The 57671-nt window shown below is 42.4% G+C and carries 51 protein-coding genes, 3 pseudogenes and 1 riboswitch (2 of these 55 cut by a window edge); of the genes and pseudogenes, 42 read left to right on the top strand and 12 right to left on the bottom strand.

Annotation, left to right across the window (positions count from 1 at the left end; all coding sequences use genetic code 11):
• The 3 genes from DW183_RS00650 to DW183_RS00640 all read left to right on the top strand — a co-directional run.
• Positions 1–150, top strand: partial view of a sulfite exporter TauE/SafE family protein gene (locus DW183_RS00650; RefSeq protein ID WP_118280176.1) — the final stretch only. 651 nt of this gene lie to the left of the window's left edge; only the last 150 of its 801 coding nucleotides appear in the window; its start codon lies beyond the left edge, outside the window; its stop codon occupies positions 148–150.
• Between the two features lie 83 nt (positions 151–233).
• A complete protein-coding gene (locus DW183_RS00645; RefSeq protein WP_118280175.1) occupies positions 234–1577 on the top strand; it encodes a fucose isomerase in 1344 nt (447 codons plus the stop codon).
• Positions 1578–1650: 73 nt separating this feature from the next.
• Complete coding sequence (locus DW183_RS00640; protein ID WP_118280174.1) at positions 1651–2796, top strand: ROK family transcriptional regulator; 1146 nt, start codon at positions 1651–1653, stop codon at positions 2794–2796.
• On the opposite strand, the gene DW183_RS00635 is transcribed toward DW183_RS00640, so the two are convergent.
• Complete coding sequence (locus tag DW183_RS00635) at positions 2793–3902, bottom strand: AraC family transcriptional regulator (protein WP_118280173.1); 1110 nt, start codon at positions 3900–3902, stop codon at positions 2793–2795. The genes DW183_RS00640 and DW183_RS00635 overlap by 4 nt on opposite strands.
• A 236-nt stretch (positions 3903–4138) precedes the next feature.
• On the opposite strand from DW183_RS00635, the gene DW183_RS00630 reads away from it, so the two are divergent.
• From DW183_RS00630 to DW183_RS00585, 9 genes and pseudogenes are all read left to right on the top strand, one after another.
• Positions 4139–5638 (top strand): MFS transporter, encoded by a 1500-nt coding sequence (locus DW183_RS00630; RefSeq protein ID WP_118280172.1) that lies wholly within the window; start codon positions 4139–4141, stop codon positions 5636–5638.
• A 59-nt stretch (positions 5639–5697) separates the two neighbouring features.
• Positions 5698–8103, top strand: a complete 2406-nt coding sequence (locus tag DW183_RS00625) for a glycoside hydrolase family 2 TIM barrel-domain containing protein (RefSeq protein WP_118280171.1) — start codon at positions 5698–5700, stop codon at positions 8101–8103.
• A 5-nt stretch (positions 8104–8108) separates the two neighbouring features.
• Positions 8109–9519, top strand: a pseudogene (locus DW183_RS00620) (GH39 family glycosyl hydrolase).
• A gap of 51 nt (positions 9520–9570) precedes the next feature.
• A complete protein-coding gene (locus DW183_RS00610) occupies positions 9571–12132 on the top strand; it encodes a family 78 glycoside hydrolase catalytic domain (protein WP_118280168.1) in 2562 nt (853 codons plus the stop codon).
• A gap of 60 nt (positions 12133–12192) precedes the next feature.
• Positions 12193–12444: a sporulation transcriptional regulator SpoIIID gene (gene spoIIID / locus DW183_RS00605; RefSeq protein WP_243069481.1), complete on the top strand. Its 252-nt coding sequence runs from the start codon at positions 12193–12195 to the stop codon at positions 12442–12444.
• A gap of 72 nt (positions 12445–12516) precedes the next feature.
• Positions 12517–13146, top strand: coding sequence for a uracil phosphoribosyltransferase (gene upp / locus DW183_RS00600; protein WP_118280166.1), 630 nt, complete (start codon positions 12517–12519; stop codon positions 13144–13146).
• Positions 13147–13223: 77 nt separating this feature from the next.
• Positions 13224–13727 carry a shikimate kinase gene (locus DW183_RS00595; RefSeq protein WP_118280165.1) on the top strand — a complete coding sequence of 168 codons (504 nt, stop codon included), beginning with the start codon at positions 13224–13226 and terminating at the stop codon, positions 13725–13727.
• Positions 13728–13734: 7 nt separating this feature from the next.
• Positions 13735–14643 (top strand): AEC family transporter, encoded by a 909-nt coding sequence (locus DW183_RS00590; protein WP_118280164.1) that lies wholly within the window; start codon positions 13735–13737, stop codon positions 14641–14643.
• A gap of 179 nt (positions 14644–14822) precedes the next feature.
• On the top strand, positions 14823–16166 hold the full coding sequence (locus DW183_RS00585) for a uracil-xanthine permease family protein (protein WP_118280163.1): 1344 nt from the start codon (positions 14823–14825) through the stop codon (positions 16164–16166).
• A 120-nt stretch (positions 16167–16286) separates the two neighbouring features.
• On the opposite strand, the gene DW183_RS00580 is transcribed toward DW183_RS00585, so the two are convergent.
• Complete coding sequence (locus tag DW183_RS00580; RefSeq protein WP_118280162.1) at positions 16287–16784, bottom strand: hypothetical protein; 498 nt, start codon at positions 16782–16784, stop codon at positions 16287–16289.
• A gap of 187 nt (positions 16785–16971) precedes the next feature.
• Here DW183_RS00580 and guaA point away from each other — a divergent pair, with 187 nt between their 5' ends.
• Entirely contained in the window at positions 16972–18516 is a 1545-nt protein-coding gene (gene guaA / locus DW183_RS00575; protein WP_118280161.1) for a glutamine-hydrolyzing GMP synthase, read from the top strand.
• A gap of 292 nt (positions 18517–18808) precedes the next feature.
• Here the strand turns inward: guaA and DW183_RS00570 are convergent, their stop codons facing one another.
• Positions 18809–19339, bottom strand: a complete 531-nt coding sequence (locus DW183_RS00570) for a helix-turn-helix domain-containing protein (protein WP_009247529.1) — start codon at positions 19337–19339, stop codon at positions 18809–18811.
• Between the two features lie 448 nt (positions 19340–19787).
• Between DW183_RS00570 and DW183_RS00565 the strand changes: the two genes are divergently transcribed.
• From DW183_RS00565 to DW183_RS00530, 8 genes are all read left to right on the top strand, one after another.
• Positions 19788–19976, top strand: coding sequence for a transcriptional regulator (locus DW183_RS00565; RefSeq protein WP_009247528.1), 189 nt, complete (start codon positions 19788–19790; stop codon positions 19974–19976).
• Positions 19977–21068, top strand: a complete 1092-nt coding sequence (locus DW183_RS00560) for a site-specific integrase (RefSeq protein WP_009247527.1) — start codon at positions 19977–19979, stop codon at positions 21066–21068. It begins immediately after the preceding gene.
• Complete coding sequence (locus DW183_RS00555; RefSeq protein WP_009247526.1) at positions 21058–21393, top strand: plasmid mobilization protein; 336 nt, start codon at positions 21058–21060, stop codon at positions 21391–21393. Before DW183_RS00560 ends, DW183_RS00555 begins: the two co-directional genes overlap by 11 nt.
• Positions 21383–22537: an AAA family ATPase gene (locus tag DW183_RS00550; RefSeq protein WP_009247525.1), complete on the top strand. Its 1155-nt coding sequence runs from the start codon at positions 21383–21385 to the stop codon at positions 22535–22537. The genes DW183_RS00555 and DW183_RS00550 overlap by 11 nt, the downstream gene beginning before the upstream one ends.
• 355 nt (positions 22538–22892) lie before the next feature.
• A complete protein-coding gene (locus DW183_RS00545) occupies positions 22893–24032 on the top strand; it encodes a plasmid recombination protein (RefSeq protein ID WP_019190307.1) in 1140 nt (379 codons plus the stop codon).
• A 26-nt stretch (positions 24033–24058) separates the two neighbouring features.
• Complete coding sequence (locus DW183_RS00540) at positions 24059–24436, top strand: TnpV protein (protein ID WP_009247523.1); 378 nt, start codon at positions 24059–24061, stop codon at positions 24434–24436.
• Between the two features lie 453 nt (positions 24437–24889).
• Complete coding sequence (locus DW183_RS00535; protein WP_009247522.1) at positions 24890–26434, top strand: ATP-binding cassette domain-containing protein; 1545 nt, start codon at positions 24890–24892, stop codon at positions 26432–26434.
• 84 nt (positions 26435–26518) lie between these two features.
• Complete coding sequence (locus DW183_RS00530; RefSeq protein ID WP_009247521.1) at positions 26519–27016, top strand: nucleotidyltransferase domain-containing protein; 498 nt, start codon at positions 26519–26521, stop codon at positions 27014–27016.
• A 522-nt stretch (positions 27017–27538) separates the two neighbouring features.
• On the opposite strand, the gene DW183_RS00520 is transcribed toward DW183_RS00530, so the two are convergent.
• The 6 genes and pseudogenes from DW183_RS00520 to DW183_RS00495 form a co-directional block, all read right to left on the bottom strand.
• The gene (locus tag DW183_RS00520) at positions 27539–28438 is read right to left on the bottom strand and encodes a sensor histidine kinase (protein WP_117915790.1); all 900 of its coding nucleotides are present in this window, start codon (positions 28436–28438) and stop codon (positions 27539–27541) included.
• 9 nt (positions 28439–28447) lie between these two features.
• Positions 28448–29185: an ABC transporter permease gene (locus DW183_RS00515; RefSeq protein ID WP_118280160.1), complete on the bottom strand. Its 738-nt coding sequence runs from the start codon at positions 29183–29185 to the stop codon at positions 28448–28450.
• Between the two features lie 15 nt (positions 29186–29200).
• Positions 29201–29896 carry an ABC transporter permease gene (locus DW183_RS00510; RefSeq protein ID WP_118280159.1) on the bottom strand — a complete coding sequence of 232 codons (696 nt, stop codon included), beginning with the start codon at positions 29894–29896 and terminating at the stop codon, positions 29201–29203.
• Entirely contained in the window at positions 29874–30812 is a 939-nt protein-coding gene (locus DW183_RS00505) for an ABC transporter ATP-binding protein (protein ID WP_118280158.1), read from the bottom strand. The genes DW183_RS00510 and DW183_RS00505 overlap by 23 nt, the downstream gene beginning before the upstream one ends.
• Before the next feature lie 101 nt (positions 30813–30913).
• Entirely contained in the window at positions 30914–31600 is a 687-nt protein-coding gene (locus DW183_RS00500; protein ID WP_118280157.1) for a response regulator transcription factor, read from the bottom strand.
• A gap of 169 nt (positions 31601–31769) precedes the next feature.
• Positions 31770–31979, bottom strand: a pseudogene (locus DW183_RS00495) (conjugal transfer protein); the annotation flags it as partial.
• A gap of 473 nt (positions 31980–32452) precedes the next feature.
• On the opposite strand from DW183_RS00495, the pseudogene aac(6') reads away from it, so the two are divergent.
• The 15 genes and pseudogenes from aac(6') to DW183_RS00430 all read left to right on the top strand — a co-directional run.
• A pseudogene (gene aac(6') / locus DW183_RS12820) lies at positions 32453–32881 on the top strand (aminoglycoside 6'-N-acetyltransferase); the annotation flags it as partial.
• Positions 32882–32923: 42 nt separating this feature from the next.
• Entirely contained in the window at positions 32924–33433 is a 510-nt protein-coding gene (locus DW183_RS12815) for a GNAT family N-acetyltransferase (RefSeq protein WP_118280680.1), read from the top strand.
• A gap of 70 nt (positions 33434–33503) precedes the next feature.
• On the top strand, positions 33504–33659 hold the full coding sequence (locus tag DW183_RS12400) for a hypothetical protein (protein ID WP_158572986.1): 156 nt from the start codon (positions 33504–33506) through the stop codon (positions 33657–33659).
• Between the two features lie 147 nt (positions 33660–33806).
• Positions 33807–34007, top strand: a complete 201-nt coding sequence (locus tag DW183_RS00480; RefSeq protein WP_147403356.1) for a hypothetical protein — start codon at positions 33807–33809, stop codon at positions 34005–34007.
• Positions 34004–35065 carry an FUSC family protein gene (locus DW183_RS00475; RefSeq protein WP_118280155.1) on the top strand — a complete coding sequence of 354 codons (1062 nt, stop codon included), beginning with the start codon at positions 34004–34006 and terminating at the stop codon, positions 35063–35065. The genes DW183_RS00480 and DW183_RS00475 overlap by 4 nt, the downstream gene beginning before the upstream one ends.
• Positions 35066–35172: 107 nt before the next feature.
• The gene (locus DW183_RS00470; protein ID WP_118280154.1) at positions 35173–36699 is read left to right on the top strand and encodes a beta-glucuronidase; all 1527 of its coding nucleotides are present in this window, start codon (positions 35173–35175) and stop codon (positions 36697–36699) included.
• A 185-nt stretch (positions 36700–36884) separates the two neighbouring features.
• Positions 36885–37058, top strand: a complete 174-nt coding sequence (locus DW183_RS12395; RefSeq protein ID WP_158572985.1) for a hypothetical protein — start codon at positions 36885–36887, stop codon at positions 37056–37058.
• 35 nt (positions 37059–37093) lie between these two features.
• A complete protein-coding gene (locus DW183_RS00465; protein WP_118280153.1) occupies positions 37094–38317 on the top strand; it encodes a hypothetical protein in 1224 nt (407 codons plus the stop codon).
• Between the two features lie 95 nt (positions 38318–38412).
• Positions 38413–39627 carry a DNA cytosine methyltransferase gene (locus DW183_RS00460; RefSeq protein WP_243069480.1) on the top strand — a complete coding sequence of 405 codons (1215 nt, stop codon included), beginning with the start codon at positions 38413–38415 and terminating at the stop codon, positions 39625–39627.
• A gap of 76 nt (positions 39628–39703) precedes the next feature.
• Positions 39704–39812, top strand: a riboswitch (TPP riboswitch).
• A 158-nt stretch (positions 39813–39970) separates the two neighbouring features.
• Positions 39971–40618, top strand: a complete 648-nt coding sequence (gene thiE / locus DW183_RS00455; protein ID WP_118280151.1) for a thiamine phosphate synthase — start codon at positions 39971–39973, stop codon at positions 40616–40618.
• 118 nt (positions 40619–40736) lie between these two features.
• Entirely contained in the window at positions 40737–41540 is an 804-nt protein-coding gene (gene thiD, locus DW183_RS00450; protein ID WP_118280150.1) for a bifunctional hydroxymethylpyrimidine kinase/phosphomethylpyrimidine kinase, read from the top strand.
• On the top strand, positions 41533–42717 hold the full coding sequence (gene cytX / locus DW183_RS00445; RefSeq protein WP_118280149.1) for a putative hydroxymethylpyrimidine transporter CytX: 1185 nt from the start codon (positions 41533–41535) through the stop codon (positions 42715–42717). Before thiD ends, cytX begins: the two co-directional genes overlap by 8 nt.
• A 47-nt stretch (positions 42718–42764) precedes the next feature.
• Positions 42765–43277 (top strand): energy coupling factor transporter S component ThiW, encoded by a 513-nt coding sequence (gene thiW, locus DW183_RS00440; protein ID WP_118280148.1) that lies wholly within the window; start codon positions 42765–42767, stop codon positions 43275–43277.
• An 18-nt stretch (positions 43278–43295) separates the two neighbouring features.
• On the top strand, positions 43296–44087 hold the full coding sequence (thiM, locus tag DW183_RS00435) for a hydroxyethylthiazole kinase (protein WP_118280147.1): 792 nt from the start codon (positions 43296–43298) through the stop codon (positions 44085–44087).
• 142 nt (positions 44088–44229) lie between these two features.
• Positions 44230–44817, top strand: coding sequence for a 50S ribosomal protein L25 (locus DW183_RS00430; protein ID WP_118280146.1), 588 nt, complete (start codon positions 44230–44232; stop codon positions 44815–44817).
• A gap of 61 nt (positions 44818–44878) precedes the next feature.
• On the opposite strand, the gene DW183_RS00425 is transcribed toward DW183_RS00430, so the two are convergent.
• Positions 44879–45778: a LysR family transcriptional regulator gene (locus DW183_RS00425; protein ID WP_118280144.1), complete on the bottom strand. Its 900-nt coding sequence runs from the start codon at positions 45776–45778 to the stop codon at positions 44879–44881.
• A 118-nt stretch (positions 45779–45896) separates the two neighbouring features.
• Between DW183_RS00425 and DW183_RS12580 the strand changes: the two genes are divergently transcribed.
• From DW183_RS12580 to DW183_RS00410, 3 genes are all read left to right on the top strand, one after another.
• Positions 45897–47321, top strand: coding sequence for an SGNH/GDSL hydrolase family protein (locus tag DW183_RS12580; protein ID WP_243069479.1), 1425 nt, complete (start codon positions 45897–45899; stop codon positions 47319–47321).
• 209 nt (positions 47322–47530) lie between these two features.
• The gene (locus tag DW183_RS00415) at positions 47531–48289 is read left to right on the top strand and encodes a tRNA threonylcarbamoyladenosine dehydratase (RefSeq protein ID WP_118280141.1); all 759 of its coding nucleotides are present in this window, start codon (positions 47531–47533) and stop codon (positions 48287–48289) included.
• Between the two features lie 51 nt (positions 48290–48340).
• Positions 48341–50107, top strand: coding sequence for a diguanylate cyclase domain-containing protein (locus tag DW183_RS00410; protein WP_118280138.1), 1767 nt, complete (start codon positions 48341–48343; stop codon positions 50105–50107).
• Here the strand turns inward: DW183_RS00410 and DW183_RS00405 are convergent.
• Entirely contained in the window at positions 50104–50814 is a 711-nt protein-coding gene (locus tag DW183_RS00405; RefSeq protein ID WP_243069478.1) for a GDSL-type esterase/lipase family protein, read from the bottom strand. The two genes, DW183_RS00410 and DW183_RS00405, sit on opposite strands and share 4 nt — an antisense overlap.
• 19 nt (positions 50815–50833) lie before the next feature.
• Positions 50834–52201 carry an MATE family efflux transporter gene (locus DW183_RS00400; RefSeq protein ID WP_118280135.1) on the bottom strand — a complete coding sequence of 456 codons (1368 nt, stop codon included), beginning with the start codon at positions 52199–52201 and terminating at the stop codon, positions 50834–50836.
• A gap of 198 nt (positions 52202–52399) precedes the next feature.
• Between DW183_RS00400 and cls the strand changes: the two genes are divergently transcribed.
• The 3 genes in view from cls to DW183_RS00385 are tightly spaced (at most 42 nt apart) and all read left to right on the top strand, a layout consistent with a single transcriptional unit that may run on beyond the window.
• Complete coding sequence (gene cls / locus DW183_RS00395) at positions 52400–54010, top strand: cardiolipin synthase (RefSeq protein ID WP_118280132.1); 1611 nt, start codon at positions 52400–52402, stop codon at positions 54008–54010.
• Positions 54011–54037: 27 nt separating this feature from the next.
• The gene (locus DW183_RS00390; RefSeq protein ID WP_118280129.1) at positions 54038–56851 is read left to right on the top strand and encodes a histidine kinase N-terminal 7TM domain-containing protein; all 2814 of its coding nucleotides are present in this window, start codon (positions 54038–54040) and stop codon (positions 56849–56851) included.
• A gap of 42 nt (positions 56852–56893) precedes the next feature.
• On the top strand, positions 56894–57671 hold the 5' portion of the coding sequence (locus tag DW183_RS00385) for an HAD-IIB family hydrolase (RefSeq protein WP_118280127.1). Its footprint extends 17 nt past the window's final position; only the first 778 of its 795 coding nucleotides appear in the window; the start codon lies at positions 56894–56896; its stop codon lies beyond the right edge, outside the window.

Here is a 57671-nt window from a genome sequence, read left to right as displayed (position 1 = left end):
ACCATACGGATCCAGGCAATCTCTGTGCCGTTTTTGTTTGGCGGCATGTTTTTGGGCGGTATTTTGTTTAAACGGATGAGTCAGACGGTTTTTACCGTGCTGACCTATATTCTGCTCTGCATTGCCGGAATCAGTCTTTTGTGTAAGTGATGTTTTGCGGCTTTTGGTTGACCAGAGCAAATAATATGAAGAAAAATGTACATAGATGATGTGCAAAAAGGAGTTATAGAAAGATGAAAAAAGAATTTCAGATAGCATATGTACCGATCGGTGTACCGACCTTTCATTTGGAAAGTGCACAGAAGGAATTTGATAAATCGGTGGCTTTGATCAAGAGTCTGACGGATGCCTGCGTCTTTCCAAAGGAGATGCTCTTATCCATTGACCTTTTGGATGCATTTTTGGAAGAGTGCCAACCGGATCTCGTGATTTTACAGAACATTACCTTTGCCAATGCAGCCTATGCAAGCGAGGTATTAAAGAAACTGGATTGCCCGATCCTTCTTTGGACCCTGCGTGAGCCGGCCATTGATGGCGGCAGACTCCGCTTGAATTCGCTGACTGGTGCCTACTCTGCAGCAAATGCCATTAAGGCGTTCCGTAAGGAGCCGCTCAACTATATCTTTGGCTCACCGGAGGAGGAAGAAGTCAGGGCGAAAGTTGGCGCAACCATACGCGCTGCAAAATTAAAATACGATATGCGTCATCTGACGGTAGCAGCGGTAGGACATACACCGCAGGGCTTTGGGTTTGGACGCGCGCTGGATCTGGAAATGCTGGAAAACTTTGGAGCAAGTTTAGAATCCATTGAAGCAAGGGAATTGATCGACATCGCTAAGGGATACAGTGATGAGGATGTAAAAGACTATCTGGCAGATGCAGGAGAGCGTATGTGCGGTCTGGAAAATACACCGGAGCAAAACCGCAAGGATTTTGCCAGACTCTATCGTGCTTACAAGGAATATGTAAAAGACCATCATGTAGGGGCATTGGCATCCCGCTGCTGGCCGGACTTCTTTACCGCATTTGGGACACCGGTCTGCGCCGTGCTTGCCATGTTAAATGACCTTGGCGTGGCAGCAAGTTGTGAGGCGGATACTTATGGAGCACTTTCCATGTATCTGGGTATGCAGCTGACACAGCAGGCAACTTTCTTTGGCGATCCGGTTTCCATGGATGAAAAAGAAAATACCATCACTTTCTGGCATTGTGGAACGGCAGCCTGCTCTTTGGCAAGAGAGGATACCGGGGCAAAGGTCGATGTACACTGCAATCGAAAGATTGGTCCAACCCTTGATTTTGGATGTAAGCCATGCAAGGAAGTTACCATTTTCCGTATCGGTAAGGATAGTGACGGAGACTTCCGATTCTTTATTGCCGGCGGGGAAGCCCTGGACAAACCAAAGCAGTTTAATGGTACATCTCTGGTAGTAAAGACGAACGCAGATGCAAAGACCATTGTCTATGAAAGTGTTGAGGCTGGATGGGAGCCGCATTTTGTGGTTGCCTATGGAAATGTAGCGGCAGAACTTGAAATTTTGGCAGGAATGCTTAATATGGAAGTACAGAGATATTAAATGCGTCACAGGCGATCGAGTCTGGCGCAATCGTGTGTCAGGCTAGATTTTATTTAAGGAGAAAGGCGGGATTATGATTCGACATACCGGTGCAAATATGGAAACGGTACGCAAAAGAAACCGTGCGGCAATCTTAAAATTTATAAACGACCACGGCCCGGCATCCAGAAAGGATTTGGCAGATGCGCTTGGGCTGACTCCAGCGGCAGTAACGCAGATATGTACCGATCTTTTTGCAGAAGGAATTCTTGTGGAGACCGGAGTCAATGTGAAAAGCAGTGGGGCAGGACGTAAGAAGGTGCTTCTGGATATTAACTATGAAGCGTCTTATATTTGTGCTATGACGATCGAACCGGAATATACGACCGTGGCAATCACGGATCTGCGCGGGCAGGTTGCTGCAAAGAAACGCTGTAAGACTAATACTTCGATCACACCGCAAGCCTATTTGGACAAGTTGAGCCAGACCGCCGAGAAACTCTTGCAGGAGTGTGGGACAGGTGACTGCAGGCTGGCTGCGATCGGCGTTGGTATCACAGGTCTTGTGGACAAGGCGACCGGAAGCAGTATTAAGGCATATGGCATCTGGGATGAGCCGGTGCCGATAGCAAAGATTTTGGGACAGCACTTTACAGTTCCTGTATATGTGGAAAATAACGTCAATGCCTTTGCAGTGGCAGAACTTTTATATGGCACAGGAAAAGAGCACGATAACCTTATGGTCATCAAATGGGGTCCCGGTGTTGGCTGTGCCATTATCATCGATCAGGAGATCTATGAGGGACGGCATGCCAAAGCCGCAGAGTTGGGACATTTTATCGTTGAAAAAAACGGGCAACTCTGTAAATGCGGCAGACGGGGATGTCTGGAAACGAAAGTTTCCTATGCGGCGCTTTGCAAGATCGCGCCTTTTTCTGAGGATGCCTTTGGCAGTCTGTATTGTGGTCATTCGGATGACGAGATAGGACGACAGTTGGCAGATGCCCTAGATCTCTTCGCCAGAAGTATTGTCAATTCAGCGACCATCATGGCTCCAAATCGTATCATTTTGACCGGAAGCCTTTTTGAAAGTCCGGAGGTGCGAAAGGCACTGATCCAGGCATGTGCATCTTATGACGCCAGTTTGGGACAGGATAGAATCATTTATTCTGAATTGGCGCAGAAGGAACACTATATCGGTGCAGCAGCTATCTGTACCAAGATGTTATTGTTTTCCTAGTTTTTAGTGCGTGCAGTGTCATTGACATTGCCGGATTTGCGATAAGCACTCGGCGTGATGCCGAAATTTTGTTTGAAACAGCGGCTGAGATGTGCCGGTGTGGAAAATCCACATAAAAAAGCAATTTCTTCAATGGAGAGCGCAGTGTCATTCAGATACTGCGCAACCATTTTTAGTCTTGTATGGAGCAAAAGGTTCTGAAATGTATTCCCTGATTTTTCTTTTATGATTTTACAGATATACTGCTTGGAAAAATGCGTTTTTTCTGCCAGTTCACTAAGAGAGAGCGTTTGGTAATTACGGCGTATCTCATCAAGGATAGTCTGATACAATGTATCGCTGCCACTGATAGGTGTTGGAGATTCAATTCTGGTGTTGGAATCCCGCAAGAGATCTATCATGAGAAGTGAAAAGAGATTTTTCATAGCAGCATTGCTAAAACTTTCCTGATTGATATATTCGGCAAAAATATCAAGTATACGGTTGCGATGCATAGATGATGCGTTCGTATGGATGGCAAGATGTGTGGAAGAACTATCCTGGTTCAGAGAATTTATAAAAAATCTTTCCAACCGGGCATCGTCCTGAAACAAGGACTTGTAGTTAGAATTGAGAAAACTTTTTCGCATATCGAGGAAAATACCGATAGACTCCGGGGCTGCCGTAGCAGCGTAAGGGGTATTGGGAGGAATCAGGTAAAAGTCCCCTGGCAAAACATGAACACTGACATCTTGAATTTGCAGATGGGCATTTCCTTCCATAAGATAGAGCATACTGTAATAATTGCACTGGTGCGTGGCAGACTTGGGAAAATTAAAAAGTTTGCTGACGGAGATATCAAATCCAGGCAAAAATGTCAAGGAATCTGAAATAACATCAAAATTAGAGATGTCATTTGGGTATTCTAAATGTTCCATATCTTTAGGAATTGGAAAGTAGAAGCGTGTTAAATTGTGATTTTGAATCACATAGTTGTTGAAATAATCAAAATATGTATGATATTCGTTGTAGTTGATTTCCTGTCGGGAGTAATCCACATAGGAAATTTCAAGATTACTTAAATTTTGCAGAATATGATAAATCTGATCTCTGTTTTTTATTTCCACTTTTATATACCTCTTAGCACAATCTGTTTATATCATAGGAAAGCCCCTATGATACAAATACTCTTTTTTATTATAACGGAATCACATGAAAAATAAAAGTGATTTGGTTTATCACAGATAAGAAAAAGAGGATTTGAAGAATATATGATAAGAAAATGGATAGTAGAGAAATTCAAATCTCCCAGTTTTCACGATAGAATAAGTTTATCAAGTTGGGATGCGAGGGAGGATATACTATGGCAGATCAAATTAAACGTCTCAATATTGCAGACGAAAAGTTTTCTAAGAAAAAGTTGCTTGGCTTTTCCATGGTAAGGATGGGAAATATTTTACAGGGACTTATGATAGGTGAGGTAACATATTTTGCTACCAATAGTCTTGGAATTGCAGCAGCCGCTATTTCCATTGGCATGGCAATCAAGACGGCAATTGATGCTGTTACCGATCTTTTGATGGGGGCTATTGTTGATAGAACACATACAAAGTGGGGCAAGGCGAGACCTTGGGTTCTTGCAGGCATTCCGATGTGGATACTGACTTTACTTGTATTTGCGGCGCCAAGAAGCCTGATGAGTGACATGGGAATTGTGGTCTATATAACAATATTATCCACGCTGGTCAGTGCTATATTTGGAACTATGGCAAATATTGCATACGAAACACATATCAAGCGAAGCATTGTAAATAACGATAATCGTGTACGGACTTTGACGGTGATTGGTTTAATTTATGCGATAGGGTCATTGGGGCTGCAGATTGCCTTGCCGGCTGTTATCAATATTTTCCATGCTTCACAAAGAGGATTTATTATTATTGCGGCAATCACAGCAATTATTGGTATTGTTGCTTGTTTGATGGCATTTTTCCTCTGTGAGGAATATTCCGAGGAGGAATTGGCTGCATTTGAAGGATATGAACCGGAAAAACAAAAAGAAAATGTTCCGATTTCTGTATTTCTAAAGAGCGTGGCAAAGAACAAATATCTGGTTATGTTTACCCTGATCAACTTCATGTATATGATTGTTATGATGAGTTCGTTTGGTGTAGGACAGTATTATTTCCAATATGTTTACGGCAATTTGGGAACATTCTCCATTGTTATGGCTGCTTCTGTGGCATTGTTTCCAGTATTTGCTGCGATCCCAAAACTTTCCAAAAAGATGGGCTCAGCAAAATTGATTAGTGGTTCCATGATGATTTCTATTATTGGTATTATCATTCGAATGTTCTTACCACAATCAATTGCGGCACAGATGGTTGGTTATCTTGCGGTCAGCCTGCCAAACATCATCAATGCCTGTGTTTTGTCTCAGGTAAACTATGAATTGATGGAGTATGGACGTTACAAAACAGGTGTCGTTGCGGAAGGTATGTATTCTGCATTTATTAGTTTTGCGCAAAAGATGGCAACGAGTCTGAATTCCGTGATCGTCGGTCTGATTCTTTCTGGAACCGGATTTGACACCTTGACTAAGGCAGTTACAAAAAATGGTTTTGAAGATTGGGCAGCACTTGCTGCTTTAGGAACCAAAGGATTTGACACTTATGTAGAGGGCGGTGCAGCGACGGTTGATAAAGCCTTAAAAGGAATCAGTTTTGCTTATAATGGAATGCCTCTTATTTTCCTTGCAATCAGCATTGTCTTATTCGCATTTTTCCACTTGGAACGAGATTTAAAACAACTTCGAGTTGAGAACGGCTTTAATGAAGATGGAACCTTAAGAGAAAGTAAATAAGATGAGTTACGGCAGGAAGAAGTTCCTGCCGCAATTATTATAGGTAGGACAGATAGAGTATGAAAAAAATTAAATTTAACGATGGATGGACATTTCAGAACCTGTTGAAGCATAGCGAACCAGTGGAAGTAAGACTTCCTCATGATGCCATGCAGACGGAAAAAAGACTGGTAAATATGAAAAATGGCGCAGCAGCAGGCTTTTTCCCCGGGGGTAAATATCAATATACCAAGCATTTTGGGGCAGATAGCGCATGGAAAGATAAGTCTGTGTTAATCGAGTTTGAAGGGATATATCAGAATTCTACAGTGATATTAAATGGGAAAAAAATTGGCGGCTGGGTCTATGGTTATTCCGGATTTGTACTGGATATTAGCAGAAATCTGATTTTGGATGCGGAAAATGAACTTACGGTAATTGCAGATAACAGCAGGACACCAAATAGTCGATGGTATACAGGAAGCGGCATTTATCGCAATGTGAATTTATATATAGGAGCTCCTTCCCATATAAGTGTAGATGGCATCGAAGCAGTGACAAAGCGGGTTGATTATAAAAATCAGTGTGCCTATGTCTCTGTTACTACAAAAGTAAACGATGTGACTGGCTGTGAATTGCAAATAACACTTTGGGATGATAATAAAAATAAGGTGTCAGAAGCATCCGGTATCCATACAGAAATGATCGTGCCGCATGTAAAACTGTGGAGTGACGAGCATCCATATCTTTATACGTTAAAGGCGGAACTGCGGAGAAATGGGAAGGTAGTCGATCAGGAGGCCATTCTTTTTGGAATCCGAGAACTTCGCTGGTCGGCAGAACGAGGACTTCTGGTTAACAACGAAAGTGTGAAACTGCGTGGCGGATGTATTCATCACGACAATGGAATTTTGGGAAGTTGTGCTTATGATGGGATAGAAGAACGAAAAATCAAACTTTTAAAAGAGGCTGGATTTAACGCTATTCGTTCGGCACATAATCCGGCAAGTAAAGCACTCCTGACGGCCTGTGATAAATATGGAATGTATGTGATGGATGAAGCATTTGATCAGTGGAGATTCATGAAAGTAGATTATGATTATTCTATTTACTTTGAAAAGTATTATGAAGAAGATGTAAGTGCCATGATCCGCAAGGATATCAGTCATCCATCTGTGATTATGTATTCTATTGGTAACGAAATAGGGGACACAGGTAGTGACGAAGGGGCTGTGTGGAACCGTATTTTGGTTGATATCTGCCATAAACTGGATGCTTCCAGACCAGTTATCAATTGTATCAATCCAGTGGTGTCCATGATGGGAGGAAGAAAATCTAAGTGCAGTCCTCAGGACAGTGTGAATCCTTACGAGGAGACAAAGAACGCCCAGGCGACAGCAAGTCTACTGGCTAATATTATTGTCACGGTAGTACCTTTTGTCCAAAAAATGATGGGAAAACCGAAAAAGGTAGAGAAAAAACTGAAAGCCTGTTTTGATGAACTGGATATTGTAGGGCTGAATTATGCAGAAAATTGTTATGAGCCACATCATGCATATGATCCCAAACGTATCATGTTAGGTTCCGAGACTTATCCGCATTCCATGGCAGAACGATGGAAGTTGGTTGAGGCTCACCCATATGTGATTGGTGATTTTATGTGGACAGCAATGGATTATTTGGGGGAAGCCGGTGTCGGCGTTCCGATTTATGGAAAGGCAAAAGGTGGCTTTAATCGACCATATCCGTGTGTCAGTGGAGGGTGTGGAGCAATCAATCTTTTGGGACAGAAAGAAACGGAGATGTATGCTGCAGCCATTGCTTGGAAGAAGTATAAAAAACCATATATCGCTGTAAGACCGGTTAATCATTCCGGTGAAAAGTATTTCCTTGGTATGTGGCGCGATACAGATGCTGTACATAGTTGGAGTTGGCCGGGCTGTCAAGGGAAAAATGCGCAGATTGAAATCTATAGTATAGGAACCGAGGTAGAATTGTTTCAGAACGGAGAGTCTCTTGGTCGAAAAAAATTAGAATTTTGTAAGGCGTCCTATGAGACAATCTATCAAATGGGAAGACTTAAGGCGGTCAGTTATGATGAAAAAGGAAATAAAATTGATGAGGATGAACTTATTTCTGCAGGCGATGCAACAAGGCTTTGTGTGAAAGCGGAAAAAGAAGTTCTGACAGCTGATGGAGAAGATATGACGTTTGTGCTGGTCTCTCTGACTGATGCAGCTGGTATTGTAAAGATGCTTTCTGATAGGCAAATCAGGGTCAGTGTTTTGGGGAACGGAATCCTGCGCGCTATTGGCAACGGAAATCCTGTGACCGAAGAAGCGTTTGATGGCGATTCCTACCACTCCTGGATGGGGCAGATGGGATTTTATGTACAAAGCACAGAAGAAGAGGGAACAATCGTGATTGATGTGAGTGCAAAGGGAACCGAAGCAGAGCAAATTATCCTGCAGACAAAAAGAAGGTGACAGACATGAAAGAGACATTTGTTTTTTCGGTAAAAAAAGACACTAGGCGGGTGGAAGTATCCAATCACTGGAAATATTGTGTTGGCTCTGGTCAGGCAAAACTTGCTATGCGTTCAGATTATGCCAGACAATTAAAATTTATTCATGATGAACTTGGCATAGAGAGAGTCCGGTTTCACGGCATTTTTGATGATGATATGCAGGCAATTATGTCCATGGCGGATATGATGCCGATGCCGGGCGCAGAAAAGTTTCAAAATTATAATTTTTTTAATATTTTTGCGGCATATGATAATGTACTTGCAGCAGGAATGAAGCCATGGGTGGAACTATCTTTCATGCCATCAACTATTGCAAAAAGGAAGAAAAAAGTCACAGTCAACGCGGAGGGCATGAAGACCATGCCGGCGAAAGACGATGATTGGGTAAAGTTGGTACAGGCGTTCATCCGGGCTGCGATACACCGGTATGGCAGGAATGAGGTTATTACATGGAATTTTGAGGTTTGGAATGAACCTAATATGTTCACTTTTTTTGCCGGAACGATGGAGGACTATTTCCATCTCTATGAGATTACAGCCAAAGCCGTGAAGGAGGTAGAGCCGGCTCTGTTGGTGGGGGGACCTGCAAGTGCAACCGGAGATTGGATTGCTGAATTTATTGACTTTTGTGAGCAAAGGAAATTGCCACTTGATTTTATTTCAACACATAATTATCCGGGAGATGGTATAGGAGAAGCCTTTGCCATGAAAGATCTTTTCTCCAATGTTGTGGGGGGAATGAAGCAATTGAGAAGTAAGAAAGCGGGGACTGCTCTGGATGGGATTCGTCTGATCATGGAGGATAAGACGGAAACCACGGTTCTGGCAAAGGGGCAGATGTATGATAATACAAAGAAAGTCAGTCAGATTGTGGCGGGCAGATACCCCATTTATTATACTGAGTGGAATTGTAATGCCATCCTGACATCACCGAGTAATGATAGTAAAAAGGTGGCATGTTTCCAGGTAAAAAGCATAGATGAGATGGAAGGAAATGTGACAGGATCATCTATTTGGGCATTTAGTGATATTTTTGATGAATTCATGATAGTGCCGGAAGAATTTTCGGGAGGGTTTGGTTTGCTTACCATCCATGGTATCCCCAAACCGCAGTTTTATGCATTGAAATTATTAAGTGATGCGGGAAGCAGAAAAATATCGGGTACAGATAGAGGTGCCGGGATGTCAGAATGTTCGATTGTACCGGATTGATGATGAGCATTGCAATCCGTATCGTATATGGAAGGAAATGGGATCACCTGAAAATATGAATCCGCAGGAAATCCATGAAGTGATTGAAAAATCATCCCTTGTGGCAGAAAAAGTGACTTATACATATGAAAACGGAGAATTGATCGTATCCGGCAGGCTGTAGGTAAATGACACGCACTGTTACATCATCAGGAAATAGTAAAGGAGATTAGTTATGAAGACATATGATCTGAAAACAGCATATATGAGAAATCCCATGGGATTGGATGATCTGCATCCGCAATTATCATGGAAAACCAAAGATGGTAAAAAACAGACGGCGTTTAAGATAGAGGTGTCCGTAAATGATAAACCATGGAAACATATGGAGGAAAGAAGAAGTGATTCCATGAAGACGAGTTACAGTCTTCCTTTAGAGAGTCGAGACCGGATTCTGTGGCGTGTAGCGGTGGCAGATGAGAATGGAGTATATGACAGTTGGAGCCAGCCTGCTTTCTTTGAAATGGGATTGTTGGAAAAAAAGGAGTGGAAAGCATCGTTTATCATGGGAAACTATGAACATAGTAAAAGTCCCAAAGTGCGATATCCGGTGGACTGTTTTAAAAAGACTTTTCGAATAAAAAAAGAAAATCTTGTGCGTGCGAGACTCTACATTACAGCCTGTGGCCTGTATGAGACAAAAATTAATGGAACAAAAGTGGGGGATGCGGTTTTGACACCGGGATCCACTGCGTTTCAAAAAAGAGTACATTATCAGACGTATGATGTGACAGACTTGCTGAAAGATGAAAATGTGTGGACCATGGAACTGGCAGATGGTTTTTACGCCAGTGCCACAGGGGTCTTTGACAGCACGAAAGTTTATGGATATGAGCCAAAACTTATGGCGCAAATGGAAGTCTTTTATCAGAGTGGAGAACATGAGGTTTTCGTGAGTGATGCTTCTATGCAATGGTCTAATGATGGCAGTATCCGTTATGCGGATATGAAAAACGGAGAGAGGATAGATCTGGGGCGTAGTCCATCTTATAGTGGAAGGGCAAGAGTGACGTCGTATGAAGGTATGGTCTGTGCTTCCAATAATGACGCGGCAAAAGAACATGAGAAATTTTCGAATCCAACAATTGTGCATTGTCCGGACGGACATACAGTGCTGGATTTTGGACAGAATATTGCAGGCTATGTCAAACTTTCCGTAAAAGGAGAAAAGGGAGCAAAATGCCGCATGGTGTGTGGAGAAAAATTGGATACAAATGGTAATTTTACTGTAGAAAATATTGCATGGAAGGCGAATTATGATACCTGCCGTTTTCAATCCGTGGATTTTGTCTGCGATGGGGTACGTCACGACTACAAACCCAAATTTACGATTATGGGATTCCGTTATGTCCTGCTTTTGGACTGGCCGGAGGATGTGGATGCCGGCAGATTTAGTGCAATTGCAGTTTATACGGACATGGACACAACGTTTTCCTTTACTTCTTCGGATACTATGCTCAATCGGATTGTGAAAAATACATTCTGGAGTGTAAAAGGAAATTTTATGGATGTCCCGACCGATTGTCCGACACGTGAGCGTGCCGGCTGGACTGGTGATGCACAACTCTTTTTTAATACAGGCAATTATATGATGGATCAGAGAGCATTTTTTCGTAAATGGATGAGAGATGTAGCAGATTGTCAAAAAGGAAATGGTCTTGTCTATAATGTGAATCCAACGGGGGGTAAGAAGAGTGGATTGATCGAGTGGATATCCATGGAGGGAAGTGCCGGCTGGGGAGACGCCATGGTGACTATCCCGTACTATTTCTGGAAACGGTATGGAGATGATTGCCTGATTCGGGAGAATTGGCAGGCAATGGAAAAGTGCATTGCATATTTTAGCAGCAGAATGGGTAAAAGAAACCTCTTTTCCTTTTTTTCACCAAAGCGAAGCAAATATGACAAATATCTTGTGGCCAGTGGGAGACATTTTGGTGAATGGACGGAGCCGGACGACTGTGCGCCATCACAAAAAATGTTATTGCTGCCAATGGTAGAGGAGGCGACCGCATATTTATCCTATGCTGCGAGGTTAATGGAGGAAATGGCTGACTATCTGGGAAAAGAATCCCAAGCAAAACATTATAAGCAGATCGCAGATCGGACGAAAGAGGCATACAATTATTATTTTGTACAGAATGGTGACATTACAAGCAAGAGAATGTGCAAGTATGTAAGACCTTGTGGATTGGAATTGGCTGAGGGACAGGCCCGCCAGAGACTTTTGCAAAAAATTGTGAAACTGAATCAGGAGAGAGAGTATCGTGTGGGAACCGGTTTTTTGTCTACCCCATTTGTATTTCCGCTTCTTACGGAAGCAGGTGCAAGCGATGAGGCTTTCCGCATGCTTATGAATCCGGAGATTGGCTGGATCCAGCAAATAAAACAAGGCGCAACAACAGTGTGGGAAAACTGGACAGATGATGCATCTTTAAATCATTATTCTAAAGGAGCATGTTGTCAGTGGATCTTTGATACCTTATGTGGAATCAAAATGGATGGCAGGGAGAATCATTTTGTGATTGCACCCCATCCGGTTTCACAGATAGATTCTATTTCTATGGAATATGATTCTGCATATGGCAAGGTTTCGAGTGCCTGGTTTAGAACAGATGGAAAGGTGAACTTTAGGATTTCCATACCATCGAACTGTGTGGCTGATGTCATCCTGCCAGATGGAAGCACATTTGCCTGTGAATGTGGAGAATATAACTTTTCTACTGTGACAAAATGAGTTGAATAAAGGAAAAATCCCTTGCATACAATGTAAAAACAAGTATTGCAGGGGATTTTTTTGAAACCATATATTGAAAAACGGGCAGTTGAAATTGGTACATACATTGTGGAAAAGAGTGCGACCGTAAGGCAGGCGGCAAAGAATTTTGGCGTGAGCAAATCTACGGTACATAAGGACGTTGCGGAACGTTTGCCGCAGATCGATGTCGAACTTGCAAAAGAGGCAAGAAGCGTCTTAGATGTCAATAAATCAGAACGACATATCCGTGGTGGCATGGCTACCAGAAAAAAGTATGCACATATCCATTGACTTTCCACGCAGGATAAACTAAGATTTTTAGAAGAGTAAACGAACCGATAAACGGTATTTGAGGAGGAACAAATGGAGAACGTTACTATTATGGATCATCCACTGATCCAGCATAAAATTTCAAGACTTCGTGACAAGACAACAGGAACAAATGAGTTCCGTACCTTGGTCAGTGAGATCGCTATGTTGATGGGGTTTGAGGCACTGCGCGATCTTCCGACCGAACTGGTAGAGATCGAGACACCGATCGAGACGACCAAACAGCCAATGATTGCCGGTAAGAAGATGGCGATCGTGCCGATTCTGCGTGCTGGACTTGGGATGGTAGACGGTGTGCTGAATCTGGTTCCATCTGCAAAGATCGGACATATCGGTTTGTATCGTGACCCGGAGACTCATGAGCCACATGAGTATTACTGCAAGTTGCCGGAACCGATCGACCAGAGAACTATTTTGGTAGTAGATCCAATGCTTGCAACCGGTGGATCCGGTGCAGATGCCATCACCATGATCAAGCAGCATGGCGGCAAGAATATCAAGTTCATGTGCATCATTGCCGCACCGGAAGGTCTGGAGAGACTGCACAAGGAACATCCGGATGTGCAGATCTATGTTGGCGCCTTGGATCGTCAGTTGAATGAGAATGCTTATATCTGTCCGGGACTTGGAGATGCCGGGGATCGTATTTTTGGAACAAAGTAATCAAGGATCAGATGTCAAGGGGGATGCTCTTTTATAGGGCATCCTCTTATCTTATAGCAACGAGAAAAGGAAAGAATATGGGAAAAAATATTGTTTTGATCGGTATGCCTGGGGTGGGCAAAAGTACTTCCGGCGTTATTCTTGCAAAAGTATTAAATTATGATTTCTTGGATTCCGATCTGGTCATTCAGCATCAGACCGGAAAACTTTTAAAAGAAATCATTGCAGAAAAAGGCATTGATGGCTTCAACGCAGTAGAAAACGAGATCAACAGCCAAATTGATGTGGAAAATACCGTGATCGCGACCGGAGGAAGTGTTATCTTTGGCGCAGATGCTATGGCACACTTTAAAGAGAGCGGGATTGTCGTTTATCTGAGGATCAGTTATGATCTCTTGGACGAGCGTCTGGGGGATCTGGATGAGCGAGGTGTCGTACATAAAGAGGGACAGACCCTGCGGGATATTTATAATGAACGCACGGCACTTTATGAAAAATACGCGGATATTACCGTGGATCTGGACGGCAAGGATGTGGCTGGCACGGTGGATGCAGTAGTGGCGCAGTTAGAAAGAAAATAAACATAAGATGAGTAAACTATTGGTTTTACAGATAACCATGCTTTTGCTGATTTTAGTAGGAGCACTTATAAAAAGAATAGGAATTATAAGCAAAGAAGGGCAGAAGAATATCAACGATCTGGTCATTTATCTGGTACTTCCCTGCAATATTGTAAAGTCCTTTATGATTGACTGCGATAGCAATACGTTTGTGCAGTTTGCAGAGGTTCTTGTGATTTCCATAGGGATACAGATCGTCAGTGTGATTCTGGGCAAAATTCTATATGGTAAAAGGGAAGCTGGGCATCGTATGAGCCTGCAATATAGTGTGATCTGTTCTAATGCGGGATTTCTGGGAAATCCGGTCGCAGAGGGCGTTTTTGGATCGATCGGGCTTGCTATGGCATCCATATTCCTGATTCCCATGCGCATTATGATGTGGTCGTCCGGTATTGCGATCTTTACGCAGTCAAAGGATTGGAAAGCGACTTTGAAAAAGGTTGTGACGCATCCTTGTATTATTGCCTGTTTTATCGGTTTGATCCTGATTCTGACACAATATAGACCACCAGCCGTTATCACAAATACGATCGGAACGATCGGAAATTGCAATACAGCACTTTCCATGATGGTCATCGGTATGATCTTGGCAGAAGCGGATTGGAAATCTATTGTCGACTGGGAAGTGCTTCGGTATTCTATCCTTCGTCTGGTACTGATGCCACTGGCTTTGTATGTCGTCTGCCTGCTCATAAAACTGCCGTCTCTGGTGACAGGGGTCTGTGTACTATTGACTGCCATGCCGGCGGGGGCAACGACCAGTATTCTGGCATCCAAGTATGGCTGTGATGAGATCTTTGCAACAAAACTAGTAGTGGCATCTACCATCCTTTCCATGATCAGTATTCCAATCTGGAGTATGGTTTTGACCATATGATTTTAAGTGTGTAAAAAAATACAAAGAATGCGAAAAAAAAGATTGTAGAGTGAAGATAATTCCGCTATACTTTCTTTAGTTAAGGATATCTGCGAGGGTGCATATGTCATCTCGCAGATTTTTTGCGGAAAGGGATCTTTTCGCAGAGGAACAACAAATCAGTACAAAGGAGTTATGTGATGAATCAAAAAGGAGCAATCAAAGATGCCCGCAGTCTTGGAACACCAAAGATGCTACTGTTGGGTTTGCAGCACATGTTCGCCATGTTTGGCGCAACGATCTTAGTTCCTATCCTCGTGAATGATTATTTCGAGGGAGAAGGACTTTCTGTTCAGGTTACACTGTTTTGTGCCGGTGTCGGTACACTCTTATTTCATTTGATCACCAAGCGTAAGGTGCCTGCTTTCTTAGGATCTTCCTTCGCATTTCTGGGTGGATTTTCCATGGTAGCACAATTGGATAGTGGAATTTATGCCAATATGACTATGGGCGAAAAGTTGCCATACGCTTGTGGCGGTATCGTGGTAGCAGGTCTTTTATATCTGGTATTTGCCCTGATCGTAAAACTGGTAGGTGTAAGAAAAGTTATGCGTTTGTTACCGCCGGTAGTAACTGGACCGATCATTATCAGTATCGGACTTTCCCTTGCATCTTCTGCTGTCAATAATGCACAGACAAACTGGATCATCGCGATCGTCGCATTTGCGGTTATTGTGATCTTCAATATCTGGGGCAAGGGCATGTTCAAGATCATTCCGATCCTCATGGGTATCGTGATCTCTTATATCTTTGCTTTGGTATTAAATGGTGTCGGTATGACAAATGCTGACGGAAGCGCGATCTTAGATTTCACTTCTGTAGCAAGCGCACACTGGGTACAGTGGCAGCCATTTGTATGGTGCAAGTTTGATATTACAGCCATCCTTGTTATGGCACCGATCGCACTTGCGACCATGATGGAGCATATCGGTGATATTACAGCAATCTCCGCAACGGTAGATGAGAATTTCGTAGAAGATCCGGGACTTCACAGAACCTTGATCGGTGACGGACTTGCAACCGCATTTGCCGGAGCCATCGGTGGCCCTGCAAATACAACATATGGCGAAAATACAGGTGTATTGGAACTGTCAAAGGTACATGATCCTAAGGTTATCCGTATTGCAGCCGTATATGCGATCATCCTTAGTTTTTCACCGAAATTTGCAGCAGTGATCGGTTCTATGCCATCTTCCATCATCGGTGGTGTAAGTTTCATCCTTTATGGTATGATCTCTGCTATCGGTGTCCGTAATGTGGTTGAGAACAAGGTAGACTTCACAAAGTCAAGAAACCTGATCATTGCAGCCGTTATCCTTGTCAGCGCACTTGGATTTACAGATGGTTTTACATTCACGATCGCAGGAACAAGCGTTACACTGACTTCTCTTGCTATCGCAGCCATTTTGGGAATTTTCCTGAATGCTATCCTGCCGGGCAAGGATTATGAATTTGAGACAAGCGCAAAAAAAGAAGAAGCGTAAAAAGACGGATTCTGTTTCGGGGGAAGCGGGATACGAAAAAGTTATGAGCAGATAGACAAAGAGCATGTGGACGATCGAAGGGATCGGACACATGCTCTTTTTGTAGTTATTATAGGAGTATTAAGCGTAATAATCGATGTTGTTTGCCATGCGCTTGGCATAGGTCGTCAACTGTTTCATGAATTTGGAGTCTTTGTTTAAAAGACTCTTGAAACGGCTGCCACTGATGTTTTCAACGGCGGAAGAACTGAGGGTCAGATAACCAGAGGAGTTTTCCTTGATGCCGATGTTTTCCAAATCCTTGGAATACTTGCTGGCAAGATTTTTCAGATTCTTGTAAGTGGAGGTCGCATAGGAATTGGTCGAGGATTTGGCGGAATCCATGGTGTAATTGTATGTATCGATAAAGGCGCGTACATGAGAAGAAATATCGTCCTTATCGGCAGTTTCAAAGTCAAAATCATCCAGTTTCCGAACCGCGCGGCGAAGCGCCTGTGCATCTGCATAATTTAACTGATTGGTCGTAGCAGAAGAACGTGTACTTTTGGTCGTAAAAGCGCGGTAGGTCGCGTAATAACTGCGCAGGGTGATGTTGTTTGCTACAGAAAATCCACTCATGACGGCTCCTTTCTTTAAAAGTTATAGTAGGGAAAGCGGTAAAATTTTGCCAATTACCGATTGTTATATATTTTATATCGGAAATTCTGTCGGAAAATTGACCTTTGAACTTGTTATTTTTTATAGGCTCTAATATAATGAAACGAGATAGATTTGTACCTGGTACAAAAAGAAACGGAGGACAAGCATGGAGCAGGAAAAGGTCATAGTCATTGACTTTGGCGGACAGTACAACCAGTTGGTTGCCCGCAGAGTCAGAGAATGCAATGTTTATTGTGAGATCTATTCTTATAAAACAGATATTGAAAAGATTAAAGAAATGAATCCGAAAGGGATCATTTTGACAGGAGGTCCAAACAGTTGTTATGAGCCGGATTCACCGACTTATACCAAGGAATTGTTTGAATTGGGAATTCCGGTATTGGGACTTTGCTATGGGGCACAGTTGATGATGCATGTATTAGGCGGTAAGGTCGAGAAGGCACCGGTCAGAGAATACGGTAAGACCGAGGTATTCGTAAAGCAGGATTCCCCATTGTTTGCAGGCGTATCTGCAACAACGATCTGCTGGATGAGCCACTTTGATTACATTTCAAAGCCGGCAGAGGGATTCCGCATTTGCGCACATACGGCGGATTGCCCGGTGGCAGCGGCAGAGAATCAGGAAAAGAATTTATACGCGATCCAGTTCCATCCGGAAGTACTGCATACGGTTGAGGGAACCAAGATGCTACACAACTTTGTACGCGGTGTCTGCGGATGTGCCGGAACATGGCGCATGGATTCCTTTGTAGAAAATGCCATTAAGGATGTAAGAGAAAAGGTAGGAGACGGAAAGGTGCTTTTGGCACTGTCCGGTGGTGTGGATTCTTCCGTACTGGCGGCTTTGCTTGCAAAGGCAATCGGACCACAACTTACCTGTGTATTTGTAGATCATGGTCTGCTTCGTAAGAACGAGGGAGACGAAGTCGAGAGTGTATTTGGCAAGGGCGGATCCTTTGATATCAACTTTATCCGTGTCAATGCCCAGGAGCGTTATTATGCAAAACTTGCAGGAGTGACCGAGCCGGAGCAGAAGCGTAAGATCATCGGCGAAGAATTTATCCGTGTTTTTGAAGAAGAAGCAAAGAAGATCGGTGCCGTAGATTTCCTGGCACAGGGAACGATCTACCCAGATGTGGTAGAGTCAGGACTTGGCGGAGAATCTGCAGTGATCAAGTCTCATCATAATGTCGGCGGTCTGCCGGATTATGTAGATTTCAAGGATATCATCGAGCCACTGCGCAACCTGTTTAAGGATGAAGTGCGTAAGGCAGGACTGGAACTTGGTCTGCCGGATTATCTGGTATATCGTCAGCCATTCCCGGGACCGGGACTTGGCATTCGCATCATCGGCGAAGTGACCGCAGAAAAGGTGCGAATCGTGCAGGATGCTGATTATATTTATCGTGAAGAGATCGCGAAGGCGGGACTGGATCGAAGCATCGGACAGTATTTTGCAGCACTGACCAATATGCGTTCGGTTGGTGTCATGGGCGATGAGAGAACCTATGACTACGCCGTAGCACTGCGTGCAGTCAACACGGTAGACTTCATGACAGCGGAGGCGGCAGACATTCCGTTTGATGTCTTGCAGACCGTCATGAGCAGAATTATAAATGAGGTGAAGGGAGTCAATCGAGTATTTTACGATCTGACGAGTAAGCCACCTGGAACGATTGAGTTTGAATAAATCGAGTTGCTTAAAAAAGCCAGTGTTTATGCGGGTTTCAGCGATTTCGATTAGTCTTTTGATAACAAATTGATAACAGTCATAGCAAGTGCCATTATTCTTGTTATCCAGTGGTTTATGGGTAACGGAACAATTAACAGGTGGCTTGCAGACTAAAGTTCGGAGCTTGGCTCTGAACAAATTCCATATTATAAACTAAGCCCTTAGCTGTGGTTAATAACCATAGTTAAGGGCTTTTTTGTCGTTGCCAAAGCATCTGTAGGGAGCTGCCAGTGGCAGGTCCTGTAGGTGCTTATTTATCTTTCAAGTGGTCTTTGAATGCTTCCACGAGAGCGTCACTTAATTCCTGTGATGGAACTTTTGCCCAACGCTGTGTGGTGTCGAACTCTGGATAATGGTAACGCCAGTTATCGTATTCTTCTCTGTTGATTTCTTCGGAAGATAGCTTGTCTGCCTGTTCTTTCCAAGCATACAGCATTTTGAGGAGTTCATATGCTTCTCTGCCTTTGTCCTTGTTGACCTTTAAGCATACCTCTCCGTCTGCTTCACTGACAGTAAGACCGTAAATATCTTCAAGGGTAAACAGAGTGTGCATAAGACCGATATAGCTGTCTATGTCAGGAACATCAAGAGCCTGTGGAGAAACATCAAGCACCTGTGCCAATGCATTTGTAAGGTCTGCTTTCGGTTTGCGTGTACCAGTTTCGTACTGTGCCAAACGCACATCAGCACTCTTTTCTGGAAAACCGATTGCTGTACCGAGATACTTTTGTGTCATACCACGCATTAGTCTGAAAAAATGTATTCTTTCGCTGATAGCCATAATGATACGCTCCTTTTATATTTAGTGAAATAAGTATAGCAGAAATGTTTAGTGGAAGTCAAGAAAAACCGAAACAAAAATGTTTAATATTTTCTTTGCAACCACTTGACAATAGCAAATATGTTTAGTAAAATAAATTACGAATTAAACAAATATGCTTAATGCGACAACTGAATGACCGTCCGAAAAGCCAAACCGCCAAGACCTCGTCGGAGCAAGTTCCGTATCGTTCGCTTGTGTGCAAGCACAAAAGCTCATTCGCTGCACTGCTCCTCCTCTTCCCCAAAAGTCTCCGACTTTTCGGGAACCCCTATACGAGCGAGCGCCTGATGTACTGCGGTGCATTGGGACAGCACAGCGCCTGCCGACAAGCAGGAGTGCCTGTTGGAACTTTAACACGGAGAAAGCGGCAAGCAAAAAATTATTTTAAGAAAGGAAGAAAAAGGATATGGAAAACAGATTTATCCGAGCCGAAGATGTGGCTCAGGAACTAAACGTATCAAAACCTTATGCATATAAACTCATCAGACAATTAAATGAGGAATTGAAAGCAAAGGGCTTTATTACGATTGCAGGGCGTGTAAATCGCCAGTATTTTTACGAAAGGCTCTACGGAGCAGGAAAGGGGGAAATGTAAATGCCGGTATTTAAGAATGAAGATAACGGTACTTGGTATGTGATGGCAAGGTATGTGAACTGGAAAGGGGAACGCAAGCAGAAATGCAAGCGTGGCTTTGCTACCAAACGAGAAGCACAGGAATGGGAAAGAATGTTCAAATTGCAGACTTCTTCAGACCTTGATATGAGTTTTGAAGCCTTTACGGAGCTTTATATCAATGATGTGAAGAACCGTTTGAAGGAAAACACGTGGCTTACCAAAGAGCATATCATACGCACAAAGATACTTCCGTATTTCGGGAAACTGAAAATCAGCGAGATTTCCACAAAGGAGATTATTACTTGGCAGAATGAAATGCTTGCCTATCGTGATGAGAAGAAAAAGCCTTATTCACAGACGTATCTGAAAACGCTGCACAATCAGTTGTCCGCCATTTTCAATCACGCTGTCCGCTACTATGAACTGCGTTCCAATCCTGCGGCAAAGGTGGGAAATATGGGACGTGAGGAACACAAGGAAATGCTGTTCTGGACAAAGGAAGAATACAAGAAATTCTCTTTTGAGATGATGGACAAGCCTGTTTCCTTTTATGCGTTTGAAATGCTTTACTGGTGCGGTATCCGAGAGGGCGAGCTGTTAGCTTTGACTCCGGCAGATTTCAACTTTGATAAGGAAACAGTCACAATCAATAAATCCTATCAGCGTTTGAAAGGGCAGGATGTGATTACTTCTCCGAAAACGAAAAAGAGCAACCGCACGATTAAAATGCCGAAGTTTCTGTGTGAGGAAATGAAAGAATATCTCGGTATGCTTTACGGATTGAAGAAGAAAGACCGTATCTTTACGGTGACGAAAAGCTATCTTCATCACGAGATGGACAGAGGGGCAAAGGCGGCAGGCGTGAAGCGTATCCGCATTCACGATCTCCGTCACAGCCACATTTCACTCTTGATTGATATGGGCTTTTCTGCGGTGGCGATTGCTGACCGAGTTGGTCACGAAAGTATTGATATTACTTATCAGTACGCACACCTCTTTCCGTCAAAGCAGATTGAGATGGCAGAAAAATTAGATGATTTAGGGAAAGGAGATTTTGAAAATGTCAGCTAAGAACAGAGATAACAAAAATCGTTGGAGGAATATCACAGTAGGGTTTCGAGTATCGCCCGAAGAAAACGAACTCATTAACAGAGCTGTAGCTCTATCAGGATTGCCAAAACAGGAGTATTGTTACCGCCGTTGCTTAAATCAGGATGTGGTGGTACAGGGCAATCCGAGAGTGTATAAGGCGTTGAAAACGGAATTTGCCACAGTCCTTGCGGAACTGAAAAGGATTGAAGCAGGAAAAGGTGTGGATGATGAACTGCTGAGTGTAATAGAACTGATTTCCATTATTCTCGGCGGTTTGAAAGGAGAGGATGCGAATGGAGAATAAAAAAGAAATGACTATTCCAAATGTATCTGCGGCAACAGATGCGGAACAGTCACTTTCCAAATGTACTGACAATAGTATAGTCAATCAGGATACGGATTTCAAGGGGTACGAGCAATCTTTTGAAGAAATGCAAAGGGAAATACTCAGACAGTTAGACCCTTCCTATCTGAAAACAGTATCAATGACAACGCTGTATGATACGGTGTTTGAGGTTCAGACACCACTTATCGACGGTCTGCTCCAAAGGGGAACTTACCTTTTCGTAGGTTCCCCGAAAGTGGGAAAGAGCTTTATGATGGCACAGCTTGCCTATCATATCAGCACAGGCACACCGCTTTGGGAGTATAAGGTGCGTAAGGCAACGGTGCTTTATTTTGCCCTTGAAGATGATTACCCACGTTTGCAGAAGCGATTGTTTCAGATGTTCGGTGCAAAGGAGACAGGCAATCTGTATTTCGCAACGGAATGTAAAACGGTCAATGGCGGACTGGAAGAACAGATAAGAGGGTTTATGAGGGAACACCCAGACACAGGCTTGATTATCATAGACACCTTAAAGCGTGTGCGTGAAGCAGGCGGAGCAGATTACAGCTACGCAAGTGATTATGATGTTGTGGCAAGGCTGAAAGCGTTGGCAGACAGTTACAAGGTTTCAATGCTTATTGTTCATCATACACGCAAACAAAAATCGGAAGATATATTCGATATGATTTCAGGCACGAATGGTCTGATGGGTGCGGCAGACGGTGCATTTGTTCTCAGTAAGGACAAGCGTACTTCCAACAATGCCACACTTGATGTTGCTGGCAGAGACCAGCAGGATATGAAAATCCATCTTGTAAGGGACAGCGAGCGATTGGTGTGGAACTTTGCAAAATCGGAAACGGAGATGTGGAAAGAACCGCCCGAACCTCTGCTTGAGAAGATAGCGGATACGCTCTTTTCGGAAAGTGACAGATGGGAAGGAACTGCTTCGGAACTTTGCGAAAGGCTTGCGGTGGATATAAAGCCGAATGTACTTTCTTTAAGGCTCAGTATCAACGCAAGCAGGCTGTTTCGTGATTACGGTATCCGTTATCAGAACAGCCGCACACACGACGGAAGAAAGGTTTCACTTTGGAAAGAAACCGAGCAGACGGCGTGACAAACGGTGTCAAAGGTGTCAATGTTTTTGAGAGCAGCACGCTGTGAAAAACATTGTCACCATCGTCACACTTTGACACCGGATAAAGTTTAGGGGAGTGTGCAGAGAGTGCCTTTTCAAAGGCGGCTCTTTGGTCTCGCCTGCTGGCTCGGTCGGTTCGCAGGCGTGTGTGCCACCGGCACACGCTCACCCCTCGGAGAGCCTTCGGAGAACGCAAAACCTGTTTACAGGTCGCATTTTTGATGGGTGTACCCGTCAAAAGTGCTTTTGCGTTACTTTTGACAAAAGTAACAAAACCTGAGAATGTTGAAATTTACAGATGGGAGATGAAAAAATGCAGAGAACGATAAGTGCAATGGTCGGTAAAGGCTCGGTCAATCACAATAGCCGAAAGTTCCGAGCAGAAAATGTAGACGGAACTCGTACTCATCTCAATATCGACTACTGCAATGAAAATATAAAGACAGTTTATCACGAATTGTTTGATGAAGCATTGGAAAGATACAATGCCAAGCAGATAAGGTCAGACCGAAAGATAAAAGATTATTATGAAAAAATCCGAAGTTCCAAGCAGGAAAAACCGTTCCACGAAATCATTTTACAGGTGGGCGGTAAGGGAAATATGAACGCCGATACGGAAAACGGAGAACTGGCAAAGCAGATTTTAGATGAATACTATCAGGGTTTTCAGGAGCGAAATCCACAGCTTCGGGTGTTCTCGGCTCATCTGCATATGGATGAAGCTACACCACATCTGCACATAGATTTTGTACCTTTTACCACAGGCAGCAAGCGTGGACTTGATACAAGAGTGTCACTAAAGCAGGCTCTTGCAACGCAAGGTTTTAAGGGCGGCAGTCGTGGCGATACGGAGTGGTCGCAATGGATACAGTCCGAAAAAGAACAGCTTGCGGCGGTGATGGAACGTTATGGGATTGAGTGGGAACATTTAGGCACACACGAAAAACATCTTTCTGTTTTGGATTATAAAAAGCAGGAAAGAGAAAAAGAAGTGGCGGCATTAGGTGCGAAAATCGAGCAGAAACAGATTGAATTTGATGTGTTGTCGGAACGAGTATTGAACTATGATAAGGCAAAAGACGAGCTGTCAAATCTTGAAATAGAGCTTGATACTGCACCGAAATATCAGTTGCCAGAACCAGAGAAATTTATGACTGCAAAGGCATATAAAACCAAAATGGCAGAGCCGGTTGTAAGGAAATTGAAGCAACTTGTCAAAACGGTGCTTGCCCGCTGCTTTGAGGGGTGGGACAACTATCATAGGCTGAATACAGCGAATGCACAGTTATACCGCACCAATCAGCGTTTGGAGAAAGTCAATGAAAGATTGACCGAAGAAAACAAAATCCTAAAAGCAGAAAATAAAGATTACAGCCTGCTCCGTAAGGTTTTTGGTCGCAAACAGATAGATGATTTGTTGGAGCAGGCAAGAACAGTTAAAGGTCGCAAGCGTGATAATACACGATCACGATAGACAAAAATCACAGGAGGAAAAGGAAAATGACAAAGACAATTTTTGAAGAAATGGGCGGAACTTATAGACAGGTGGGTGATTATTTATTGCCGAACATCACAGTACCAGCCGAAGAAGAAATAGAGCCGATTGGTTTATGGGGGAAACGACATGCAAGGCATTTAAAGGAACACTATAAAGTGTTATATATGAACCTGCTGACAAGCGGAAAGCTGCATAGTTATCTTGCAGAAGTCGATAAGCAAGCAGAGGATATGTTTCTTCGACTGGTAAAGGAATATGCCGACAGACAAGATGTGACGGAACAATTAAAGAAAGATAATCCCTACGAATGGATTGGAAGAATGAATAATATTCAGGCTTGTGTGAGGGAAGTTGTAGGAACGGAGTTGATTTACACATAAGCGTTTTACGGTATGGTGCTCCTGCGTTTGCTGGAGTGCTGTGGTTGTGGTTGTAAAGAGGTTGTGAAAGATTGAATTTCGTAATGGTTGGATGTATAATTAGGAAGTGAAAATTTTAATTTGCACTTCCATAAGGTGAAATGTATTGACACAAAAAATACAGTATGATAGTATTGCCATTAGAAGAAAGAAAGGCACATTTTGTGTAAGGTGAGGAAATGATTAATAGATAATTTGATTTAAGTAAGACACATATAGTTATTGAGCCTGTAGAGAATAGGTTTGTTTTGTGTACGCTTAAGTTGGATTATCGCAAGAGGCATTTCCTTTGTTTTCCTTTTGGAAAAGAAATAAGGGGCTATTTAGCGAGTCTATTTTTGCGTATGCAAAAAAGACTCGTTTTTGTGTGTTCAAAATAATAATTGGCTCAGACTTCGAAAAGGAGAAACTTTAATGTTGCAGATAAAAAAATTAAATTTAACACATAAAAAAGACCTGAGAATAATTCTTAATGATTTCAACCTTGTGCTAAATGATGGAGATAAGGCAGTTATTATTGGAGAAGAGGGAAATGGGAAATCGACATTAATGAAGTGGATATACAATCCGTCGCTTGTAGAAAACTATATAGAAGCAGATGGGGAAAGGATAATGGGACACGAACGTCTTGGTTATCTTCCGCAGGAGATGCTCGATGAAGATAAGGAAAAAACAATATACGAATATTTTTCTGAAGAGGAAATATTCTGGGAGAAAACGCCTAAAGAATTGTCTGTTATTGCGGGAAAATTTGGAATGAAAAATGATTTTTTCTACAGTAACCAGACAATGGGTAGTCTTTCAGGAGGCGAAAAAGTCAAGACACAACTTATGAGGCTTTTCATTCGCGATGTTTCTGTGCTGTTGTTGGACGAACCTTCCAATGACATCGACATTGCGACGCTTACATTACTGGAAAAAATCATAAATGACTGGAAGCACATTGTGCTTTTTATTTCACACGATGAAACGCTGATAGAGCGTACTGCCAACATGGTGATACATATCGAGCAGATTATACGAAAAACAAAGGCGAGATATACCGTGGCAAAGCTTCCCTATAGACGCTATGTGGAAGAACGGCTTCATAAATTTGAAATCCAAAAACAGCGGGCACTGAGTGACCGTAGGGAGAAAAAGATTCGCGATGAAAAATATCAAAGAGTTATGCAGAGTGTACAAGGTGCATTAAGAAGTTGTACCAGACAAGCACCGTCTGTTGCCAAAAACTTAAAGGACAAAATGCATACGGTTAAGGCAATGGAACGAAGATTTGAAAAAGAAGATGAAAATATGACTCAGATGCCGGAACAGGAAGAAGCAATCTTTGTCAAATTAGGGGATGAAAACTCACACATTCCCGCAGGAAAAACGGTCATAGAATATGAACTTTCAAAGCTTGTGACTCCGGATGGCAAAAGAATTTTAGCAGAAGGAATTCATTTAAAAATAAAAGGTTCAGAAAAAATCTGTATGATAGGAGCCAACGGGGCAGGAAAAACGACTCTTCTAAAAAAGATAGCGGAAGAACTCCTAAATCGGAATGACATTAAAGCAGAATATATGCCTCAAACTTATGAAGACCTGCTGGATTTGGATGTTACACCGGTTGATTACCTTGATAAAACAGGAGATAAAGAAGAGCGTACAAGAATTAGAACATACCTTGGTTCACTTAAATACACACCAGATGAAATGGAGCATCCGATTCGGGAGTTATCAGGCGGACAAAAGGCGAAAGTGCTTCTCTTGAGGATGAGCTTAAGTGGTGCAAATGTTCTTATTCTGGATGAACCGACAAGAAATTTTTCACCATTGTCCGGTCCGGTAATAAGAAAAATGCTCCGAGAATTTCCGGGGGCTGTCATTAGCATTTCTCACGATAGAAAGTATATTGAAGAGGTGTGCGATAAAATATATCAGCTAAATCCTAATGGATTACAGCTAATTGGTGATTGATAACAAAAAGGATGAAAGACTGACAAATTTCAGGCTTTTAGTGAGTTGGAAAGCATACAAAGATTTGAATTTGGAGGATAGATTATGGTACGTACAGAAGATGCATGTGAAATTATAAAATATGCTTTGCAAAACGAAATTAAAGTATATTTAGATGGCGGATGGGGTGTTGATGCACTTCTTAAAAGAGAATCAAGAATACACAATGATATTGATTTGTTTGTTGAACTGAAACATTATCATGATTATATTTATGTGATTAAGCAGCATGGATTTGAGGAAGTAAATACTGATTATACAACGGATGGTCATACTGTCTGGAAAGATGATAAACAAAGAATCATTGATTTACATTGTTTTGAATTTACAGATGACGGAATTGTTTATGAGGGAGATATATTTCCATCAAAAACTTTTTCCGGTATTGGAAAAGTTGGAGATATAACTGTTTCTTGTATTGAACCATTGAGTCAGGTAATGCTTCATTTGGGATATGAACACGATAAAAATGATGTGCATGATGTGATGCTGTTGTGTGAAACATTTCAAATAGCAATACCAGATGAATATAAGGAAAAGTAAAATTTCAGTTTTGTGTTGAATCTCTAAGCAAAATAGCTTATAATTTGACATGCTACATATAGTTATTATCCACAGTTATCGAGTAGGTGTTATCAATGCCGATAACAAAATGATAACATTAGCTCGTATAGGCAGGATAATATGGATATATCAAATAATCAAAAGAACGAGAAACATTACAGAGAATAATTCCTAAACAAAAAGCGTTAGTCTTTGTAGAGTTTGAATAAATTAAAAATCATTCAAGGTACGATTGACGGTATCTTGAACAGCAGAGAGAATAAGAAGTGATTTGCTTCTTGTTTTCTCTGTTTTCCTATACAGATTCTTCAACATTTATTTGTTGATCTGCTCTGCAGGCAACAAATAAGAGCCGACTATCCTTATTTCTTTATCGTAAATTTACTTGTTACACAGTAATGAAAAAAGCCAATAGTTTGTAACTGAACTTTACAAACTATTGACTTTACATTTTGATGTCCACTCTTCAATGAATTATCATACGAATATATCTTCAATACTTTATAATTCAAGAGTAATAATAAGGCTATTGGCATGTACTTTTGCAACAATATTTCCGCCAAGAATGGCAACAAGTGTTTTTACTACCGCAAGTCCCAATCCTGTACTTCCATTATGTCTTGATTTATCGCCTGTATAAAAACGGTCAAAAAGTCGATTGCAATCAATTTCTGAACTGTCACTCATTGGATTTTCAATGGTAAATATAATATTATTATTTTCTTTCTCCATAAGTGTTATTTTTATCGTTCCAACAGAATACTTAATTGCATTTGTCAACAGATTTTGTAAAATTCGTTCTACCATATTTTTATCAGAATATACGTATATTGAATAATCTGGGAGATTTATTTCGGGTAAAATATTCTCCTTTTCTAATGCAACGGCATTTTCCGTAATTAAATTTATTAACATATTAGATATATTAAACTTTTCTTTTTCTGGAACTGTCTGCTGTTCCTCCAAAATAGAAAGGTCATAGAATGTCTCTACCAATTCTTTCATTTTTTCGGCTTTGCTAAAAATCACTTTTACGCGCTGTGCTTGACTGGATTCCCAATTTTCTTTTTGCAATAATTGTAAATGACCAAGAATGACTGTAAGAGGTGTACGCAAATCATGTGATATATTAGCAACAGATTCTTTTAAATACTCTTCATTGCGTAATACGCCTGCAACAGCCTGTCGTTGTCTGATATTATATTGATTCAATATACCAGCCAGTCTTTCTAAATCTTTATCAATCAACGAAATGTCTAACATCTGCTGTGAATTTCCAGAATTCAATTCATTAACTTGATCCGCAAGATTACGGATTTGTTTTTTTAATTGAATATATCGAAATAGCAGTATTACTAAAAATATTGTTATGATAATTAAAATCCATTCTATGTTAGACATTTTCTCCACCTATTTAAAATCACATTTACAAAATTTTATCCACGAAAGCAATACCAATATACCAGACCATATACATCCTACTAAAATAGCTATCGGTTGAAAAAAGGTTTTCATGCTGACAACGATTCTGATTTGATAAGTAGGTAAAAAACCGACTGGTAATCTCAACATCATTCCATAGCCAAGATATAAGCTAAGACCAAAAATAATAATTGCTGTAACCGAGGTTGCTTTTACAGCATCCTGTAAATAGCAACAAATAAGTATTGCAATTAGAAATATCGCACTATTAAGCAGACAAGAATAAATGATTGCTTTTATAATATTGTAAAAAAACATTCCCACGTCTACAACACCAAAGCGTCCAAATTCCCTTATGCACCCTGAAACTGGATAGACAAGAGCCATAAGATTAAAAGCAATTAAATACGATATTATTTTACTTGTAAAAATTTGTTTTCTGGAATGTCCAGCACTGACCTCTAAGTTTATTGTTCTCTTAGAGAATTCCTGTCCTAAAATCAATGCAAGTATAGCCGACATGATGATAAGAAGAAACGTAGAATCATACACCATTCCATTAAAAATATCAGCAAGAGAAGAAGCAATTTCTTCTGTCGATCCCATGATCTCTGTAACATAAGTATCTGCTGTAAAAAATCCTAAAATAAATATTCCAATCATACCACACCAGTAAATAGAATTATGTAACAACTGATATTTTTCCAGTTTTAATAATTTATCCATAAAAAACACCTCCGGTTATTTCAAGTCTGTATGTAAAAAAGCACTACCTGCAATGAAATATAAAATAAAATTCCATAAAAGATCTACAAACAAGCAAAAGTTTGTCGAATAGACCTTTTGCAATGAAATTAACCTAAGTTGTCCCATTGGTATTATTCTGCTGATTATTTGTGCAGATTCACTGTTCAGCAAAAAAATCATAACAAAAAATAAAACCATTGAAACTGTCAGTGTTTTCCCCATATCACGAAAAATAAAAGCAAAAAACATCGGTAATGCACACAGTGTTATCATGGCAAACAGAGTTAGTAAAACCATAGTATATGTGCTATCATTCCAAAAAAGTTTTTCTCCAATATAAAATTGACTAATAATTCCATGTACAAATAATGGAAATACCAGAATGATAATACAACCTATTTGAGATACAATTAACTTTACTCTAAATATAGAACTTCTTTTATGTCCGGCAGTAATATAAGTATTTAAAGTTCTTCCACTAAAATCACTTCCAATGAACAATGCTATAAACACTATACTCAAAAAATAGAGTAACGGAATATTGTATAATGATGCCATAATTAAGTTTGAAGAGCGTTCTTTACTATCTAACAGCAATATGCTACTTAAAAGGAGATTGAATATTCCAATTCCCCAAAAATACCAACTGTGAAACAACTTATATAACTCAGTTTTTAGGAGATTTGACATCTTTTGTTCCTCCTATTTTGCTCAAAAAATAGTCCTCCAAAGTATCGCCAGATACAGAAAGTCCTGTTACAAGAATGTGCGATTCTGCCAAAGCAGACGCAACTGTCTCTAAATCATTCAAATAATCATACAAACGAATTATGCCATCTGGCATTAGTTTAAAGTTATCTGTATGAAGATTCTCTTCCAAAACCAGAACCGTTTTCTGAACATCTGTTGTTTTAATTGCTATATGTCGTTTACACCGTTCATTTAATTCATAATCAGAAATCTCTTCTATAATTTTTCCATGGTCAATCAGAATAAATTCTGATGCTGTTTGATACAATTCTTCTAAGATATGGCTTGAAACCAAAATGGTCATACCATATTCTTTATTCAAAATTTTTAATAAATTTCTGATTTCTACAATTCCAGCAGGGTCAAGACCATTGATAGGCTCGTCTAAAATCAATAGTTCTGGTGTATTTAAAAGTGCAATCGCTATCCCCAATCGTTGACGCATACCTAATGAAAAATTGCGGACACTCTTTTTACCTGTATCTTGCAATCCAACCATATCTAATGTCCTTTTAATAACTGATTTATCTGGTATGCCTCGTTGAATACGCTGTACTTCCATATTTTGATAGGCAGTCATTGACGGGAATAGAGCAGGCGTTTCAATCATACTTCCAATTCGTTTACGCTGTTTCTGCAATTCTTCTGTTCCAGAATTTCCCCATAAAGAAAGTGTACCACATGTTGGAAACGCAAGCCCTGTGACTAATCTTAAAAAAGTAGTCTTACCTGCTCCGTTTTGACCAATAAATCCATAAATTTTCCCTTTTTTTATTTGTAAATTTATGTGGTCTAATGCTAATGTTTGTTTATATTCTTTGGTTAAAGACTTTGCTTCTAAAATAATTGAACTCATATCCCAAACCTCCTTTACTTAAACCAGTATAACGGGCAATTTTAAAGAATTTCTTAAATCGTAATGAGAAAAGTTAAAAAAATAATAAAGCTAAGGAACGTTTAATCCTTAGCTTTATGTAGGCGGTAGCCAATGCCCCAAACAGTATCAATAAATTCTGTATCAGAGCATATCGCTTTTAATTTATTGCGTAAATTACTGATATGAACATTAAGTGTATTATCTTCAGCAATATATTCTGTATCCCAAACACTTTGAAAAAGATTCGATTTTGAAAATACTTTATCTGGATATTTCATCAACAATTCTAAAATGCCAAATTCTTTAGCGGTTAAGGATAATTCTATTCCATTCAAAAATGCTGTATTTTTCTCTAGGTCTAAAGTCAGATTGTTATGTTGCAAACATTCTGTCTGGCTATTTTGAAATTGTACTCTTCGCAGATTACTTTCAATTCTGGCAAGCACTTCTTCCATATCAAAAGGTTTTGTGATATAATCGTCTGCTCCCAGACGAAGCAAGTCGATTTTATTTTGTGTAGTTTCTTTCGCTGAAATAATAATAACAGGTATCGTAAATTTCTTGCGTACATCAGATAAAATAATATCACCACTCCGATAAGGAAGCATAATATCAAGTATAATCAAATCAATGTTTTCTTTATTCAAAAAATCCAGAACATGAAGTCCATCATATTGGCAATGCACAGCATATCCTTTTTCTTTTAGAAAATCAGCCAATAACGCATTTATTTCTAAATCATCTTCAATAATCAATATTTGATTCATTAGCCTACCTCATTCCTGCAATGCTACTTTCTCATTATACATTTAAGGTTGTATTTCCTCAATACCATTGCAACCAATCATATGAGAGGGATTCTTATTTTGTCAATCTAATTGTAAGCAGAATAGTATAGATTGGATAAACAATTACCATACTATTCTGCTGTAACATTTATTCTACAATCTTCCAGTTATCGTCCTTATGAAGCACAAGCTCATACTGTGAGATTTCCGTCATTTTCGACTTGTTATCCAGATACTTTACGGACACGCTGACTTTGAGGTTGTCGCCGTCTTTGGTAAAGACAGGGTTTACCAGTTCCGAAAATACATAGTCGCCGGATACAGGAGCAATCACACCGGCTTTGACATAGTAGGCAAGCGTAAGCGATTAAAGAAAAATATAGATTGATGAATGATATGGAAAAGAATGGTACTACCCATTAGTACCACAAAACTTTTTCTTGCAGAAATATTGCTTGGAGATTATAATTTCCATAGGTGGACTTGCAAACTATCGGATGATTATTCTGCGAATAGTAAACAAACCTGCAAGCCACCGGAACTACACACAATAATGACAATATAGCAATGGTACTGGATTGGTACTAAAAATATGTGAAACGAAGAATAACGTGTGGAAAAAGTATGAGTTATCAATACAAAACGGTATAGATAACTGCACTGAAATAATCAAAATCAAACCAGAACTTTGTGAGTTTGAATAACGGACAGAAATGCCGAAAGCCTGTATTTATACAGGTTCCGGCATTTGTTTTATCGAATGGCTCTAGTTTGGCTCTATTTGTGGGTGGAGTAATAGGGATAAATCTTATATCGGCTGTAGGAGTGATAATGAAAATGGATATTAGAGTAGCAACTTTGGAGGATGTACAGATAGTAGCAAAATTGGCGATTCAGATGTGGAAATCACATACCATTGAAGAATTGGCAAGGGAATTTTACGATTATATTAGCAAAGAGAAGGGGATAGTTTTTATTGCAGTGGCAGATGCAGGCGCAGTAGGCTTTGCACAATGTGGATTAAGACATGACTATGTAGAAGGCACAGCCTCAAGTCCAGTAGGGTACTTGGAAGGGATTTTTATAAAAGCGGAATATAGAAAAAGAGGACTGGCAAGAGGTCTGTTAGAGACATGTCAGAAGTGGGCAAAGGAGCAGGGGTGTACAGAATTTGCCAGTGATTGTGAGCTAGATAATGAAAATAGTCGCAAATTTCACTTAAAAATAGGTTTTGTAGAAGCAAATAGAATTATCTGCTTTACGAAAAAATTAACAGATTCTGTTATTGACAAGAACGTAACAATGACATTTGACGAATCATTGGGTGGCTGCACATACGATCATATAAAAAGATTTGAATATAAGAAAGCAACAATGAAAGATGTTGATGAGTTAGTAAGAACGCGCATCCTTGTACTTCGCGCAGCCAACAAATTGTCAGATGATGTGGATATGTCTCTGGTAGAGAAGGAATCATATGCATATTATAGATATGCATTGAAAACGGGAGAGCATATTGCATATTTGGTATATGATAACGGAAAGTTTATCGGTGCAGGTGGAGTCAGCTTTTATCAGGTTATGCCGACATATCATAACCCGACAGGCAAAAAGGCTTATATCATGAATATGTATACCAATCCGGAATATCGTAGACAGGGAATTGCATATCATACATTGGATTTATTGATAAAAGATGCGAGGAAGCAGGGCATATCACAGATTGCGTTAGAGGCAACGGATATGGGACGACCTTTGTATGAGAGATACGGATTTATAAAAATGGAAGATGAAATGGAACTGATTAAGTGACAAGATATATTGGGTTCACTACAGGTGAATGGATGGAGTGACTTAAATGATAACAGATAGAAGAAAGTGAATGTTTAAGATTGCAATATTACAAAAACGTGCCATTAATGCACAAATAGCTAAGGGTAAAGTTGATGATAGTATTATGAGAGTCTTGAGTAAAGAGATAGCATGTGAATTAATGGAAATGATATTTGGTAATAATGACAATAAAGACGTTGTGTAAAGAAAAATAATTAAAATGATAAAAGTAAACCCACAAATATCACAGCGGATATGGCATCGGAATTGGAAAATTAAAGAGTGAATACAAAGTATAGGTTTTAAAGAAGCAGTGTGGAGAGCACTTTTTAGAGTAATGGGGATACAAAGCATGAAACAGCCTGATTACAATCGTTTACAACTATATCTGATGCCGCCAACTGGCTGGATGAAGCATCATGATCATTATTATATGGTTCAAGGCGGCAGAAAGAAGCGATATCCGCAGGCGCTTAATTTCCCACTTGCAAATAAATCAAATTTGCAGTACACTTCTCTTCGCTTTACAAAAGATAGGAGAGAAAATGCATGACTTTTTATCAAGAATTACAATTAAGTTCTGTTGGCTCAAAACAATTGATTCATAGCACGACAGATAAAAAAGAAAAACGACGCCATATCTTGATATACAATTTCAAGGTATATTTGGTCATGGCGTTTTGTGTTGCCGTGGTGACACTTTATAGCATGTTGGCAGGAAACGAGAACAGTGTGGTGGGGGTGACAGTTTTACTGGCGCTTTTGGTTTTGCGTCAGGCGGATTTTGGAATCAGGACGACGCATGGCCTGCTTTCCATCATGGGGATATTTGCGATTCTCATGGCGGGGCCTAGACTGGCAAATGTTTTACCGGCATTTGGCGACTTTGCGGTCAACACGATCAGTATTTTCCTGCTGATGATATTGGGCTGTCACAATGTGATTATGTACAATCATTCCACTTTCGTTTTGGGCTATTTGCTTTTATATGGCTATGATGTCACTGGGCATGCGTATCAGATGCGTCTGCTTGGCTTGTTTATCGGAATGGTCATTTGCATGGCTGTTTTTTACAAAAATCAAAAAAATCGCTCTTATCGGAGAACTTTTTTTGACCTTTTCCGGGAGTTTGATGTGCATTCGGCCAGAAGTCGTTGGTATATCAAATTAACGCTGATCGTATCAAGTGCTATGTTCATCGTAAATATACTAGGCTTGCCACGCGCCATGTGGGCAGGAATCGCCTGTATGTCGGTCAGTTTGCCGTTTACGCAAGATTGTCTGCCTAGGGCTAAGGATAGAGGTCTGTTTAATATTGTAGGTTGTGTGCTTTTTATTGCCTTGTATCTGACTTTGCCGGAATCTATGTACAGTTTGATTGGTATTATCGGTGGTATTGGCGTCGGATATTCTGCCGGCTACAAATGGCAGACGGCCTTTAACACCTTTGGAGCACTGGCAATTGCATCCTCTTTATTTGGTATGCCGATGGCGGTGGCTCTGCGTATTGGTATCAATGTGCTGGCAGCCCTATATACGGTTGTTATCAATAAGTGTCTGGATTGGTTACATACGCGTAGAACTGCACAAAAAAGTTTTTTATATGAATAAATTTTATAAAATTGGTAATATTTTTAGCCTATTTTCGATATTTGATATACACAAGACAAAAAACGTGCTAGGATGAAAGCATAAATATTGGAAAGGAAGGTAATAAAATGGCAGAATTTGTAACATTGGCACCGGAAAAACTGAGTGCTCTGCGTGAGATGAATCCATGTCTCATGTCTTATAATATTGAATTTGCGGAAGTGACGGGTGGAACATTCTGGAAGGCATACACACCGGAGCAGATCGCGGGAACAGAGCCTTTTCAGGTAGGAAAAGGCGAAAATATCACAGATATGTATAAGGATCTGATGCAGGTCTATGCACCGATCAACCTCTATGATGAGAAATTGCGCAAACTGGCAAAGGAACTGGGAACGGCATGGGTGCGTGTGTCCGGTACCTGGGCGACTAAGACTTATTATGATTTTGATGGTACTTGCAATGGCAAGGTACCGGAAGGATATCTGAATGTTTTGACGAAGGAACAGTGGATCGGTGTGCTTGACTTTGTTAAGTCAATCGGAGCAAAACTTATGATTTCCGTAGCAAACTGTCCTGGACTTCATAGTGCAGACGAACCATGGCATCCGGCAGAGGCAGAAAAGATCTTTGCACTCAGTAAGGAATACGGCGTACCGATCGATGGAGCAGAGTTTGCAAATGAACCGAATATGATGGAGGAGACCGGTTTTCCACATGGTTATACGGCAGCAGATTACAGACGCGATCAGGATCTTTTCTTCGTTTGGCTGCGCAAGAATTATCCGGATTGCCTTTGCATCGGACCGAGCAGCGTTGGTGATGGTCTTGATTTTATGGGCAGTGAAGACAGCGCAAGTGGTGGCGGTGTAGAGCAGTTGACCAAGGAAAATGTTTCAACTGAGGAACTTTTAAAGGGTACCAAAGAGCCTTTGGATGTATTTAGTTATCATTACTATAACGGTGTATCTGATCGTTTGGCATCTGTTATGCCAAGTGCACATTGGGCTCCGGAAAAGGCAAACAGTGAGGAGTATCTTTATGTGCCGATTCATTGTGCCAAGGTATATGCTCCAATCCGTGATAAATATGCAGCAGATACAGAAATGTGGGTAACCGAGTCCGGCGACGCAGGCGGCGGTGGAGATACATGGGCATCTACCTATTTAGATGTTCTTAGAACCTTAAACGAATTGGCAGGATTTTCCACGGTTAGTAATGGTGTGATTTTCCATAATACACTGGCAGCATCTGATTACGGATTTTTGGCTCGTGAAGTCTTTGATCCACGTCCAAATTATTTTGCTGTGCTCTTGTGGAATCGCCTGATGGGAACAACCTGTTATGATACAAAGGAGCCGGTTCGTGAGGGGGCACATGTTTACGCGCATTCTCGCAAGGACGGCAAGCCGGGATTTGTCTATCTTGTGATCAACAACTCACTGACAGAGACAACCGAGGTAGAACTTCCAAAGGAAGCAGAAAGATATACTCTGGCAGGCCAGGATGGCAATATGCGTGCGACCATTATGACACTCAATGACAATCCACTTGTCTTGGGAGAGGATAATGCATTGCCAGATTTAAGTCCGGTTGTTCAGCCTGCAGGTCAGGTGGAACTTGCACCGGGAACCTGTACATTCTTTGTTTTATAATCAGCAGAGATCATAGGAAAGATATAGAAGAAAGGCGTTGTCGAAAGGCAGCGCCTTTTATGGTACAACAGAAAATCCATTTTATGGCATAGCAAACAGTAAAAAACTATAGTAAGATATAACATATATTTCATAGAATTGTGCTATATGTAAGCCCATAGTTTTAAAATTGGGAGGAAACGATCATGTTAAAAAAACTGGGGAAAAGAATTTTTTACAGAAGAAATCCTAGTTATGCCAGCAAGGCTAAGGAAGTTTATGCCAATGCACAGCTTTACTTTATCGAAAACGGAGCCCACGGATTTAAGCGGAAGCATGATGCGATCGCTATGGGGTATTTAGATGCTTTTGTGGGATAGACAGGGAAAGCATTCTTGAAAAGAGGGGGACAACGATGGCTTTTTTAGTAGAACAAGTGAATACAGATGGAACGATTGTCTGCGATTATGATCAGACACTTTCGGTGCGGGCTCTATATGAACGCATTGCGACATATTTTCCGGGAATTTATAGAGATGAAGACGGAATCATCTGTGGTGTTTATCAGGGACGTAAATATTCCATCCGTGCCAAAAATGTTTCCTATCTGGGCAATCCACATCCGGTTTTTAAAAAGAGAATACAGATAGCAAATGATCTGAAAGAATTTTACCAGGCATCTCTTGCCAAAGGATATCGGCCTATTTTGTTAGGGGTATACACCTATAAGCAAACGGTATTATTCTGTGCCTTTCGGATTGAGGATTTCATATACAAAAAAGCCCACAACTCCTTTGCACATGTGTACAGCAGTGACCTGTCCGATGCAGCAGAGCATGATTATTTTCAAAAAACAGATTATTTTGGCAATCAGATCACTGTCTTTTCGCCAAAAGGAGTTGAAGTTTTCCTAAGGGAACTGTTTGAAAATACAGGGCAGACCTGGGGTACACCCGACCTATTTTCTGTGGATGTTTCTAATCCTATGCCGCAGCATATTGTGCAGGAGATTTTGACATTTTTTCAAGATGTTAACAAAGAATGGCACGGAATAGACTGCTACCGACAGATGATCGCTGCCAATTATCGCAACAAATATCAACCGGAATGGGCTGGATTTTATCTGGAATTTTTGTTTGAACAATATCTTGTGGAGCATCAACTACAAGATGATATCCGCTATGCACAGGATAAGTCAAAAAACGGTATTGATTTAGACCTATATTTTCCAACCATAGGTTGCTATGGAGACTTAAAGACCCACAGCATAGAATCTCGCGGTGTGCAGGGCAACGATTGGGATACGGTGTTTTCACTGATCGACGGCAATCCCAGGGGACACCTCTATTATCTGGTCTGTGAACACGAGACGATCAAAGATAGGGTGTGCAATTATGAAGTGACAGAATACTGGAATCGCGCACTACACAAAGAAAATCTGCGTAGTTATGGCGGGCGGATGAAGAATCAGGTGACGCTGGCAGATTTTTATCTGCTGGATATCAATGACGGTAACAAACAGTTCTTGTCACAGTTTAAACAGGGCATCAATAGTAATGGAAAACCGAGAGCGCCCAAGATCATGGTCGAGCGTGATCAATTTAAAAATTTTGCGATAGCGGAAATGCCCTTGTTATAAAAATTTTTAATCATATCAAAAAAGTCTAGCTTTCCAAAGGCGGCTATGATAGAATAGATATGTTTGAGCGTAATAAATCAGAAGGAAACGATATTTTGGAAAGACGAGACAAGGGTACATACAATTTCAAATTTATAGATCTTTTCTCCGGAATTGGGGGCTTTCATCAGGCGATGACGCAACTTGGTGGAGAGTGTGTGCTTGCATCAGAAATCGATGCCAATTGTAATCAGGTATATAAGCAGAATTATCACATGGATTCTGCTGTAAATGTACGAGATCTGAATGAAAAAACAGACATACCGGATCATGATGTACTATGTGCAGGATTTCCGTGCCAGGCATTTAGCAAGGCCGGAAAACAGGCAGGCTTGAAAGACCAGACAAGAGGTACCCTATTTTTTGAAATTGAACGTATTTTACGTGAAAAGAAACCGGAGTATATAGTGTTAGAAAATGTACGAAATCTTGTCAGTCACGATCACCATAATACCTGGCGCATTATTCATGCCGTGCTTCAGGATTGTGGATATCGTTTAACGGAGGCACCGCTGATCGTTAGTCCACATCAGTTTGGAATACCACAATTGCGAGAGCGCGTGATCATCTTGGGAAAATATGATCCCAAGCATGTAGATGAGCCGCTGGATATTCAGATATCGGGAGGTTACAAAAAAGAAGATAACAGCATTTATGAAATTTTAGATGAGCAGAAAGTAGAGGACAAGTATTACATATCTGCGTATGAGAAGTATGTACTGTCTGCATGGGATGAGTTTTATCAGGGAATTGATTTAAAAGTGATCGGTTTTCCCATCTGGGCAGATTATTTCAAATACAAGGCAGTTCCACAAGAGTATCCGGCATGGAAACAGAATTTTGTAAAGAAAAACATGGAACTCTATCAACGCAATCAAGTCTTTATTGACGCGTGGCTGGAAAAATATAACAACTTACAGGATTTTGTTCCGACGCATCATAAGATGGAATGGCAGGCTGGAACGGCCATTTCCACCCTTTGGGAGGGCATTATACAGATGCGACCATCAGGCATTCGCGTGAAAGCACCAACGTGTTTCCCTGCACTCGTTGCCATGGTACAGATCCCGATTATTGGCAGATACAAGAGACGATTAACGGTGGAGGAGGCAGGGCGTTTGCAAAGTTTTCCGAATCCGGTTCGAACGCCGGAGGCAGGAGAAGGATTTATATGCGATAGCAGTGATCAACAGGCATATAAACAATTTGGCAATAGTGTCAATGTGGAAGTGATGCGGCGTTGTACACAGGAACTTTTTGACCGCTACTAAATTGCAATAAAATTTTCTTGCATAATTTGTCATAACGACTATAATAAAGATGTTGTCCGAAAGAATGACATCTTTATTTTATAAAAAGGGGAGCTTGCAAGTAGGCAGGCTGAGAGTAAGCGAGTTGCTTTGACCCATAACCTGATTTGGATAATGCCAACGTAGGGAGATAGAGAGTTGCAGAAATGATTATTTCGCACAGAAATCCATCGTTGGTTTCTGTGCGTTTTTTGTATAAATAAGAAAATCCTACGAAATTGCTTATGATACAAAAGGCAATTTGTGCTGGAGATACGCACGCGCGCGAGCATGAAGCAGGTCACAGGCGCGCGAAGGAGAATACATGGAATTTAGACGAGAACAATTAAAAGTATATGCGATTACAGACCGCAGCTGGCTGGGCGAACAGACACTTGCACAAGCGGTGGAAAGTGCTCTGGCAGGCGGTGCAACAATGGTACAACTCCGTGAGAAACACTTAGACGAAGAGACTTTTATTGGGGAAGCAAAGGAATTGCTTTTGCTCTGCCATCGATATCATGTGCCGCTGATCATTAACGATAATGTAAAAGTAGCAAAGTTGGTCGGGGCGGATGGTGTGCATGTGGGACAGTCCGATATGGAAATATCCAAAGTCAGAGAGATTTTGGGAGAAAACGCCGTAATTGGTGTGACTGCAAAGACAGTGGAACAGGCAAAAGCAGCGGAGGCGGCTGGCGCTACCTATTTGGGCAGTGGAGCAGTCTTTGGTACGAGTACAAAATCAGATGCCAAGCCAATGTCCTTCGAACTGTTTCGACAGATTTGCGAAAGCGTAAGTATTCCGGTGGTCGCGATCGGTGGCATCTGCGGAGAGAACTTACCACAACTGACAGGTCAGAAAATGGCAGGCATTGCTGTGGTCAGCGGAATTTTTGCCAGCGATGATATCGAGGCGGAGACAAGAAAACTGCGTCAAAAGATGGATGACATCTTAGAAAAACACATATAATTTCTCCGGCCTTTTAAAAGACCGGTAAGTTATAGATAGATTTACAGCGGCAGATTGGGGGCACCACCTTAGGTCGCTATACAAAATTAATGCAGAAAGAGTACGAGGAGGAAAAATTATGTACACAGCATTAACAATCGCTGGAAGTGATTCCAGTGGAGGCGCCGGCATCCAGGCAGATATTAAGACGATGACAGCAAATGGCGTATATGCCATGAGCGCCATCACGGCTTTGACTGCCCAGAATACAACCGGCGTAACAAGTATTATGGAGGCAACTCCACAGTTTTTGGCAGAGGAGCTGGATTGTATTTTCACAGATATTTATCCAGACGCTATTAAAACAGGGATGGTGGCATCAACGGAGCTGATTGAGGTTATTGCGGATAAGTTAACCGCCTATGAAGCTAAAAATATTGTTGTAGATCCCGTGATGGTAGCGACAAGCGGCGCACGCTTGATCAGTGAGGATGCGATTAGCACATTGAAAAGTAAATTATTACCTCTTGCAAAGGTTATCACACCGAATATTCCAGAGGCGGAAGTATTATCCGAAATGCAGATTAAAAGTGAAGCAGATATGGAAAAAGCTGCAGAAATTATTTGCAACCGTTTGGGATGTAGTGTTCTTCTAAAAGGTGGTCATCAGTTAAACGATGCCAATGATCTTTTATGGCAAAAAAATGAGCAGGCAACCTGGTTTATGGGAAAGAGAATTGATAATCCAAATACCCATGGAACAGGATGTACATTATCATCTGCCATTGCCAGCAATTTGGCGAAGGGATACGATCTAAAGACATCCGTAAAATATGCCAAGAATTATATTTCCGGAGCGCTTGCTGCCGGTTTGAATCTTGGAAAGGGAAGCGGCCCGATGAATCACGCATTTGCAATCAAAGGAGAATACATAGATGAATGAAAATAGAACTTCCGTTTTTTCAAATGGATTGATATGGTTTGGTGCAGGGGTATCTCTGGCTGAAATTTTGACAGGTACTTATTTTGCTCCATTAGGTTTTGGTAAAGCTATGGCAGCTATTTTATTAGGTCATTTCATCGGTGGTCTTATGATGTTTGCTGCTGGTATGATTGGCGCAAAAGAAAGACGTAGTGCCATGGAAACAGTAAAAATGAGTTTTGGTGAAAAAGGAAGTTTATTGTTTGCCATTCTTAACGTTTTGCAGTTGATTGGATGGACATCCATTATGATTTATGATGGTGCGCTTGCAGCAGATGGTTTGCTGCATACAGGACTCTGGATATGGGCTTTGGTGATTGGTGCGTTGATTATTCTTTGGATTGTAATCGGTCTTACGAATTTAGGTAAGCTCAATACGATTGCAATGACAGCACTTTTCATTTTGTCACTGATTCTGTTTAAGGTAATTTTCTTTGGTACTGCAGTAGCAGGTCCGATTGTGGATGATGGAAGCCTGACCTTTGGCGCTGCAGTGGAATTGGCAGTAGCTATGCCGCTTTCCTGGTTACCGCTTATCAGCGATTATACAAGAGAAGCAGAAAAGCCATTTGCAGCAACACTCGTTAGTGTACTTACCTACAGTGTTGTCAGCATTTTTATGTATATGATTGGTATGGGAGCAGCGATTTTTACAGGAGAATATGATATTGCCCAGATTATGGTAAAAACAGGACTTGGCGTTGTTGGCCTTTTGATTATCGTATTCTCAACCGTGACAACGACCTTTTTGGATGCGTATTCTGCAGGTGTTTCATCCGTATCGATTTCTTCTAAAATAAAGGAAAAATGGGCAGCTGTGGTTGTAACCATCATTGGAACGGTTGCAGCGATGCTTTATCCAATGGATAACATTACAAACTTTTTGTATTTGATTGGTTCTGTATTTGCGCCGATGATTGCTGTGCAAATTGCAGATTATTTCATCTTGAAAAAGGCGGATGCAGCAGAAAAAGAATTTCAGTGGACTAATCTGTTGATCTGGCTCATTGGTTTTATAGCGTATCGTTTGCTGATGCATGTGGATACACCGGTGGGAAATACGTTGCCTGATATGGCAATTACAATCGTTCTCTGCCTGATTGTAGGAAAATTTGCAAGTAAGGGAAAAGAAAACTAGGGGACACATGTTTTTCGTGATGTCTCCGGAAAGAAAGAGAGAGTATCATGAAAAAAGTAAATCTGAAGAAATTAACTATCACAGCACTTATGGCAGCAGTTGCCGTGGTTGGAAGCTTATTTTCCTTCCCGGTATTTGGGTCTAAATGTGCACCGGTACAGCACCTTGTTAATATTTTATGTGTCGTTACGGTAGGACCTTGGTGGACGTTGGCACAGGCATTTATTGCATCCTTAATCCGTAATTTAATCGGCTTGGGAAGCCCATTGGCATTTCCTGGCAGTATGTGTGGTGCACTTTTGGGCGGCCTTTTGTATAAATATGGAAAGAAGCTGCCATTTGCCTATATTGGTGAAGTGGTAGGAACGGGTATTTTGGGAGGCATGCTCTCTTATCCGATAGCGTATCTTGTTATGGGAAATAAGGCGGCAGCACTCTTTACCTTTGTAGTTCCATTTTTGATTAGCACATGTGGTGGAACCTTGATTGCGATTGTTATTACGGCTTCTTTAAAAAAGACAGGCGTTTTAGGACGTATGCAGGCGAGTCTGGAAGAATAAGTTTTGTGTGGAGATTGTATGGAAAGCGATGCAGAGATTAGAACATATTTAAACAGAATAAAGACCTTGCATCCGGTTATCCACTGCATTACAAATACGGTGACCATGAACGACTGTGCCAATCTGGCTCTGGCCCTAGGGGCATCGCCGACCATGGCACATCACGAAAAAGAAGTGGAAGAGATCGCGGCGGGCGCAGATGCGCTTGTTTGCAATCTGGGCGCGACCGAATGTCTGGATGCCATGTTCTTAGCCGGAGAAAAGGCACACAATCTGGCACATCCGATCGTGTTGGATCCGGTTGGTGTGGCAGGTTCTTCTTATCGCAGAAAAAAATGCATGGATCTGATCCGTCATATAGAGCCGACCTGTATCCGGGGAAACTATTCTGAAATGCTGGCTTTGATGGAACAGCATAATATGGCGGCTGGTGTGGATGCGGTAGATAAAAGTATGGATCCGCAGAGGTTAAAGCAACTGGCGGAGGAGTTGGATTGTATTCTGGTCGCATCTGGTCCTACCGATTGGATCACGGATGGAAAGCGGATAGAGTCTTGTGAGCGCGGGCATGCTATGATGTCTTATATCACAGGGAGTGGTTGTATGTCCACGGTAGCAATTGCTACTTTTTTGACGGCGGATCTATCGGTGGAAAGTGTGGCTGCTTCCTGTGCCTTTATGGGAAAAGCAGGGGAGATTGCGGCAGACGGCACAAAAAAAGTGCATGGTGGTAGCATGACTTTTCATGATCTTTTCTTAGATCAGGTGTCTTTGCAGGGCATTCTATGGAAAGATAATACGCAGTTGTAGAATATGAAATTTCCTCTTGCATTTTAAAAATAAAAGGACTATAACAGTTTGTGGAACGAAGAGAAACGAAAGGCCATTTGTTTTAATGACATTCCGCAAACATCCCTCTGTTCTTAGATTTGTAGCATGGAGGAAAAGACAAATGAATACTTTAAAAGCGCAAAGAAGAGAAACAACGGAGAAAGCAAAGAGACTGAGAAGAGAAGGCTATGTGACCGGTAATCTGTTTGGAAAACAGATCGAGGGTTCTGTACTTCTGAAGATTGAGAAGAAGGAAGTTGAGAGGATCATGCGTGAGTGCATGAAAGGTAGCCAGATCATGCTGGATGTTGAGGGCAAGGAGTATGATGTCCTCATCAAGGAAATGGATTATGATTCCATGAAACGTAGCATCGTAGAGATGGATTTTCAGGCATTGGTTAAGGGTGAAAAGGTACATTCCGTAGCCGAAATTGTTCTTCATAACAAGGATAAAGTCATTGAAGGAGCCTTGGAACAACTCCTTGAGGAAGTATCTTACAAGGCAACACCAGAACATTTGGTAGACAAGATCGACGTGGATTGCGCTACCTTACATCTGGGCGATACGATCACAGTCGGCGATCTGGATATTGCCAAGAATAAGGATGTTGAGGTCATGACCCATCTGGATAGCGTAGTTGTCACGGTACTTGCACCAAACAACGCAGATATTCCAAGTGATGAGGATGCTGAGGAAACAGCCGAATAATACCTATAAAAAGAATGAAATCCGCCGGGGAATTTATCCTCGGCGGATTTTTTGTCTTTGGCTATAACGCGGCAAAATATGTGTGCAGATAATCTGCAAATTCCAGAGCCAGCGGTGATAGGTAGGGTTGGCGGTAGAGACAAATATGACGGTAGATTTTTGCATTCGGGAGAGGTGCAAGTATCAGATTATTTGCTGTATAGGCAGGACGCCAACTCTTTTGTGGTACCAGAGTGAAATAACGTCCCTGACTGACAAGTTCGCATTGGACATAGGAGTTGTTGACATCGCTGGATGATTGTAGGGGGCGCAGGATATAACGCTGCCATAGATCATCTAACAGATCTCCCATGCGACTTTCTGATGATGGAAGAATGCAGGGATAATGATAGAGTATGGAACGTGGTATGGATTCCTCCCGGGCAAAAGGATGTGACGCAGAGTAGGCGATGCAGATCTCCTCGCTCATGAGAATGTCGCCTGCCGGCTTTTGCAAGGGTTCCTGATCAGAGGAAGGTGTTGTTAGTTGTGGATAGGCATCCAAAACGAGATCCAGATGATCCTGCATACAGTCCAGAGGATAGCCGGTGTGAACCGTGATGTTGGCATCCGGGCGTTTTTCGTAAAAACCACCCAGAATATCTGAAAGCAACTGGGAACAGACGCTGACACCAAAGGAGATATGCTTGTCATCTGTCTGGTTGTTTGACGCAAGTGCCGCGCGAGCGCCATCGTAATTGGCAAGAATCTGCTTGGCATAGGTTTGAAAAATTCGTCCATTTTCATTTAAAATGATATGTTTTCCCTGCCGGTCAAACAGTGGGTAGTGTAATTCTTCCTCCAATTCTTGAATGGTTTTGGAAAGTGCCGGCTGGGCGATAAATAAATTTCTGGCAGCCGATGAAATGTTTTCTGTTTTGCAGACTTCTATAAAATACTGTAATTTCTTTTCTGTAATCATAAGAAACCTCCCAATAATCTATACATAATATATTATAACATATGAGATTTTTATATTGGAATATTTATATATAAAAGAATTATACTGAATGCATCATGAAGATTGGGAGGTATTTTACATGAAAAAGAAAATGGCAATGTTTCTGGCACTGACGCTTAGTCTCGGATGCATAGGGACAGCGTGTGGCAGCAGCAAGAAAGCAGATGCTGACACAAAAAAAGAGAATACGAAAACAGTGACAGCAGATGAGGTCAGCGAGGAGGAGACACTGCTCAGTGGAAGCCACATTGCAGTGGTTGGCTCTACACTTACAGTTGGAAATGGCAAGACATCCTACACCGATTATCTGGAAAAGAAAAATGGAATGACCGTGGATGTGTTTGCAACAAAGGATGCGACCTTGACCGGTGATGGGGAACAATCCTATAAGGCACAGTTGGATGCCATGGATAAGGATGCGACATGGGATATGATCTTAGTAGAAATTCCACCGATAGAGACAGACAAAAAAGCAGAAGTAGGAGAATTATCAGAGAGTGAGGATCGAGATACTTATGATCTGGAAACGCTGACAGGTGCATATCAGTATATCGTATCTTATTGCTGGGATAACTGGAAAGCGCCGGCAGTTTTTGTTACGGGTATTCAGGAGGGGAAAAAGGATGCCATCTATGATATGCGTCAGGCTGTCTGGCCGGTCAAATATGGCATGGATCATGCATATGTCATGGATCTATGGGAAAAACTGGATTATAAAGATAAGACCATCAGTACATACAAGCAGAAAGACGGAACGCTTAGTGATGCCGGTTACATGAACTGGTATGGTCCGGCACTGCAGACGGAATTGATTGAAAAATATGGAGAAGTGGCATCAGATAAGATCAATGAATTGCCGCAGTATGATCCGGCAAATGTGGAAGCACTTGCAGATTCTCCGTTAAAGGGGAAAAAGATCATCTTCTTAGGTTCTTCGGTTACTTTTGGAAGCAACAGTAATGAGGCTTCCTTTGTGGAATATTTGGCTGCCAGAGATGGTATTGCATATGTCAAAGAAGCGGTTAGTGGAACCACGCTTGTAGACAATGGAGAGACTTCTTATATTGCCCGCATGAAGGCAAATATTCCGGATCAGAAGGCGGATCTCTTTATCTGTCAATTGTCTACCAACGATGCAACGACAGGACAGCCAATGGGCGAGATCTCAGACTCTAAGAACATGGATGATTTTGATACGACAACGGTTGCCGGCGCCATGGAATATATCATCGCATACGCAGACCAGCATTACGGTTGTCCGGTCATGTTCTATACCGGCACAAAGTATGACAGTGAGCAGTATGGTGAAATGGTGGAATTGACCAAGAAACTGCAGGAAAAATGGGGCATTGGCATCATTGATATGTGGGATGATCTGGATGCAGACATACCGGAATATCATTATTATATGGCAAATGGCATTCATCCAAACCGTGCCGGCTATCTGGACTGGTGGACACCATTCTTTGAACAGGAAATTGAAAGATATCTGGACTTGAACTAAGACAGACACAGGGACGCTCCTATGCAGTAGGGGCGTCTCTTTTTGCTTGGAGCAACCTAGAGTGGGGCTGGTGCAGATGGGATAAGCAGGCGCCCAAGCCAAAGGGGACAGTCCATATGGCAAAAGGAACGTCCCTTGTGGCTTGTGCATCTGCGGCTTCCATGCTACAATAATCCCCAAGAAAAATGGTAGGAAATGAGGAAGATCATATGTTGACACAGTTTTCAAGAACGGAGTTATTGTTAGGCAAGGAAGGTATGGAACGCCTGAAAAATGCCAGAGTGGCTGTCTTTGGCGTGGGCGGCGTAGGTGGATATGTGTGCGAAGCCTTGGTACGAAGCGGTGTAGGGAGTTTTGATCTGATCGACGATGATAAGGTCTGTCTGACCAATCTCAACCGTCAGATCATCGCAACGCGTTCTACAGTCGGCAAATACAAGGTTGATGTGATGAAAGAGCGTATGCTGGACATCAACCCGGATGTAAAAGTGCATACCTACAAGTGCTTCTTTTTGCCGGAAAATGCAGATGACTTTCCTTTTGCAGAATATGATTATGTAGTGGATGCCGTAGACACGGTGACGGCAAAGATTGAACTGGTCATGAAATGTCAGTCTATGGGCGTGCCGATCATCAGCAGCATGGGGGCTGGCAATAAACTGGATGCCAGTGCTTTTCAGGTGGCAGACATCTATAAGACCAAGATGTGTCCGCTGGCAAAGGTCATGCGCCGTGAGTTGAAGAAGCGGGGCGTCAAGAAATTAAAGGTCGTTTATTCGGAGGAAAAACCAACGAGACCGATCGAGGACATGGCGATCAGTTGCCAGACGCATTGTATCTGCCCGCCGGGGGCAGCCCATAAATGTACAGAGCGTCGTGATATTCCGGGCAGTGTGGCATTTGTGCCATCGGTTGCCGGTCTTATTGTGGCAGGAGAAGTCGTCAAAGATCTGGTCTATACGAAATAATATAAAAATATAAGGCTTTTCAGTACATTGCGTTAAAGGAGCAAAAATGCTATGAGAAGGAAGATCGGAACATGGAAATGGATATTGCCGGTTTGCGTGACGGCTTTGGGGCTCGTTGTTCTGGCAGGAGTAGTACACTTTAGTATAGAGAAAAATCATAAACAGGTACGGACGGTCACCGAACTGAATGCTATGAATTATGCAGAGCGCATGGTCAGCGACCTCAACCATGGAATCAGCATCACAGAATCCATACAGGCGATTATTGTCAGTGACAATGGACGGATTGACAACTTTGATGAGATCGCTGCAGACTTGATCGATGATACGATTCAAAGTATCCAGATCGCGCCGGATGGTGTCGTAACAGATATTTATCCTGCCGCGGGCAATGAGGCCGGCAAGATCGATCTGCTCCATGATGAGCAAAGAGGAGAGATTTCTCGCTATAGCCGGGATCATGACCTGACCATCATGCAAGGACCTTTTTCACTCAAACAGGGTGGCATGGGCATTGCGATCCGTAATCCGGTTTACCTGAAAAATGATGCAGGGCAGGAGTATTTCTGGGGCTTTACCATAGCCATCATCCGCGTGCCGGATATTTTTGCTAATTCCGTACAGGCACTTACCAACTTTGGATATGATTACCGCCTGTCTAAGACAGAATCACCGCTTACATCCCAATATCAGGAGATTTCTGCCTCCGCAGAGGACATGACAGATCCGGCTTCCTATGAATTTGAACTTTGCGGATGCTCTTTTAAATTAGAAGTGATGCCAAAAGAAGGCTGGAATCGAGGAGACAATGTAGGACAGATTCTTATTGTCGGTATACTGATCATTATCCTTTTGTCTGGCTTGACTGGATCCGTATTAATCATGGAAGAAGATAGACAGCAATTGGAAGAATTATCTACGACAGATGCCTTGACAGGTCTTTATAACCGCAATGGTTTTGAAAAGTGTTTTTGGGAATATCGCAGGAAAAATCCAAACCAGTCATGCGTTGGTATACAGTTAGATATCGATGATTTCAAGATGATTAACGATATTTATGGTCATGTGGTAGGAGATCAGGCATTACAGAATCTGGCGCAGAGCATGCGGACTGCTTTTCCTGCCAATGCCATTTACGGCAGAAATGGTGGTGACGAGTTTACGCTGATTTTGACCGGGGCGACCTGTGATGATGTCAAAGAGCAGATAGAAGCCTTTACCGCCAGCGACCGATCTTTTATGTATGAGGGTATGGAATACTACTTTCATATTTCTGTAGGCTATGCGGAGTATCCGGCGGATACAGAGGAGGCTGACCGGCTGCTGGGACTTGCGGATATGGCGCTTTATGAGGGAAAACTTCGTGGAAAAGCCATGAGTATGCGGTATCAGAAAGATTTTGATCCAAACCGGAGAAACCGTCTGGGATTTGTCCTTAGTGACATTACCCAGCACTTGCCGGGAGCATTTTTGATCTACAAGGCAGATCCGGAAAATGACCAGATTCTATTTGCCAATCAGGAACTGGTTACTTATGCAGGCTGTAAGGATCTGGATGAATTCATGCAGTATTCAAAGCATAGTTTCCGCAATCTGATTCGCTCCGACGAGCAGGAGGCTGTTGAGAAAAGCATCTGGCAGCAGATTCAGTCCCAAGCCGCCGGAACGAATGATTTTGTGCAATTCCATTTTGTCAAGAAAGATGGCAGTACACACCCGGTATTGGATCATGGGCGTATCGTGGAAAGCAACTATTACGGCAATGTCTTTTATGTACTCATTATGGATTGTCAGTTGTTAGATGAGCATTACAATTAAATATATGGTTTGATATTGTTGAATACGACTTCATATGCGTTGGCAAACATATGGAGTCCTTCTTTTGTAAAATCCTTTTTCAGATAGCCCTCGGCATCACAAAGCCCATCGTTGGCATTGATAAAATGATAGTCGTATTTGGCGGCAAGGGTAGCCATTTTTTCATTGATCATGTCAAGGTTTTCTCGGGTGCGTGTGGCTAAGAGGTGTCGGACGACCTCGTTATCAGCAACCGTCGGATTGGTCGGATAGTAAGCCATCATGTAGACCTGACATTCGGGAAGCCTTTCTTTTATCTGCTGCAAGATGTGTTCATAATTGCTAAGAAGATGAACAGCCCAGTCCTGACCGTCTTCGCGAGGGCGCATGTCGTTTGTCCCGATGTTGATAAAAAGTTTCGATGGGGCAAGGTCAAAAAGTACGGTGTCAATTTCAGCGATGAAATCATCTGTGGTATAGCCGCCGATACCGCGGTTATAGATGATCTTGTCAATGCCATGATTCCGGGCAATCTCTGTGATGGGAAATTGTTCCATCAGAGAAGAACCGGTAAAAAGGATCTGTCCTTTGACGGCATTCTCGTTTAGGATGCGGAAATTTTTGACTTTTTCTGCCTGCTCCTGCTTGGAACGCATTTGCATGATGCTGCCAATCTCTTTCATAATCTCCATCATTTTTGGGTCTTTTTGTAATTCTTTTAAGTCCATTGTAGATATCCTCCATTTATTATTTGTTTTTTTGTATACGTTTTAATTCCGGTAAGACGGTGCAAAGCATGGTGATAAAGCAAAGGCTTCCACCGATGACATTGGATACCGGTTCGGCTAAAAAGACACCGTCTGTGCCCATGCCGAGAACGAAAGGCATCAGATAGGTCAGAGGGACAACGATAAAAACTTTTCGAAGCAGGGAAAAAAATATGGCCTGTTTCTTTTTATTTAAGGATTTGAAAATGGTCTGACCGATATATTGCAAATCCATAAAAATAAAGGCTGCAAAGTATTGCTTTAAGGCCGGAACAGAGTCACTGATCAGGCTGGCATCGGAACTAAAGACCTGTATGAGGGTATGGGGAATCAGAATAATGACAGCCCACATAACAGCGGTATAAGCAAATACCAGAAGACTCATGATGCTGCCGGCTTTTTTGACACGCGTCGGACGTCTGGCACCATAGTTGTAACTGATGATGGGGGATGAACCCTCGGTCAGTGCATAGATTGGTGTTTCGACCAACTGTCTTACACTGGATACGATCGTCATGACAGAGATATAAATATCACCGCCGGTCATGGAAAGGACATGGTTGCAGCAGATGGTCACCAGGCTGTTGGTCAACTGCATGATAAAACCGGCAGTTCCAAGACTGACGATATTTTTGGCATACCCTAAGGAGACAGAAAATTCTTCCTTTTTAAGCAGGCGAACCTGTAACTCAGATCTTCTAGTTAAAAAATAAAGGACAAAGGCAGCAGACAGAGTCTGTGAGATGACGGTTGCAATTGCAGCACCACATACACCAAGGCCAAATGCGAAGATGAAAAGTGGATCTAAGAGCAGATTGGCAAGGGCACCGATGGCGACGGAGAGCATGCCCATGGTGGAATAGCCCTGGGCATTGATAAAGGGGTTCATACCCACAGCTATCATGGATGGCAGGGTACCTATCAGGTAGAGCATGAGGTAGGGATAGGCAAATACCAGTGCTTTTTCGGAGGCTCCAAAAAGGATGAGAAGGGGATGGGCAAAGAGCATGCCAATCGCCATGAGCAAAATCGCGGCTATGCACAGCATGGTAAAGGATGTGTTCATAATCTGGTTGGCCCTTGTATCCTCTTTTTTTCCTCTGTGGATGGAAAAAATCGGGGCACCGCCGCTGCCGAACAGATTCGCGAAGGCACTGATAATAACAATCAGAGGAAAACAAAGTCCTACTGCGCCGAGTGCTGCCGTTCCCACTTGGGGAATGCGGGCGATATAGACACGGTCTACGATGTTATATAAGAGGTTTAAAATCTGGGCGACAAGCATTGGCAGTGCGGCAGCCAGAATATTTTTGCCGACACCACCATTTTCAAAATCAATTTGTTTCATTGTGATATCATTTCCTTCTTTTTCTGCATTCAAGTATAACAATCTGTCTTATATATGTAAAATACAGATTACATATTATTTATAACCGAAAGACTATATAGAAAAACGAGAAGATCTGCCTGTGTTGAATATCCATCGGCGATGCATTATAATAGAAAGACTAGATTTGGAGTGCTTTATATTAGGAAAGGAGCAGGCATGAAAATACGGACCTATGAGAAAAAAGCACATGTGAAAAACGGCATTGCAAGACTCTTTTTCTCCGTACTTGCGATCGCCTTAGAGATCGCTTTTATCGTGGTGGTCTTTACCAGGCTCAATGATTACGCGGAAGGTATCAACATTGCCACGCGTATTCTGGCGGTGGTGCTGGTCGTATGCATTTACGCGCAGGATCGGACAAGCAGTATGAAGACCCCTTGGATCATGCTCATCCTTGCCTTTCCGATTTTTGGCATCATCATGTATCTTCTGGTCGGTCTGAATGGTCACACCTATAAGATGCGGCAGCGTTACGATGCCGTGGATGCCATCGTTCTTCCCATGCTGGATCAGGGACCGGGGGCAGACCATGTGAAGTCCTCCATGGAGGAACTGCGGGATAAGAATGAACAACTTGCTAGTATATCCTATTATTTGCAGGAAAAGAGCGGATTTCCGGTCTATGCGGATTGTCCCATTACCTATTATGATGAGGCTTACAAGGGATTTGAGGCACAAAAAGAAGCCTTAAAAAAGGCAAAGCACTTTATCTTTATGGAGTATTTTGCCATCGAGCAGGCAGAAGCATGGAATCAGGTAGAGAAAATTTTAGTAGAGCGGGTCAAGGCTGGCGTGGAAGTCCGCGTCTTTTATGACGATATCGGAAGTATCGCCTTTATCAACGGGGATTTTGCCAAGCACCTCAATGCCCTTGGCATCCAGTGCCGTATCTTTAACCCTTTTATGCCGGGGTTGAATTTCTTTTTAAATAACAGGGACCACAGAAAGATCATGGTCATCGATGGACTGGTGGGCTTTACCGGCGGTTACAATATGGCAAACGAATACTTTAATCTGACCCATCCCTACGGTTATTGGAAGGACACAGGCGTGCAGATCACAGGGCTAGCAGTGCGGAGCCTGACGGCAACTTTTCTGGAAAACTGGAACGCGGTCAAGGGCAACGATATCGATGATGCCGATTTTGGCAAATATCTGGAGCAGCCTTATGCGGATCCGCATGCCATGGCAGAGGAGATCGGAGAGACTGGGCAAAGCCGGGCTTATGTGCAGCCTTATGCAGACCGCCCTATGGATAATGAGCATGTGGGCGAGGAAGTCTACATCAGCCTGATCAATAAGGCAACGCGGTATTGCTGGTTTGTCACGCCGTATCTCATCCTGACTGATGAGATGGTGCACGCCATCCGTCTGGCAAAAAAGCGTGGCGTGGATGTGCGCATCATCACACCGGCGATCCCGGACAAACGTATTGTCTATGCCGTGACGCGGTCTTACTATCATTGCCTGGCAAAGCACGGTGTCCGTATCTATGAATACACGCCGGGCTTCTGTCATGCCAAGATGTGCGTGGTGGATGACGTGGTAGCCACCTGCGGCACGATCAATCTGGACTACCGCAGTCTCTATCATCATTTTGAAAATGGCTGTCTCTATGCCTATGGTCCGGCAGTCCAAGAGACCAGACAGGATATGGAAGCCATGATGAGGGAAAGTCTTGAAGTTACAGAAAAATACAATACCGGGCGCAGTCAGGGCATGCGGTTTATCCAGATGCTCCTGCGTCTGATCGCACCACTTTTATAAACAGAAGAGGAGTTTACAAAAGAGAGTATGAGTCAGGGAATTTTAATTTTTCAAGCGATCGTAACGATCGCCTGTATCGCTTTTGTCTTGGCGGCAGGGATCCAAAAGTCCAACCGTCTGTCTAAATTGATGCTGATCGTGGCGTTTTTATGCCTGATCGAAAATGCGGCATATCTGATGGAGATACAGGCGGATTCGATCAGTGCGATTCTGCTGATCATGAAATTGCGATATATCGGTGTGGCATTTATTGATACTTTCTTTTTACTCTTTTGTATGCGCTATTCCCACAAAAAGATACCCAAGCACCTGGTCGGTGTCATGCTCGTAGTGGACATTCTTGTCATGATCAGTGCATGGACCAGTCAGTATCATTCGCTTTTTTACCGGGACATTTATTATGTGACCGCCGGCAGTCTGACCTATCTGCACAGAGTCTACGGACCGGTCATCTATTTTAACTCGGTCTATGAGACAGTGCAGATCTTTGCCTGTGCCTATCTGGCGCTTAAGGGCTGGCGTGAGGCAAAGGATGAAAAATACCGTCGCAGTTGTAAGATGCTCTTTTTCTGTGTCCTTTTGCCTTTCGTGGTCGTTCCCATCCGTCTTTCGGGACTGGATCGGGGCTACGAACTCATTCCATCTTTGACCGCGGTGGGGATGATCTTATTCTTTTCTTCTGCCATGGTGCAGGATATGTTTGATATTGCTCGTGTGGCACACAACAATATCTTTGAAAATATGCATGAACCTATCATCATTGTGGATGGGAACTACGGCTTTGTAGAGGCAAACATCAAGGCAAAAAAACTTTTTCCATCTTTAGCCGATCAGCGGCAGGGACAACTTTTAACAGAGACAAAACTTTTGTCTTATCTGCGTACCGGGATTGCCAATAAGATGTATTTGGGCGATCAGGTCTATGATGTGCATATCGACCAGATTTATGAGGAAGATGTGCTCATGGGCTATTCTATCCTTCTGATGGATCTGACGGATGAGGAAAAGCAGATGAAGCGGATCCAGTCCCTGGTGACAGCCGCCAACGAAGCCAATCAGGCAAAGAGTGATTTCATCGCCAGCATGTCACACGAACTGCGTACTCCGATCAATTCCATCATGGGTATGAACGAAATGATCCTGCGAGAGGCGAAAGATCCGCAGATCCTGCAATATGGCAAAGACGTGGAGAGTGCAGCAAATATGCTGCTGAGCCTGGTCAATGATATTTTGGATTCGTCCAAGTTATCGACCGGCAAACTCAATATCCTGCCGGTACATTATGATCTGGGCAATATGATATCCGATCTTTATCAGATGCTGTCGCCTCATGCCAAGAAGAAAAATCTGACTTTTCAGGTCGTTGTCGATCCGACCCTGCCGCGTGCCTATATCGGGGATGATATCCGTATCCGTCAGGTTCTGATCAACCTTTTGACCAATGCGATCAAGTACACCGCCCAGGGCAGTGTGACCTTTTATGTGGAGTCGGTACAGACGACAGACAGTAGTGATCTGGGCGTACGTTTTTCCATCAAAGATACCGGAAATGGCATCAAACCGGAAAAGATCCCACAGATCTATGAACGCTTTAACCGCGTGGAAGAAACGGCAGTCCGTCATATCGAAGGCAGTGGCCTGGGACTGAGTATTTCTTCCTCTCTCCTACAACTGATGGGCAGTAAACTGGATGTCTGGAGCCAGGAGGGCGTCGGCAGTGACTTTTCATTTGTTCTCTACCAGCCGGTAGCGGATCCAACACCGATCGGGGAATTTGCGCAGATGGTAGCGCAGAATGTGGCATATGAGGAGTTTGCCTCCGGTTTTGTGGCACCGAAAGCCAAGATTCTTCTGGTCGATGACAACGAGATGAATCGGCGTGTTTTTGTGGAACTTTTAAAGGAGAGCCGGATCCAGATCACGGAGGCGGATAGTGGTGCAGAGTGTCTGCGTCTGACAAAAGAACATGCCTATGACCTGATCTTTTTGGATCACATGATGCCGGAAATGGATGGGATCGAGACGCGGCGTAATATGCTTTCGGATGAGGGCAATCTCTGTCGGCAGGTGCCGATCGTCATGCTGACCGCCAATGTGACTGCGGGGGCAAGGGAAAAGTATCTGGCAGAGGGCTTCTGTGACTTTTTGCCAAAGCCTATTCTCTACGATCAACTGGAAAAGATGCTCCTTACTTACCTGCCAAAAGATCTGGTGAAAAAGGGGCAAAAGGATGACAAAGATCAGGCGCAGGCAGACATGGAACTGCCGCAGATCGAGGAGTTTGATGCGGAATATGCCATGCTGATCTGGAAGAGTCCGTCGCGTTATCGTACCGGTTTGCAGGAATTTGCCCGTGATCTTGCAAGGGCGCAGGAAAAGTTGACGACTCTTTTTGACACGACCTGGACGGATGAGACAAAAGAGGACTACAGACGCTGTATCCATACCTTAAAGGGCACGGCGGCGACCGTGGGTGCCCTGCTTTTGTCAAAAACAGCCCGCCTGATCGAGATAGCTCTGGCTGACGGTCGGATAGATCAGGTGCAGACCCTGCATCCTATACTCATGGAGCAGATCGAAGATGCCGGAAAGCACCTGGCAGATTATTTCAAAGATCACAAGGATACGACGGCGGAGACCAAGGAAAATCTCTTGGAGATGATGCAGTCTGCACTGGAAAACCAGGACCTGCAGGCGGTGGATTTCCTCTATCAGCAGTTGCAGGATAGAGCGTGGAGCGTGGACGCGGCATCGGTACTGGCGACGCTGGGACAGGATCTGTCGGAATTTTCCTGGGAGTCTGCGACGCGCAAGGTGGAAATCCTGCGGACTTTCTGCTAAGATAGGTAAGCGAAAAAGAGAAAAGGATAGGATAGATTAGAAATGAAGCAAAAGGTAAAACTGATTGCATCGGATCTGGACGGCACGCTTTTACAGAACTATATGCCGGATTGTTCCGAGGAGGCGATCGAACTGATCACGGCACTGACGAAAAAGGGCGTGATCTTTGTGCCTGCCAGCGGCAGACAGTATTTTAACTTACATAACATGTTCAAAAAGGTGGATGGAGATGTCATGTATCTCTGTGAAAACGGTGCCTTGGTCTTTTACCAGGACAAGGTTCTCCTAAAGCGGGAGTTTGACCGAGCGTTAGCCTTGGAACTTTGCCACATGGTCATGGATGATCCAAAGTGTGAAGTCTTGATCTCCGGGGAGCGCACCTGCTATGTGGTGCCAAAGACAGAGGACTATGTGAATTATCTGACAAATCACATCAAGAACGATGTGACCGTGATCGGGGCACCGGAGGAGATCACAGAGCCGATCATCAAGGTATCTTACTTTACCCCAAAGGACTACCGGGATCAGGTGACGGCATACTTTACCAAAAAGATCGCCGGAAGATGCCAACTCATGGTATCTGGTAATGAGTGGGCGGACTTTGCACCACTTGGAGCCAATAAGGGTACGGCACTCGAAGCCATCGGTCAGCAGATGGGGATCGCACCGGAAGAAATGGTGGCTTTCGGTGACAACGAAAATGACCGTTCTATGTTGGAATTTGTGGGACAGCCTTATCTGATGCAAAAATGTAATCCGACCATGGAGGATGTCAAGGTGAACCACTGCGACCGCGTGGAAGATGTTTTGCGTCAGATTT

Source organism: Roseburia sp. AM16-25 (genome assembly GCF_003473825.1).
In the GTDB taxonomy this organism is placed as follows: Bacteria; Bacillota; Clostridia; order Lachnospirales; family Lachnospiraceae; genus Pararoseburia; species Pararoseburia lenta.
This window is presented reverse-complemented; position numbering and strand designations above follow the sequence as displayed.

Bases quoted from the DNA above. Each gene is read 5' to 3' on its own strand.
- DW183_RS00645 (WP_118280175.1), top strand. From the start codon at position 234: ATGAAAAAAGAATTTCAGATAGCATATGTACCGATCGGTGTACCGACC.
- DW183_RS00640 (WP_118280174.1), top strand. From the start codon at position 1,651: ATGATTCGACATACCGGTGCAAATATGGAAACGGTACGCAAAAGAAAC.
- DW183_RS00630 (WP_118280172.1), top strand. From the start codon at position 4,139: ATGGCAGATCAAATTAAACGTCTCAATATTGCAGACGAAAAGTTTTCT.
- DW183_RS00625 (WP_118280171.1), top strand. From the start codon at position 5,698: ATGAAAAAAATTAAATTTAACGATGGATGGACATTTCAGAACCTGTTG.
- DW183_RS00610 (WP_118280168.1), top strand. From the start codon at position 9,571: ATGAAGACATATGATCTGAAAACAGCATATATGAGAAATCCCATGGGA.
- upp (WP_118280166.1), top strand. From the start codon at position 12,517: ATGGAGAACGTTACTATTATGGATCATCCACTGATCCAGCATAAAATT.
- DW183_RS00595 (WP_118280165.1), top strand. From the start codon at position 13,224: ATGGGAAAAAATATTGTTTTGATCGGTATGCCTGGGGTGGGCAAAAGT.
- DW183_RS00590 (WP_118280164.1), top strand. From the start codon at position 13,735: ATGAGTAAACTATTGGTTTTACAGATAACCATGCTTTTGCTGATTTTA.
- DW183_RS00585 (WP_118280163.1), top strand. From the start codon at position 14,823: ATGAATCAAAAAGGAGCAATCAAAGATGCCCGCAGTCTTGGAACACCA.
- DW183_RS00580 (WP_118280162.1), bottom strand. From the start codon at position 16,784: ATGAGTGGATTTTCTGTAGCAAACAACATCACCCTGCGCAGTTATTAC.
- guaA (WP_118280161.1), top strand. From the start codon at position 16,972: ATGGAGCAGGAAAAGGTCATAGTCATTGACTTTGGCGGACAGTACAAC.
- DW183_RS00570 (WP_009247529.1), bottom strand. From the start codon at position 19,339: ATGGCTATCAGCGAAAGAATACATTTTTTCAGACTAATGCGTGGTATG.
- DW183_RS00565 (WP_009247528.1), top strand. From the start codon at position 19,788: ATGGAAAACAGATTTATCCGAGCCGAAGATGTGGCTCAGGAACTAAAC.
- DW183_RS00560 (WP_009247527.1), top strand. From the start codon at position 19,977: ATGCCGGTATTTAAGAATGAAGATAACGGTACTTGGTATGTGATGGCA.
- DW183_RS00555 (WP_009247526.1), top strand. From the start codon at position 21,058: ATGTCAGCTAAGAACAGAGATAACAAAAATCGTTGGAGGAATATCACA.
- DW183_RS00550 (WP_009247525.1), top strand. From the start codon at position 21,383: ATGGAGAATAAAAAAGAAATGACTATTCCAAATGTATCTGCGGCAACA.
- DW183_RS00545 (WP_019190307.1), top strand. From the start codon at position 22,893: ATGGTCGGTAAAGGCTCGGTCAATCACAATAGCCGAAAGTTCCGAGCA.
- DW183_RS00540 (WP_009247523.1), top strand. From the start codon at position 24,059: ATGACAAAGACAATTTTTGAAGAAATGGGCGGAACTTATAGACAGGTG.
- DW183_RS00535 (WP_009247522.1), top strand. From the start codon at position 24,890: ATGTTGCAGATAAAAAAATTAAATTTAACACATAAAAAAGACCTGAGA.
- DW183_RS00530 (WP_009247521.1), top strand. From the start codon at position 26,519: ATGGTACGTACAGAAGATGCATGTGAAATTATAAAATATGCTTTGCAA.
- DW183_RS00520 (WP_117915790.1), bottom strand. From the start codon at position 28,438: ATGTCTAACATAGAATGGATTTTAATTATCATAACAATATTTTTAGTA.
- DW183_RS00515 (WP_118280160.1), bottom strand. From the start codon at position 29,185: ATGGATAAATTATTAAAACTGGAAAAATATCAGTTGTTACATAATTCT.
- DW183_RS00510 (WP_118280159.1), bottom strand. From the start codon at position 29,896: ATGTCAAATCTCCTAAAAACTGAGTTATATAAGTTGTTTCACAGTTGG.
- DW183_RS00505 (WP_118280158.1), bottom strand. From the start codon at position 30,812: ATGAGTTCAATTATTTTAGAAGCAAAGTCTTTAACCAAAGAATATAAA.
- DW183_RS00500 (WP_118280157.1), bottom strand. From the start codon at position 31,600: ATGAATCAAATATTGATTATTGAAGATGATTTAGAAATAAATGCGTTA.
- DW183_RS12815 (WP_118280680.1), top strand. From the start codon at position 32,924: ATGACATTTGACGAATCATTGGGTGGCTGCACATACGATCATATAAAA.
- DW183_RS12400 (WP_158572986.1), top strand. From the start codon at position 33,504: ATGTTTAAGATTGCAATATTACAAAAACGTGCCATTAATGCACAAATA.
- DW183_RS00480 (WP_147403356.1), top strand. From the start codon at position 33,807: ATGAAACAGCCTGATTACAATCGTTTACAACTATATCTGATGCCGCCA.
- DW183_RS00475 (WP_118280155.1), top strand. From the start codon at position 34,004: ATGACTTTTTATCAAGAATTACAATTAAGTTCTGTTGGCTCAAAACAA.
- DW183_RS00470 (WP_118280154.1), top strand. From the start codon at position 35,173: ATGGCAGAATTTGTAACATTGGCACCGGAAAAACTGAGTGCTCTGCGT.
- DW183_RS12395 (WP_158572985.1), top strand. From the start codon at position 36,885: ATGTTAAAAAAACTGGGGAAAAGAATTTTTTACAGAAGAAATCCTAGT.
- DW183_RS00465 (WP_118280153.1), top strand. From the start codon at position 37,094: ATGGCTTTTTTAGTAGAACAAGTGAATACAGATGGAACGATTGTCTGC.
- thiE (WP_118280151.1), top strand. From the start codon at position 39,971: ATGGAATTTAGACGAGAACAATTAAAAGTATATGCGATTACAGACCGC.
- thiD (WP_118280150.1), top strand. From the start codon at position 40,737: ATGTACACAGCATTAACAATCGCTGGAAGTGATTCCAGTGGAGGCGCC.
- cytX (WP_118280149.1), top strand. From the start codon at position 41,533: ATGAATGAAAATAGAACTTCCGTTTTTTCAAATGGATTGATATGGTTT.
- thiW (WP_118280148.1), top strand. From the start codon at position 42,765: ATGAAAAAAGTAAATCTGAAGAAATTAACTATCACAGCACTTATGGCA.
- thiM (WP_118280147.1), top strand. From the start codon at position 43,296: ATGGAAAGCGATGCAGAGATTAGAACATATTTAAACAGAATAAAGACC.
- DW183_RS00430 (WP_118280146.1), top strand. From the start codon at position 44,230: ATGAATACTTTAAAAGCGCAAAGAAGAGAAACAACGGAGAAAGCAAAG.
- DW183_RS00425 (WP_118280144.1), bottom strand. From the start codon at position 45,778: ATGATTACAGAAAAGAAATTACAGTATTTTATAGAAGTCTGCAAAACA.
- DW183_RS12580 (WP_243069479.1), top strand. From the start codon at position 45,897: ATGAAAAAGAAAATGGCAATGTTTCTGGCACTGACGCTTAGTCTCGGA.
- DW183_RS00415 (WP_118280141.1), top strand. From the start codon at position 47,531: ATGTTGACACAGTTTTCAAGAACGGAGTTATTGTTAGGCAAGGAAGGT.
- DW183_RS00410 (WP_118280138.1), top strand. From the start codon at position 48,341: ATGAGAAGGAAGATCGGAACATGGAAATGGATATTGCCGGTTTGCGTG.
- DW183_RS00405 (WP_243069478.1), bottom strand. From the start codon at position 50,814: ATGGACTTAAAAGAATTACAAAAAGACCCAAAAATGATGGAGATTATG.
- DW183_RS00400 (WP_118280135.1), bottom strand. From the start codon at position 52,201: ATGAAACAAATTGATTTTGAAAATGGTGGTGTCGGCAAAAATATTCTG.
- cls (WP_118280132.1), top strand. From the start codon at position 52,400: ATGAAAATACGGACCTATGAGAAAAAAGCACATGTGAAAAACGGCATT.
- DW183_RS00390 (WP_118280129.1), top strand. From the start codon at position 54,038: ATGAGTCAGGGAATTTTAATTTTTCAAGCGATCGTAACGATCGCCTGT.